This is a genomic window from Saccharopolyspora sp. NPDC045941, assembly GCF_056431445.1.
The window spans coordinates 1-54,129 of sequence record NZ_JBWKKU010000037.1 but is presented as its reverse complement, the minus strand read 5'-3'; the positions used below and the strand labels follow the sequence as shown (position 1 = coordinate 54,129).

Below are 54,129 nucleotides of genomic sequence, written 5' to 3'. Positions count from 1 at the left end.
CGGCGCGGTTGAGCCGCACGATCGGGCTACCGGTGAGGAGCAGCAGTTCGTCGTACCACTCCACGATCTGCACCCAGTCCGTCTCGGACGTGGTGGGGGCGTCGGCGTGCAGGGCCGCGATCGCGGCCTGGGCCTGGTACTCGCCGAGCCGGTCGCGGGCCAGTGCGGTCTGCAGGATCGCCACTCCTTCCGCGATCAGCTCGGTGTCCCAGCACGACCGGTCCTGCTCCGCCAGCGGCACCAAGCGACCGCCTGGCCCCGTGCGGGAAGCCCGGCGCGCGTGGTGCAGCAGCATGAGCGCGAGCAACCCGGCCGCTTCGGGCTCGTCGGAGAGCGCGGCGAGTTGGCGGGCGAGCCGGATCGCCTCGGCCGCCAGGTCGACATCCCCGCTGTACCCCTCGTTGAACACCAGGTAGAGCACTCGCAACACGGTCGCCAGGTCGCCGGGCCGGTCGAGCCGGACCTCGGCGATGCGCCGCTTGGCCCGGCTGATCCGCTGGGCCATCGTCGCTTCCGGGACCAGGTATGCCGCCGCGATCTGCCTGGTCGTCAGGCCGCCGACCGCGCGCAGGGTCAGCGCGACCGCCGAACTCGGCGGCAGGGTGGGATGCGCGCACAGGAAGTACAGGCGCAGCGTGTCGTCCGCGGCAGGCACCGGGCCGCCGGGCGGTTCGGCCTCCACCGCGAGCTCTCGTTCGCGCCGGGCCTTCTCGGCTCGGGCGGCGTCGAGGAATTTGCGCCACGCGACCGAGATCAGCCACGCTTTCAGGTCGCGCGGCTGATCCCCCGGGCCGGCTTCGAGCGCCCGGATCAGGGCCTCCTGCACGGCGTCCTCGGCCGCGGCGAAGTCTGCTCCGCGACGGACGAGGACGCCGATCACCGCGGGCACGAGCTCCCGCAGCCGTGGCTCGTTCATTCGGTGACCGCGGGCGGCTCGGTGAGGAACGGCCGCAATTCGAGCCATTCGTGAAGCGGTTCGCCACCAGGACCGGGCGCCGCGGACAGCTCACCGGCCAGTTCGACCGCGCGATCCCAGGACTCCACGTCGATGATCATCCAGCCCGCGACGAGATCCTTGGTCTCGGCGAACGGGCCGTCGGTCACCGGCGGCCGTCCCGCGCCGTCGGATCGCACGAAGGTGCCCTCGGGGGCCAATGCCCGGGAGTCCACGAACTCGCCGGTCTCCTCCAGGCGGGCGGCGAAGTCGTTCATGTACTGGATGTGCGCGTCGACTTCCTGCGGGGTCCACTGATCCATCGGCGGGTAGTCCACAGCCCGTGCCGGGCCGCCGCGGTAGTGCTTGAGCAGCAGGTACTTCATGGTCGGCTCCCTCTCGGTGGTACGGCCTGTTGGGCCGATCGTGCCCCAGGGACGGAGCCGACGTGCTGTTCTCGACAGCCGCGCCGGAAAATCCGCACATCTTTTTTCGAGGTGTGCCGGAGCGTGCCTAGCCGGCCGGGTCTTGGCGCACCTGCTCCGCCGCGTGGGAGGCGAGGCCGTCGGCCATCTGCTGCATGACCCGCCGCATGACGCGGTTCATCAACCAGCCCATTCCCCATCGGGCGGCATAGGTGCCGTGCCAGTGGATGGCCGTGCCGCCGCCGGGCGCGGGCGTGAGGTCGATGACCGCCCGGTAGTCGTGGATGGCTGAGTTGAAGGCGTCCTCGTACGTCAGCTGCTGCTCCTCGTCGAGCCCGGTCAGCCGTTCCCCGGTGACCGTCCGCCCGGTGCGGAACGCGCGGACCGCGCCGACGGGATCGCGGCCGTCGGGGTCGAGGCCGCTGGAACGTTCGGTGACCAGGCTGTCGACGGTCGACCAGGTGGGCCAGGTGCGTGCGTCGACGAGCAGGCGCCAGACGACGGCCGGAGGCGCTGTCGAGGTCGCGGTCGCGTCGTAGCGGAGCATGGTCGGAATCCTTTCGTTCGCCGCCGCACCCACCGTTCTCATCGCGAGAACCGCGTCCGGGCGAGTGCGCGGCGACGCCGGAGCTGCTTGGCACGGCCGAAACTAGACGACGCGGACGGCCGGGGACATGCGCTGGATTGCCGACCTTCGATCAGATCTTGCGGTACGCCGACGGCCGGACGCCGACATGGCTCAGGAAGGCCGTCGACAGCGCTCCAGGACTGGCGAAACCGCAACGCCCGGCGATCTGCGCGACGGTGAGGGCGTCGTCGGAAAGCAGCCGCTGCGCCCGCTCGATCCGCAGCCGGGTGAGGAACCGGTGGGGCGTTTCGCCGGTCGCTGCCCGGAAGACGCGGATGAAGTGGTACACGCTGAGGTGCACTTCGGCGGCGATGTCGGCCAGCGTCAGCGGCTCTGCCAGCCGGTCCCGCATGACGGCGATGCCTGCGCGGACGGCGGCGTGTTCGGGCCCCGGCAGGCGTTCGTGCCGGCCCTGGGTCAGCAGGTGCGTCGCGAGGAACGCCCCGGCGGATTCCGCGTAGAGATCGTTCGCGCCACCGGCGGCGGGCAGTGCGCGGATGATCTGCTCGACGACCAGATCGCCCATGTCCGCCGCGCCCGAAAGCGCTTCGAAGTCCGGTCCCGGACCGCCCAATTGCGCCGCGGCTCGTTCGACGGTCGCCGATGGGATGTGCACCTGGATCGTGCGCATCGCGGACGTCGCCCGGTAGTCGCGCACGCTCGTCCGGCCGGGAACCATGAGCTCCAGGTCGCCGGGAACCCAGCGGCGGCGGACCGGTTTTCCGTCGGCGCGCGTCCGAGTGGCCACGTCCCCGGCCACGAAGAGCACGAGGTGCAGGTCGGACACCCCGGGCATCGGGACGTGGTCGGCCTCGGGCGCGTGGTCGAAGCACTGCACGAGCAGCGACCGCCAGCCCGCGTCGCCCCAGCTGCAGTAGGTGCGCCGCACCAGCTCCGACGTGTCGAACTCCGCGTACGGCGCCAGATCGAAGTCAGGCGAGTCGAACACCGCACAAGGCTAGACGATCGACGTGTCGCGCCCGTGCCACGCGGTGTCGTCCACCGCCAGCCACGTCTCGCCGGCCACGGTCGTCGGGGTCGCCCCGGTGAACGCCAGGACGTCCCGATGCAGGTGGGACTGGTCGACGTAGCCGGACTCCGCCGCGATCCGGGCCGCGTTCCCGCCCGCCGCCAGGCGGTGCGCGGCGTGGTCGAAGCGGACCAGCTTCGCGGCGCGCTTGGGCGGGAGGCCGATCTGCGCCCGGAACCGGGACCACAGGCGCTTGCGGCTCCACCCGATCTCGGCCGCCAGCCCGTCGACCCGGACCCGGCCGCGGCTGCCGGCGATTTGCTGCCAGGCCCAGGCCACCTCGGGATCCACGGGCCGCCCCGCCTCGCGGCGACGGGCGAGCAGGGCGTCGGCCAGGGCGAAGCGGTCCTGCCACGACCGGGTTTCGCCGAGCTGCTCCCGGATCCGCGCCGCGTCGCGGCCCCACAGGTCGTCGAGGGTCACCACCAGGTGGTCCAGCTCCGCCGGGGAGATGCCCAGCACCTCGTGCGCGACCACCGGGGACAGGCGCACCTGCACGCACTCGACCTTCTCGCCCCGCACGCGAACAGCGCCGTGCATGAACCCGGTGACGAGATTTCCCCGCCGCTGCCGACCGGTTTCGGCATCCACGACGAGCGGGCCGTCACCGAATTCCAGCGCCAGCGTGACGGCCGGGTGCGGGACCACCCGCACGTCGACCGGGCCCGCGCCGCGGTCGCGGAACCCGGCCATGCCGACGCCGGCCATCCGGCTGGGCCTCGGCGGCCTCGCGACGCACCACCTGGCCACCGCCTCGCGCTCGTTCCCGGCGGATCGCATCACCCCATGCTATGGCGGATCGACGGGAACATTCGTCCAAGACATCGGCCTGCGCCGAGGGAAACAGTGGATTCCATGAGCATCGTCCAGAACGCCTTCCAAGCGCTCGCCGGCAAGGATCCCGACAAGATCTCCGCAGTTCTCACCGAGGACGCCGAATGGTTGTCGCCACCCGGGAACGCCACGGCCGTCGCGCTCGGGGCTCCCGACCACATGGTGGGCAGGGAGGCGATCGTGCGCTTCTTCGCCGAGGACTTCCCCCGCTTGTACGCGCGTGACGTCGACGTCGTCTTTCACGGGCAGCACGTCGACGGTGAGCGGGTGGTCGTGGAGGCGACCATGACGGCGACCCTCGCCAACGGCGACCACTACAGCAACGACTACTGCTTCGTCTTCGAACTCCGGGACGGGCTGATCCACCGGGCCCGCGAGTACGCGGACACGGCGCGCGGGCACCGCATGATCTTCGGCGGGGCGCCGCAGTAGTCAGCGGCGCCGCAGGGAAGGGTCGAGCAGCGCGGGTGGGGTGTCGGCCTTCTCGTCCGCCGCGAGGTCGGTGCCCGGGCTGACGATCTCGTCGAGGACATCGGCCAGCCGCCCGACGCCGCGGCCGGTTCCGGCGAGATCCGGTCCGATGTGGACGCTTACGAGCTGATGCGCGGCGTCGGGAACCTCTGCATCGGCGCGGACAGCGATCCCCGCTACGACGCGCGTCGACTGGTCGAGCTCCTCATCGCGGGTTTGCGCCGGCCGCGCTGATCTCCAGGCTGCGCGGGCGGCGGGAAGCGGGGTGCGGGCGCCCGCACCCCGCTGCGCGTCACCGGCGCTTCGCGAGCAACTCGAACAGGCTGGAGAAGCCCTGATCGCCGTGGCCTTCGGCGATCCGGCGGTCCATCAGGTCCTTGACCTCCCGCATCCGCACGGCCTCCACGCCGACGGATTCCCGGTGGTCGATCATGTCGTCCATCAGCGCGGCCTGGACGTTGAGCGGGCCGAGGTCCGGCGCGTACTCGCCGCTCTTGATCGCCTTGCCCATCATGGTCAGCAGCGGCGGGTAGGCGGCCACCGAGCCGGCGACGCGCTCGGTGAACTCCACCACGTCGACGCCTTCGGCCTGGACCAGCTTGAGGGTGTGCAGGAAGCCGATGAGCATCTCGTAGCCCATCGCGACCTGGGCCATGAACTCCACGGCCGCGAAGCCGGCGTCCTCGCCGTGGTACGCGACGCTGCCCAGTTCCCGCAGCGCCGACTCGTGGGCTTCGAAAGCGCTGCGGGAGCCGCTGAACGGGAACATGACGTTCGGCGTTCCCACGTACGGCGGATCTCCCATGATCTTGCCGTCGATGTACTCGGCGCCGCGCTCGGTCGCCCAGCGCTCGTTCTCCCGCGCCTGGGCGGGAGAACCGCTCGTGACGTTCACCAGCACCTTGCCCGCGACCGCGGTTTCGATGGCGCCCAGCACCTCGCCGACCGCCGTGCTGTCGAGCAGGCAGATCACGACCACCGGGCTCGCCGCCACCGCCTCCGCGGCCGTCGCGGCCGCCGTGGCGCCGGCGGCGACCAGCGGCTCGCTCTTGCTCGCGGTCCGGTTCCAGACCGTCGTGCGGTATCCGCGGTCGACGAACGTCCTGGCGATCGCCGATCCCATGTCACCGAGGCCGAGCACGGTGACCTGGCCGGGGTCGGCGGTTGTCGTTGTCGTCATGGGGTTCCTTCCCTGCCAATCGCTCCCGGTCTTCCGCCGAGGCGAACATCGAGAGCTTGTAACTTCAAGTTAAGTTGAGGTCAATGCCCGGCGGGAAGATTCGATCGGGAATCCACGAAGATCGTTCTGAACTGGCTCGATATGGCTGTCACCTGGTCTCTCGGGCAACCGGGGGCGGGCGCCCGAAGTGGTTGACAATGTCAGGGTGACGATGTCACTGTGATCTCGTGTCAGACGATTGCGACCCGATGTCGGAGCTGTGCGAACTGGTGCCGGGCAGGCGCGTGCGGGCCAATCCGGGCGAGGGCGGGCGGCTGCGCGAGGAGATCCTCCTCGTGGCCGAGCGGATGCTGGTCGAAGCCGGCACCGAGGAGGCGCTCACGCTGCGGGCCGTGGCCGAGCGTGCCGGAGTCACCACGCCGTCGGTGTACCGGCACTTCGCGAGCAAGGACCGGCTGGTCGAGGCGGTGTGCCTGCGGGCGTGGGACGGGCTGGGCAGCCGGATCCGCGAAGCCTGCGCGCGGCTGACGGACCCGTTCATCGCGCTGGGCCAATGCGGACGCGCCTACGTCCGGTTCGCCCTCGATCATCCGGTGCAGTACCGCGTTCTGATGCTGCACCGGCCCGGTGGCCCGGAGCTCTCGCCCGCGGCGGAGGAGTGCTTCGCGCACATGGTGGATGCGGTCACCGCGTGCGTGGACGGCGGAGTGCTGCGCGGGGATCCCCGCACGCTGGCGCTGAGCCTGTGGTCCGCGATGCACGGGTGCGTGTCGCTGCTGATCAACCAGCCTTCGCTGCCGTGGCCCGAAGATCTCGACGAGTTCGTCAACGACGTGGTGCGGATCGCCGGTTTCGGGGCGGCCGTGAGCACCCGGCTGACGCGGACCGCGGTGCCGCGGAGCGCGGACGTGGCCGCCGGAGCGGACGCGATGGTCATGCGGATGAAGGAGGGGGCATGAGTAGCCCTGTGTCAATCTCAGTCCTCCTCAACCGCACCCCGGGGGGACCGTGACGCGAATCAGCCACGAGAAACCACGCAACGGGAGAGTGGGTTGAACGCGACCACCACTGTGGATCGCGGAGAGGCGGACCGGTCATGAGTAGCCCTGTGTCAACTTCAGTCCTCCTCAGCCGCACCCCAGGGGACCGTGACGCAATCCAGCCACGAGAAACCACGCAACGGGAGAGTGGGCTGAACGCAACCACCACTGTGAATCGCGGAGAGGCGGACCAGTATCGCGGAGAGGCGGACCAGTCATGAGCCTCGCTGGGCGGATCGCGCTGGTGACGGGAGGATCCCGGGGGATCGGCGCCGAGACGGCTCGGTTGCTGGGAGCCGCGGGCGCCCGGGTTTTCGTGAACTACCGGGAGAAGGCCAAGCGCGCTCAACGGGTCGTCGACGAGATCGCCCGCGCGGGCGGCGCGGCCTCGGCCGTGCGCGCGGACCTCACCGACCGGGCCGACGTCGCGGCCATGACCGGCGAGATCCGCGACCTGTGCGGCCGCCTGGACCTGCTGGTCCTCAACGCCTCCGGCGGGATGGAGCGCGACGCCCCGCCCGATTACGCGCTCCGGCTGAACCGCGACGCCCAAGTGTCCCTTGTGGACGCTGCGCTGCCGTTGCTGCCGCCGTCGTCGCGGATCGTCTTCGTCACCAGTCACCAGGCGCACTTCCACGGCAGGCGGCCCACCTACGACGAGTACGAACCGGTGGCCGCGAGCAAGCGGGCCGGCGAGGACGCGCTGCGCGCCCGGATCCCCGACCTGGCGGCCCGCGGGATCGGCCTGGTGGTCGTCTCGGGGGACATGATCGAGGGCACGATCACCCCGACGCTCCTGGAGCGCGCCCGCCCCGGCATCATCGACGCCCGCCGCGCGGAGGCCGGTTCCCTGCCGACGATCTCCGAGTTCGCCGCCGAAATCGTGTCCGCGGCAACCGCGCCGCTGGAGACCGGGCACACCGCGTACGTCGGCGGCGAGGACTACCTGGCCGACCGGGGCTGAACCTCGGCCGGCCGGGCGCCTGGTTCACGCGCGGTCGAGCAGGGTCGCGGCGCCGTCGCCGTCGAGCTCGTCGAAGTAGGCCGTGCGACCGGTCATGGCCATGGTCAGCGCCAGGGTGGTGCCGGACACCAGCGGCCCGGAGCCGGTGGCGAAGGGGCCGTCGGTCGCGGCGAGCCGGAGTCCGGCGATCCGCTTCTTGACGGGGACGACGAGGTCGGAGCCCCGGTAGTACTCGGCCAGCCGCGTCAGGGTGTCGATCGGGTAATCGCGGTGGATGCCCAGCGGCCGCCGGATGTCCTCGGCGTGCACGATCGCTTCGCCGAGCATCGCCACGACCGGCAGCGGCGGCTTGGTGGTGCTGGTGGTGACCCGGCGGAACCTCGTGAGCGTTTCCGCCGGGTTGGCGCCCAGCTGCTCCGCCAGCCGCATGGCCACCTGCTTGTCGAAGTCGAACCGGCAGCGGATCACGCCCGCGAACCACCGAGCGGGGGTGAGGCTCGCGCCCGCGGTGAGGTGCGCGAGCACCTCGCGCACCGTGAGTTCGGTGCACAGCGACGGCGTCGCCCATTGCTCGTCGGTCAGGTCGGCTAGGTCGGCGGCCAGGGCCGCCCGCTCGGCGTGCACCAACGGCCAGATTCCGGGCGCGCGTCGGGTCGTCGGTTCTGCTCTCGTCACGGCTGGATCTCCTGTGCTTCAGGTCGGTCGCGAGTAGGACCGCGGAGGCCGGGCCGAATCGTCGCTCGGGCGCGAACTTTTTCAGGGCATCCGCGACCAGAAGTCGAGGGCGTGCCCGGCCGCGTAGTCCGTGCCGCCGATCCGTTCCGGCGCCAGGGACTGGACGTGGCCGGTGGCGGCGTCGGGCCAGGCCGGCAGGTCGGCGCAGGCGGGGTCGCCGTTGGCCGCGAAGGCGGTCCAGTAGCGGTTCATCCGGTCGGCGAGCTCGCGCTGCGCCGCCGTCAGCGACGGTGCGCCGGGGATGTCGAACTGGTACGCCAGCTCGCTGGAGTGCTGCGCGCCGGTCGGGGCTCCGGGGAGCGGCACGAGCGGCGGGGCGTCCCGGTCGGCGAACTCGTAGAACCAGGTGTCGGTGCGTGCGGCGAGGGCACGGCCCAGTTCCCAGGCCGGTCGTGCCCACGCCCGGTCGGTGCAGATCTGCGCCCAGGCGAGGTTGGGCGTGGGGAAGCGGTCGAGCGCGTACCGCGCGGCGACATCCTCCGCCGCGTCGCCGAAGGCCTCCGCGAGCAGGTGCGGGTAGCTCTCGGCGGTGACCGGGTTTCCGGCGAGTCCGACGAAGAACCGGGCCTCGTCGAGCGTGGTGCCCAGCAGCACCGGCATCCGGTGGAAGCGCCCGGCGAGCAGCGCTTCCGCAGGTGATTCGGGCAGCGTGGTGCCGCCGAAGGCGGGCCGGATGAAGTTGCCCGACACCTGCAGCAACTCCTCCGCCGGAACCCGCCGGAGCTGCGCGAGCGCCGATCCGGCATCGCTGCCGGGCGTGATCCAGCCGTGCTCGGCGGCGGTGGCGGCACCGAGCCGGTCCAGCTCGGCCACCGGTGTCCACATTGGAGGGAGCGCCGGAACGCCGGGCATGAAGGTGTGCGCCGGTGTCGGGCCCAGCACGCCGAACGCGCTCTGCAGGATCGCGCGGTGGAACAGCCCGGCCGAGGCGGGCGACGTCAGGTGCGCCGCGACCGCGAGAGCCCCGTTGGACTCCCCGATCAGCGTCACGTTCGCCGGGTCGCCGCCGAATCCTGCGATCTCCCGCTGCACCCAGCGGAGCGCGGCCTGCTGGTCCTGCAGGCCGAAGGTGCCGCCGTCGGCGAGGCCCGGATGCCCGAAGCAGCCGAACACGCCGAGCCGGAAGTTCGGCGCCACGACGACGACGTCGCGGGAGATGGCGAGCCGCCGCGGGTCGTAGATGGCGGCGGTGCCGTTCGTCCCACCGCCGCCGTGCAGCCACACCAGCACCGGGCGTCCGGTGCCCGCGGTTGAGGGCGCGGTGACTTCGAGCGTCAGGCAGTCCTCGTCGACTGAGGTCACGTCCGCGAAGGACTGCGCCAGCTGCGGCGCGGGATTCCCGGGGACGGTCGCGTCGCGGATTCCGGACCACGGCTCGACCGGCGCGGGCGGGCGCCACCGCCGCTCGCCGACCGGTGGGGCGGCATACGGGATGCCTTGGAACGAAAGGTGTTCGTCGAGCCTGCGGCCGCGGATGGCACCGCTGCTCAACTGCACGGTCACGTGTTCGGTCATCGTGCGTGCCCCTCGGCGAGCAATAACAATACGAGCATATTGCTACGATAGCCGCACGGCCACGGTGTCGTCGTGAGCTTTTTCTGCGATGAGGAGATCAGCGATGCCCGGTGAACACCGTGGCGATGACCGGGCGCAACGCGTCCCGCGCCGAGAAGGCGTCCGCGCCCGAGAGCGCGACCTGATCGGCCAGGCCCTGCACGGTCGCGAGGATCGTGCGGGCGGCGAGCACGGCGTCGACACCGGGCTCGACCTCGCCGTGCTCCACGCCGTCCTGGATCACCTTCGTGACGTAGTCGAGGATGGCGCCGCCCGCCTGCCTGGCGACCTCCGCGAGACCGGCGTGATGCAGAGCCTGCGCCTGCAGGCCCTGCCGAACGCGGTACTCGACGTCCCGTTCCTCGTCGAGCGGCAGCAGTTCGACGAGGCTGTCGAGCAGCACCTCGGCGATCGGGAGGCGGGCAGCCTCGCCGTCGCGGACGCGAACCCGGACCCGCTCGCCCAAGCGGCGCGTGGCGTCCTCGTAGGCGAAGTGCAGCAGCGCGTCCTTGCCCGCGAAGTAGTGCTGGATGAGCCCGACCGAGATCCCGGCCTCGGTCGCCACCCGCGAGAACGAGACGCCCGCGAAGCCCTCCGCGGCGAGCAGGCGCTGGAAGGCCCGCGCGATCTGGGCGCGACGCTGATCATGATCGGCAACCCGCGGCACCCGAATATCGTACAGCCGTACTGCTATCGGGGGCAGGCCGGCGACACCCGGATTGGAGTCCCGACACATGCGCACCAGCCTGCGTGACGACCTCAAAACGGCCCTCAAGGCCCGGAACAACGTCGCCGTCGCGGCGCTCCGCTCGGCCTTGGCGGCGATCGACAACGCCGAAGCCGTGCCCGTGGACCGCCCGCTGAGCGGCGGGAACGAACACGTCGCGGGTGCGGCGCTGGGTGTTGGCGCGGCGGAGGCGCAACGCCGCCGGCTCACCGAGGCCGACATGCGATCGATCGTGGCGAACGAGGTGCGGGAGCGATCGGCCGCGGCGGAGGAGTACGAGCAGGCCGGGCGCGACGACCTCGCCGAACGGCTCCGCGCGGAGGCCGCGGTGCTGAGCCACCACCTGGGAACTCCCTGACACGTTTGCTGTTTCCGCAAACGGCGTTGCCGGATTTCGGGTCGCGGGGTCATGTTGGTGCCGGAGGTGGTCGAGATGACCGAACGACAAGCCGCGCGGGATCCCTTCTCGAACGAACTGGAAGCGCGCATCTGCGAACTCGTCATGGGAGACCGGCGTCATGGCATCTGAGGTGACCGGGCAGGAGTTCTGGGACGAGCGCTACGGCAGCCAGGACCAGCTGTTCAGCGGCGAGCCGAACGGGGCGCTCGTCGCCGAAGCGGCGGACCTGCCGCCCGGGCAAGCGCTCGACGTGGGATGCGGCGAAGGCGCGGACGCGCTCTGGCTGGCCCGGCGCGGGTGGCAGGTCACCGCGGTGGACGTCTCGCAGGTCGCGCTGGAGCGCGCCGCCCGAGTCGCGGCGGGCGGTCCAGAAGTCGCCTGGACGCGCGCGGACCTGAACACCGTCGCGCCGCCGGCCGGGGCGTTCGACCTGGTGTCGGTGCACTACTTCCCGCTCGTGAAGCAGCCCGGGCACGCGGCCCTGCGCGGCTTGCTGGCCTCGGTCTCCCCTGGTGGCACGCTCCTGTTCGTCGGCCACGACATGACGGACATGCCGCCGGAAGCCGCGCACGGCTACGAGCCGGGCGAGTTCTACCAGCCCCACGAGATCGCCGAACTCCTCGACGGCGATTGGACCGTGATGGTCGACGAATCCCGCCCGCGGAACCCCCCGTCGCCCGGCGGCCACACCCACGACACCGTCCTCCGGGCCAAACGCCTGCGGTGAGGTGCTCGTGGGTGTTCGTTCCGGTTCTTACCGGTACGAGCACTCACGACCCTCGGCGCAGCGGACACATCCGTCCTATGTGGACCACGGACAGATGGCGGCGAACATGTCGCGGTGGATCTCGGGCCTGGCCGGGTTCAGGTTGGCCACGGCGGTGGCACCGCGGCCGTCGGTGGCCCCGGCGGACAGGGGTATCAGGCAGATCCCGGAATTCGGCTCAGGGCATTCACCAACGCCGCAGCTGATCGGAGCAGCACCGGAGGGACTCGTGTCATGATCCCGGCATGACGATTCACCGAAAGGGCGATGCCGCGTAGGTCGCCGGGCGCGTTGCGCGCCGAACGAACGCACATTCCCGGACTCCGGCCGGCGGGCCGGATTCGCGGCGCCGGACGTGGGCCTGCGTGGGCGGAGGAGGCTTCGGCCACGGCTGGGGAGCTCGGCCACCGGGGGCGTCCATTTTTGTGGACCCGAGCAACTTTCCGGCGAGCGGAACGTCTTCTCGGATATGAACACCTATCAGTTCCGGAACGACTGGGGCGCGACGGATCGCGGTGCTGGGAAACCACGCCGGAAGGGCCGCAAGATCTTCGCGGTCGTGGTGGTCCTGGTGCTGTTACCGGTGGTGTTCGGGGCATGGCTGTGGTTCCACGTCGACTCCTCGATCCAGCGGGTCGACGCCTTCCCGGAGTACCCGGGCCGCCCGGCGGCGGGCGCGGGCACGAACTGGCTGATCGTGGGCTCGGACAGCCGCGAGGGGCTGGATCCGGAGACGGCGGCCGGGCTGCACGTCGGCGATGCGGAGGGCCGGCGCACGGACACGATCATGATCGCGCACCTGCCGGACAACTCCACGGCCCCGACGCTGATCAGCCTCCCGCGCGACTCGCGGGTGCCGGTCCCCGGCCACGGGCGGACGATGATCAACGCGGCCTTCGCGGAAGGCGGCCCGCAGCTGCTGGCGCAGACGGTCGAGCAGGCCACGGGCCTGCGCATCGACCACTACGCCGAGATCGGGTTCGGCGGGTTCGCGGAGATCGTCGAGGCGGTCGGGGGCGTCGAGATGTGCCTGGACCAGGAGATGCACGACACCAAGACCGGCCAGACGCTGCAGGCGGGCTGCCAGCGCTTGGACGGCGCGAACGCCCTGACCTTCGTCCGCATGCGCTACAGCGATGCGACCCCGCGTTCGGACCTGGACCGGGTCGCGAACCAGCGCAAGTTCATCGGCGCCCTGGCGCAGGAGGCGTCCAGCGCGACCGCCCTGATCAACCCGTTCGCCACCTACGCACTGGCCGACGCGGGCGCCCAGGCGATGACGATGACCAGCGACGACGGCCCGGGCGACCTGCTGTCGCTGGCGTGGGCGATGCGCGGCATCTCCTCGGGCGCGGTGGTGACGACGACGGTCCCGGTGACCGACGGCACCGCGCAGAGCTGGGACAAGAAGAAGGCCTCCGAACTCTTCGAGACCGTGAACGCCGACCAGCCCCTCCCGGAGGACCTGATCGTCGACTGAGCGCATACTCGTCGGATGTTCCCGGAACCCACGGATCCCGCGGCCTCGCGCGGCGAGGTGCTGCTCCGCTACCTCGACTTCTTCCGGGGCGGCGTGATCGACAGGGTGGCGGCCCTGCCGGATGCGGAGCTGCGATCCAGCCGGGTCCCGTCAGGGTGGACGCCGCTGGAACTGGTCAAGCACCTGACCTTCGCCGAACTGCGCTGGATCGAATGGGGATTCGAGGGTCGTCGGTTCGAAAACCCTTGGGGTGACCGGACGAACGGCCGCTGGTACGTGGCCCCGGAGGAAACCTGCGACGATCTGGTGGCGGCCCTCCGCGACCAGGGACGGCGAACCTCCGAAGTCGTGGCGATCACGCCCCTGGAGAAGGCGGGCGAGCCGGGACCGCGCTGGAACGGCGCTGAACCGGCGACCCTGGAAAGGGTGCTGCTGCACCTCGTCCAGGAGTACGCCCGCCACCTGGGCCAGCTCGACATCGTCGTGGAACAGGCCGGCGGCCCGACCGGCGAGTGAAGTCCCGTGTGCACTTCCTGCTGCTACAGCAGCAGAAAGTGCACACAGCTCTCCCGCGGCCTCAGCGGCGCGGCGGCTTCATCTGCAGCGGGACACCGATGAGGTTCAGCGCGTTGATCAGCGCGACCTGGGCGACCAGGTGACCGAGCTCGGCCTCGTCCGGGAACGCCTTGCGCAGCGCCTCCCACTGGTCGTCGCCGATGTGTTCGCGGCGGGTGGCCGCCTCGGCGTAGCCCAGCGCGGCCCGCTCCCGCTCGTCGTAGAGCTCCGACTCCTGCCACACGGCCAGCTGGAGGAGCCGGTCCTCGGTCTCGCCGATCCGGCGCGCCTCCCGGCCGTGCATGTCGACGCAGAAGACGCAGCCGTTGATCTGCGAAACCCGGACCTTGACCAGCTCCCGCACCTTGTCGTCGAGCGGCCCCTTGCGGAGCGCGGCATCGGCGTCCTTGAAGCCCTTGTAGGGCTCCGGGGCCGCTTCGCCGAGGTTCAGACGTGCCATCGTTGTCTCCCTGTGGTTCTGGGCTGTCACCAGGGAGACGAGCGGGCCTACTCGGATGTGACCGCCTTGAGGTGGGCGAGTTTGCGCGGGTTGAGCACTCGCCGGTAGGCGACGATCCGGCCATCGGCGAACCCGAACGTGTCGACGGAGTGGATCCCGCCTTCGCGGTGGAGCACCAGCGCCGGCTCGCCGCCGATCTCGACGATGTCGATGCGGTCGGCCCGCCACCGGCGACCCACCCGGACCAGGACCTCGGCGATGCGCCGGCCGCCGAGGATGGGCACGCGGGCCGCGTTGACCTGCCCGCCGCCGTCGGTGAGGTAGACGGCGTCGGGATGCATCAGCTCGACCAGCGCGGCGAGGTCCCCGGTCTCGTAGGCGGCGCGGAACGCGATGACCAGGCGGTCCAGCTCGGCGCGCGGCACGTCCGGCGCGCTGCCCCTCGCCTCGGCGACCCGGTGCCGCGCCCGCGAGGCCAGCTTCCGGGCGGCGGGCACCGAGCCGCCCAGCACCTCGGCGATCCGCGCGAACTCCAGCCCGAACACGTCGTGCAGCACGAGGGCCACCCGCTCCGGCGGGCTCAGCTCCTCCATGATCAGCAGCATCGCGGAGCCGACCGACTCGTCGACGAGCACCGGCTCGGCGGCATCCGGCCCGGTCAGCAGGGGTTCCGGCAACCACGGCCCGAAGTAGCTCTCCCGCTGCACCCGGGCGGATTTGAGGATGTCGTAGGACCGCCGCGCGGCGACGGTGACCAGCCAGGCCCGCAGGTCGTCGACGCCGCCCAGGTCCGCCGCGGCGGCCCGCAGCCACACGTCCTGCACCACGTCCTCGGCATCGGCGACGCTGCCGAGCAGACGGTAGGCCACGCCGAAGACGGCAGGCCGGTGCTCCTGCCACTCCGCCCCCAACCGCTCGCGGTGTCCGCCACCCATGCAGATCCTCCTGAACTGAGCCTTACCCGTAAAAATTCAATCATTAACTCTTTTGGTCTAATGATTATTACGCCAAGTAGTCCAGTAATGTTCTCTGCATCCGCTGCGGCGGACGTTCATCCGGAAACGTTCCCGGATCTTATTGGGTAGGCGCACCTCGGCCTGCACTCCCCGATGCCCAGCGCGCTCGCGCACAGTTCTGATCGAAAGGTTGCGGAAGTTGTTGGCCAAACTCACCCGTCGCGTCCTGCTCGCCACTGCCCTGACCGCCGGAACGATGGCGACGGTCGCGGCGGTGGCCCCGGCACAGGGCGAAACCCCCAGCACGGTCCGGCTTTCGCTGGACAACGGCCGCGGAGCGGCGCTCGGCAACGCGGTCCTGACCTGCCACCCGGCGGGCGGCACGCACAAGAACGCGGCGAAGGCATGCAGCGACCTGGACGCGGTCGGGGCGGATTTCCGCCTGATGACGGCGAAGCCGGCGATGGCCTGCACCCTCCAGTACCAGCCGGTCACGGCGAAGCTGGAGGGGAACTGGCGCGGGCGGACGGTGAGCTTCACCGAGACCTACCCGAACAGCTGCGCCCTGACGGTCGAGACCGGAGTCGTCTTCGACTTCTGAGCCGCTAGCCGAAGTCCGCGGTCTGCCAACGGTCGACGTATTCCGGTGGTGTCGAGCCACCGGAGTACGCTGCCATCCGTCCAAACAGGAGGGTGTCGGATGTCGCCGATCGAGTGGGAAGACTTCGAGAAGGTGGAACTGCGCGTGGGAACGATCGTGCAGGCGGAACCGAACGAGAAGGCGCGAAAGCCCGCATACGTCCTGACCATCGACCTCGGCGAGTTGGGGCGCAAGACGTCGAGCGCGCAGATCACGGACCACTACGAACCGGAAGCCCTGATCGGCCGCCAGGTGTTGTGCGTGTGCAACTTCGAGCCGAAGCGAATCGCGGGAGTGAAGTCCGAAGTGCTGGTAACGGGAGCCCACGACGAGCAGAACAGCGTGGTCCTAGCGGGCTTCGACCACCAGGTCCCGAACGGCACCCGCCTCCTCTGACCGGGACGCCCCGGCGCCGAAGCGGCGAGGTCGCCGGCAGTCGATGCTCGGATGGATCCCAAGCCTCGTTGTCACGTCAGGCCAGGTCATTCGGGGCAAGTTGGTTCGGCTGGCCGTACTCGGGCTTTTGCCACTCGAGGTTGGTGGGGCGGTCCCCGCCACTGGAAAGGAAGGTCCGGGCGGCTTGCCGGGCAGTGGGGATTGGGATTGCGGAGTCGATCGGGGCGTCGGTCCAGATTCCGCCGTAGTCGAATCCGGAGTCGTCGGGCATTGGAACTGTGCCTTTGCTGGCTTCAAGGATGTCGGCTGGTTTGTCGCAGTAGATCAGCGAGCTGTAGTCAGGCTGGCCGAGCCCGATTTGCAGAATGTGCTGGCGGTCGGCGGTGACGATTTCGGCGTAGGTGGGAACATCTTCCTCGATGGCGTCGGCGGTCACGCGGTCGAGGAGAGCATCGAGTTCGACAACCGTGGTGACCTCGGCGGGGGCTTCGTCGGGGTGGTACATAACGGTGAACGTCATCGCTGGAGTCCTTCTCCCGTTCCCTCGTAGACCTGGTATCCGCCCGGCCAGTTGACCGTAAGGCGAGTGCCTTCGGACAGTTGCGCAGGCAGTGTGGTGTCGCACCCGAGTTCGCCGGGACAAGGGCGATTGTTGACGTAGAGCGTGGCTTCGGTGATACCGCGCTGGCGCAGCATCTTGGCGGTGCTGCGGGGGCTGTCTCCTCACTTGGTCGATGGGTACCTCCCCGTGTGGATTCGCAACCTGGCATACCGGCTCGTTCTGCTCCAGCGGCCTGACGAGCCACTGCTGATGCGGGAGGCGGCAGACAGTCTCCACCTGCATGGCCCGGACTGGGACGACGTTGCCGCCGAGCTGCGGAAGAGGGCTGACGCCTTGGGCGCGAGGCATTGACGACCAGCGCGGCCAGAGCCGGAACGCGGCTGTGGTGACAGTGTTGTGGAAGTAGGTGCATCCCGCCTCGGGCGGTGGGCGCCATGACCCGCACGCCATCGTCCGGTCTGGGTTCGCCTGCGCGAAGTTGCGCTGATGAGCGGATTCGTGCGACGGCCGGAAGGCCTAGCATCGGAACATGGGGGACGGACGCGACGAGGACGAGAGCGTCGAGAACGAGATTTCCGGGGGAACCTTCGAGGGGCCGGTGTCGCAGATCGGTCGTGTTAGTGGCGACTACACGATCAACTGGAAATCGCCGAAAACCGAGGAAGAGTCCTCGTTCGACGCCGAGTACATGGCCTACATGCGGGCGCGGATGGCGGCTGAAGCAGCCGCGCAGCGCAAGGGCAGGACCGCGTCCACCATCCGGGCCCTGATCATCGTCGGAGCCGTCGTCACCGTGCTCGTCATCGGGACGCAAAACCCGACGGCGGGCATCGTCGCTGCGTTCTGCGCGATCGTCGTGATCGGCTGGATGCTGCCGTCCGGGAAAAGGTGAATCGTGGCCGGAATGCTGTTCCTGCTCATCATCGTCGTGGGCGGCGTGGCGCTGGCTCGGCTGGGGAAAGCCGCAGGCTGCGGGCCGGTCGGGATCGGGTTGTTGGTGATCTTTGGCCTCGCGGCGATCTTCGGATTCCTGGAAGCCGCTGACCTCATGGACTGAACCGGCCCTCGCGGCCGAGGAAGCGGTGCTTCCCCTCCAGCGCGGTTCTTCTGGCCTTGATCAGCGAGGACCGGAAGCGGTGCGGCAGCGAGCTCCAGGACCAGCGGCATCAACGGCGCGCTCGTCGGACGGCTGCCGCTGGGAGCCCTGTCCGTTGGGCTTCCTGGTCATCGCCGGTTTCGATCGGCGGCTGAGGGTGGCCGTCGTGTCCACGGGCACGGGCTGGCAGGCCGGCATCGACGCGAATGGCGTCGTGTGATGGCGATCACTGGCGGAGGCTGAATCCTTTGGCTCACGTACCGGCTCTTGTAAGGGCCGGGACACGCCCGGCGCCGGAGGAGGTTGCCGTGAGTGTCGTCGTAGTCCAGGCCGGTCCTGCGTTGGTGGGGAGCTAGACATGGCTGAGGCCAGTTGGCCCCGGGAGTCTTTGATCGTTGCCGCACAGGACGGGGTGCCCTGGTGTCGGATTCGCACCCGCACGTGCAGCGCTTCGCGCGCGCTCTGTGCGCTTCGCCGGAGGACGCGGAGGACTCCGCGCAGGAAGCGCTGATCATTCTGTACCGCAAGATCGGCACTCTGCGGGCCTCCGGTGCGCTCGTGCCGTGGATGTTCCGGATCGTGCGCAATGAATGCCTGCGCCGGGTCCGCCGGGCGTTGCGCGGCGACGTCCTAGTGCGTCTCGGCACGATGGTTTCGGCGGAGGACGACGTCATGCAACGGCTGGAGGCGCAACGGGTTGCTGCAGCGGTCGCCGAGTTGCCCGCCGACCAGCGTCGCGTCCTGATCATGAGGGACATCCAGGGCTATTCGGGCCGGGCAGTCGCCGCAGTGCTCGGCCTGAGCACGCCCGCGATGAAGTCCCGGCTGTCCCGGGCCCGGGCGACGGTCCGCCAGTTGCTGCAAGACCCGAGTCTCCTCGAGCAACACGATCGATAGCCATCCCTCGCCACCCAGTCCATTCCCGAACTTCTGTCGCTGCACGTCCGCCGACCGAGTCGCCACAAGGAGCCCCCATGCTCGAAACCGGATCCACCCGCCCCTGACATCGCACTGGAGGACACCGCAGGGCATGCCGTCCGCCTCGCGGACTACCACGGCACGGACAACGTGCTGCTCTACTTCATGCGCTCGACTACCTGCCCCGTCTGCAACAACCACGTCAAAGACCTCGCCGGGCGTGCCGCCGATCTGACGGCCGCCAACGTGCGCGTCCTGGTTGCGGTCCCCGAAGGCCGAGCCGCAGCAGCGGCCTGGCAAGCAAAGCGCGAGCTGCCGTTTCGCGTGGTGACCGGCCAGCGCGGCACGCCGCACGAGGCCGTCGGGCTGGCGAAGAAGTTGTTCGGGGCCATCCAGCAGTCCGGCAGCCTGCTGATCGACCGGGACGGAGTCGTGCGCCACGCCCATGCGGCGACCATGCCCACCAACAGCTACGACAAGAAAGGCATCGCCAAGGCCATAAACGACCTACTGACCACCGATCCGCACCGTTAACCACGGCGGCGTCCGAGCCCAACAACCGAATCGACGAGCAACGAAAAGGCTGGTCGATGAGCAGGCCGGGAACGCTCCATCCGCAAGGAGCCGGCAAAGGGTGACCACCGCACCGTGGGGGGTTTGGGGGGCTCGGCCCCCCATGCAAAGACGAAGAGCCCTGTGTTCGCGAATTCCGCGAACACAGGGCTCCCAGCTCTGAGCGGATGACGGGAATCGAACCCGCGTTCTCAGCTTGGGAAGCTGATGTTCTACCATTGAACTACATCCGCGTACCTCATCGGCTCTCCCGAAGAGCTCCGTCAGCCTAACACGGTGGGGCGCGAAGATCATCACCGGGTTGCCGATACGCTGGGGGCGTGTTGCTTAGTGACCGGGACCTGCGCAAAGAGCTCGATGAGGGCCGCCTCGAACTTGATCCGTTCGACGCCGCCCTGATCCAGCCGTCGAGCATCGACGTCCGGCTGGATCGTTTCTTCCGGGTCTTCGACAACACCCGGTACACCCACATCGATCCGTCGAAGCAGCAGGACGAGCTGACGTCGCTGGTGGAGACGCCCGACGACGATCCGTTCGTGCTGCACCCGGGTGAGTTCGTGCTCGGGTCGACGTTCGAGTCGGTGCGGTTGCCCGATGATCTGGCCGGCCGGTTGGAGGGCAAGTCCTCGTTGGGCCGGCTGGGGTTGCTGACGCACTCCACCGCCGGGTTCATCGACCCCGGGTTCACCGGTCACATCACCCTCGAACTGTCCAACGTGGCCAATCTGCCGATCACGTTGTGGCCGGGGATGAAGATCGGTCAGCTGTGCCTGTTCCGGTTGTCGAGCCCCGCGGACTTCCCGTACGGCTCGAAGGAGGCCGGGTCGCGCTACCAGGGGCAGCGCGGGCCGACGCCGTCGCGGGCGCACCTCAACTTCCGGCGCACCGACACCCGTCGCTGAGCATCGCCACCACCTCGGCGGTCGCGCGAACATCGCCGAACGACCGGTAGATGGTGTGCAGCGTGGCGTTGTGGTCCGCGTCGCGGCCTGCCGCGTTGGCGTCCGCGACCATGATCACGCGAAAGCCCAGTGTGCTCGCGTCGCGGGCCGAGGATTCGCAGCAGACGTTGGTGACCGTGCCTGCGATCAGGACCGTGTCGATTCCGCGTTGTTCCAGCAGTTCTGGCAGCACGCACCGGCCGGGGAAGAAGGCGCTGGGCGCGGACTTCTCGACGAGCACATCGTCGTCGTGGATCGTGAACTCCCGCCACAGGCGCTGCGCCAGCGGGCCCGTTCCGCCTGCGGCGCGGTACGCCTCGGCCGCTTCCGGGCCGTAGAACTCCTGGGCCGTCTGCGTCGGCTCGGTCGTCGCCGGTAGCACCCATGCCACCGTGCCGCCGGTCTTCCGGACGGTGCGCGCCAGGCGGCCGATGTTCGGCACGATGCCTCGTCAGTAGGGGTTGCCGGACACGAAGAGCGGCACCATGTCGATGACCACCAGGGCCGTCCGGGGCGGGTCGAGGGTGGGGAACGCGAAACGCCTGCCGCGGCGCTCCTCGTGCCGGGCGTATTCGCGGTCCTCGATCAGCCACGCGTGCAGCTTTTCCGGTGTGTCCATGTCGGGCTCCTGAGAGGGCAGGTGATCACGACAGGTAATCATCTCGACACGCGCCGGGTGGCGTTTTCCCTGGTGGTGTCTGTTTTGCGTCGCGTCGTCCCGGCTTGTGGTGACGGTGAGCTAGTTCACCCTGAATCGAGTAAGCAAGATGGGGATTCAGAACTTACGATCCCCCTCGCCCGGCGTTCTGGAACGATCCCGCAACGGGGCGGGGTCGGCGAGCGGGCAGCAGGAGTACTCGATGTCCGCATTGCAGTCGCGCGCCTCGGGCACTGCCAACGAGAACCTCGGGCACGTCGTGATGATCGCCGGGGCCGCGGCACTCGGCGGGTTCCTCTTCGGCTACGACACCTCGGTGATCAACGGCGGCGTGGACGCCATCCAGCAGCACTTCAACGTCGGTTCCGCGTTGACCGGCCTGACCGTTTCCTCGGCGCTGCTGGGTTCCGCGGTGGGCGCCGGGATCGCCGGCGGGCTGGCCGACCGGGTCGGCCGGATCCGGGTCATGCAGCTGGCCGCGGTCCTGTTCATCATCAGCGCCGTCGCTTCGGCCGTGCCCTTCGCGATCTGGGACCTCGCCATCTGGCGGGTCGTCGGCGGCGTCGCCATCGGCATCGCGTCGGTGATCGCGCCCGCCTACATCGCCGAGGTCGCGCCCGCCGCGTACCGCGGGCGGTTGGGGTCCTTGCAGCAGTTGGCGATCGTGCTGGGGATCGCCGTTTCGCAGCTGGTCAACTACGCCCTGGCGCAGGCCGCCGGCGGCAGTGCTTCCGGGATGCTCGGGCCGTTGCAGGCCTGGCAGTGGATGCTCGGGGTGGCCGCGGTCCCCGCGGTGATCTACCTGGTGGTGGCTTCGACGATTCCAGAGTCGCCGCGGTACCTGGTCGCGGTCGGCAAGGTCGACCGGGCGCGGGAGATCCTGGCGCAGGTCGACTCCGGTGATCCGGACGCGAAGGTCGCCGAGATCAAGGCCGCGCTGGGCGGCGAGCGCAAGCCGCGGCTGAGCGATCTGCGGGGCCGGTTCGGGGTGCTGCCGATCGTGTGGGTCGGGATGGCCATCGCGGCGTTGCAGCAGTTCGTCGGGATCAACATCATCTTCTACTACTCGTCGTCGCTGTGGCACTCGGTGGGCATCGACGAGAGCAGTTCCCTGCTGCTGAGCCTGTTCACGTCGATCGTGAACATCGTCGGCACGTTCGTCGCGATCGCGCTGGTCGACAAGATCGGCCGCAAGCCGCTGCTGGTGATCGGTTCGCTCGGGATGGCCGTGTCGCTGGCCGTGACCGGGTGGGCGTTCAGCTTCGCCGAGGTCGTCGGCGAGGAGGCGCACCTGCCGTTCCAGTGGGGCGCCGTCGCGCTGGTGTCGGCGAGCGCTTTCGTGCTGTTCTTCGCCGCCTCCTGGGGCGTGGTGATGTGGGTGCTGCTGGGCGAGATGTTCCCGGTGCGCATCCGGGCCGCCGCGCTGGCGGTCGGCACCGCGACGAACTGGATCGCGAACTGGCTTGTGACGGTGAGCTTCCCGAGCATGCGGGACTGGAACCTGCCGGTCACCTACTTCATCTACGCCGCGTTCGCGCTGATCTCGGTGGTGTTCGTGGTGAAGTACCTGAAGGAGACCAAGGGGCGCTCGTTGGAGGAAATGGGCAGCTGACCTGGTCCGATGTTCGAGGGGCGTCCCCGGTGGGGCGCCCCTCGAAATATTTTCCGCGGGTTCGGGAACAAAGCCGGGGCGTTGCGCGTATCTAGTACCGTACAACGTACGAAGGAGCGTGCATGGCCTCTCGCGACATCACCCGGTTCCGCCTCGACATCCCGCAGCACGACCTGGACGACCTCCGGGCCCGGCTGGCCCGCGTCCGCTGGGCCGACGAGGTGCCCGGGCAGGGCTGGAGCTACGGCCCGCCGCTGGGTTACCTGCGGGAGTTGGCGGAGTACTGGCGCAGCGGCTACGACTGGCGGGCGCAGGAGGCGCGGCTGAACGAATTCCCGCAGTACACCACCGAAATCGACGGCGAGAACATCCACTTCCTGCACGTCCGGTCGTCCCGGCCGGACGCGCTGCCGCTGCTGATCACGCACGGCTGGCCCAGTTCGATCGCCGAGTACCTGGACGTCATCGGGCCGCTCGGCGAGTCGTTCCACCTGGTCATCCCGTCGCTGCCGGGATACGGCCTGTCCGGGCCGACGCGCTCGGTCGGCTGGGGCGCCGCCCGGGTCGCGCGGGCCTGGGCCGAGCTGATGAGCCGGCTCGGCTACGAGCGGTACGGCCTGCAGGGCGGCGACTGGGGCACGTGGATCTCCCGCGAGCTGGCGATCCTCGCACCGGACAACGTGATCGGCCTGCACACCAACGGGATGATCACGTTCCCGGGCGGCGATCCGGCGGAGATGGCCGGGCTCACCGAGGCCGACCACGCGCGGATGGGGGCGTGGCAGCGCTACACCGACGAGCTCTACGGCTACAAGCTGATCCAGTCGACGAAGCCGCAGGCGTTGGCGTACTCGCTGGCGGACTCGCCGATCGGGCTGCTGGGCTGGATCGTCGGCGTGCTCAAGGAGTGGACGGACTGCGCGGACACCCCGGAGGACGCCATCGATCGCGACCGCATCCTGACGACGGTGATGCTGTACTGGCTCACCAACACGGCGGGCTCGGCGGCTCGGTCCTTTGTGGAGACTCCGGACAACTCCTCGAAGGCGGAGGAGGAAGGCGTCATCGCGGAGCTGCGGAACGGCACCGTGCCGCACGGCGTCGCGGTGTTCCCGAAGGACATCCTCGCGCCGGTCCGCCCGTTCGCGGAGCGCATCAACAACATCGTGCGCTGGACGGAGTACGACCGCGGCGGAACGTTCCCGGCGATGGAGCAGCCGGACCTGTACGTCCGCGACGTCGAGGAGTTCTTCGCGTCGCTGCGCGGCTGACGTGCGGGGGTCGTGAGTGTTTTGTGCTGTTATAGCAACCAAAAACACTCACGACCCGAACCGGTGGGCGGGATTCGGGTTCTACGATTCCGGCTTGTGGAGATGGAAGAACGGTTTTCGCGGCTCCGGGCCGAAGCCGAAGCAAGGGATCCCGCTGCCGCGCGGGAGTTCGGTCGGCTCAGCTGCCTCCTGCCGGTGGCGGCGGAGGCGGACGACTTCAAGGAATACTGGCCCGGGGAGCCTTGGTTGCGCGCCGCGCTGGCCGCGGACCGGGATGACCGCGTCGCGGCCAACTTGCTGGCGGCACGCCTCGTCCAGCAGATCGACTTCATGCAGCAGACGGATTCCGCGCTGGACGAGGACGACGACGTCGACGAGGCCGTCGCCGCTCGCGGCGACGAGGCGGCGGAGCTGTACGGCCGGGTCCTGGCCGCTGATCCGGACGACCCGGGCGCCCGCACCGGCCTGGCAGTGCTGCGCGAAGTGGTCGACGGCGAGGACTCGGAGCCGCAGGGGGACGCGTACAGCTACTACCTCGTCGAGCTCGACTCGGTCAGCGGCTCTTCCGGGTTCTACGAAGAACTGGTCGCCACCGATGCCGACGAGCTGCGCTGGGCCTGCGACCACTGGTTCCAGCGCGTCGACGGGCAGAAGGGGTTCACGCTCGTCCCCGTCGTCTCGGGCGAACGCGGGACCTCGATCAGCCTCGACGAGGTGTGCGTCGACGATGCCGCGGATTGGGGTGCGGTCGTCATCCCGCCGCTCAGCGGCGAGCTGCTCCCCGTCGGTTGTCCGGCGAGTTCCGATGGGCTCCGCTACCACTACGGCTACACGCTGAACATCTGCCTGTGACGGCCCTTTCCGCGTCAGCCGAGCGCCTGCCGCACGAGCGCTTCGGCGGCGGCGCGGGTGATCGATGCGGCTGAGGATTCGCCGGCGATCGAGTAGCTCACGATGGCGCCCTCGTGCAGGCTCAGCAGCTGCACGGCGAGATCCTCCGGGTTCTTGGCGCCGGCTTCGGCGAGCAGGTCGCGGAACAGGTCCCGGAGCCACTGCTTCTCGGCGACGATCAGCTGTCGCCCCGGGTGGTCGGGTTCGGGGAGTTCGGCGAAGGCGTTGACGAAGCTGCACCCCCGGCTGCTCTGCGGGAGCCATTCGGGGAGCACGTCGAACGGCACCAGCGCGCGCCGGACCGGGTCGGCCTCGGCGTCCAGGCGGGCTTCGACGAGCTCGCGCCAGCGCCGGTCGCGCGCCTTCAGGTAGGTCACGAGCAGGCCGTCCTTCGACCCGAAGCGGTCGTAGAGGGTCCGCTTGGTGACACCGGATTCGGCGGCGATGGTGTCGACGCCGACGGCGTTGATGCCTCGCGAGTAGAACAGCTCGGCTGCGACGTCGAGGATGCGCTTGGCGCCCGGTGTCAGGCGCACCTCATCGCCTGCGGTCGCGGACATCGGCCGGCCCCCTTGTGTTCACAGGTCTGTGTACCTTACGGTTCGGATCGAACTTTACAGACCAGTGTAGAGGGGGATTCATGGCACGGGTGCTGCGGCGGCTGGGCGCGTTCATCCGCGACTTCGGTTCTGGGATGCACGCAGGTCACGGCATTCGCCACGGGGTGCGCCCGGCTCCCGGGCGCAAGGGTTCTTCGTGAACGCCGGGTCGGCCGAGTGGCGGCTGGGTGGGGCCGCGATCGCCATGATCGGCGTGTCCTACGGCTTCGCCCGCTACGGGTACGGACTGTTCGAACCCCAGATCCGCGAGGTGTTCGGCCTTTCGGTGGGAGCGTCCGGGGCGATCGCCAGCGGTGCCTACCTCGGCTACGCGCTCGCGCTGGCCGCCGTCGGAATGCTCGCCGATCGGCTGGGGCCGCGCCCGCTGGTGATCGCCGCCGGGGTATCGGCCGCACTGGGAATGGCGTTGGTCGTGCTGGCGGAGCAGCCGTGGCAGCTGCTCGCCGGCGTGACCGTGGCCGGGGCCAGCTCCGGTTTCGCCTGGTCCCCGTACTCCGACGCCGTCGATCAGCTGGTCGCCCCCGCCCGCCGCCCCGCCTTGCTCGCCGCGATCCCGAGCGGGACCGCGTTCGCGATCACCGCGGCCGGGGGGCTCGCGCTGTCCGGAGTCGGCACGTGGCGCGGGGCTTGGACTGCGTTCTGCGGCATCGCGGTGCTCGCCACCGCCTGCAACGCGTGGCTGCTGCGCGGCACGAAACCCGCACCGCGCATGGCGGGCCGCACGTCGTTGCGGTTCTTCCTGCGCCCGGGCACGGCCGCGCTCTACTCGACGGCGCTGTCCTACGGCGTCGTCGGCGCGGTGTACTGGACGTTCGCGGTGGCCGCGATATCCGGAGCCGCGGAGGCGACCGCAGGCTTGGTCTTCTGGACCCTGCTCGGTATCGCCGGAATCACGGCCATCGGCGCCGGGCGGATCTTCGCCCGGCTCGGACTGCGGCGCTCCCACGCACTGCTGTTCAGCGCGCTCGGCGTCGCGACCGCCCTGATCGCCGCAGCCCCGGGCTGGTGGCCCGCGATCGGGATCTCCGCGATCGCCTACGGCTTCGCCTTCATGGCCACGTCGGGCCTCCTCGCGGTCTGGAGCTACCTCGTCTTCCCGGACCGGCCGGCCGTCGGATTCACCGGGACGGTCCTGTTCCTCGGGGTCGGCGCCATCATCGGACCGGTGTTGTTCGGGGCGCTCGCCGACCTGTGGAGCCTCCGGGCGGCGCTGTTGCTCGCGTCTGCCGTCGCGATGGCGACCCTCGGCGCGGGGCCTCGCCGGACGGCAGCGCTCGTCCACCGGCCAGCCGCCGAGCGTTGAGATCACGAACGGGGCCGTGAGTGGTTCCGTGTCGGTCTTCCGGGCGGTCAGGCCGGCCAGATCTGGTGGGCGGCGGTCAGGGCTGCCGCCTGGTACTGCGGCAGCTGCTTGCCCTCCACCACCACCTCCAGCGGCCACTTCTCCTTCAGCGCCACCCACAGCCGCGAGGACAGGCCCGCGTACGCGCTGAGCTCGTCCGTGCCTTCGGCCACCTGCAGCACGTAAACCCACGCCGCCGCGTCCTGGGCTCCCGCGAGCGGCTCGCGCCAGGCGCGGCGCAGGCGGTGGCCGCCGTGGCGCGGGGCGTCCGTCGACAGGACGATGTCCGCTCGGCTCGGGTCGGGCGCGGCCTCGGGGCCGGCCGGGCTGAAGCGGTACCGCAGCGGCGGCACCGCGTCGACGACCGGCACGTCGTCCAGGTCCGGGTTGCCCGGGTCGTCCAGTGTGGAGCGGATCAGGTCCTGCTCCTCGCGGGTGATGCCGACGCCCTCGCCCTCCAGGTTGAGCAGGAGCGTCGACTCGGCCAGGTCCGACTCGCCGGCGGCGTACTGGTCGCGCACGACTCCCAGGGCGTCGTCGGACAGCCGGCCCGCGAGCCGCGCGCACACGTCGGTGACCGCGGCGTAGGTCTTCACATCCATGGCGCTCACTTCTTCTTCTGGTAATCGCCGAGTTCGGTCTTGGTCACGTTGCCCTGGGCGTCCTGGACGACTCTGATTATCTTGTCGCCCTTCGGGCCTTCCCACGTCCAGCTGCCATCGCCGCCGATGTCGGGGTGACTGTAGCGAGGCGGGTCGCTCACCGGCACGCCCTTCGGCTGCGGGTTCGGCGCCGGCGGGTTGGTGATCACGCCCGGGTCGGCGCTGTTCGGCGGGTACGCGGTGCGGATCTCGCCGTCGGCGAGCACGGTGGTCTTGACGGTGACGCCGTCGACCGTGCCGGTGTAGTCGTAGGCCCACGCCTTCTTGCCGTCGGCGTCCTTGGTCAGGTACGGGCCCTTCGACGGCGGCCCCTGCTGCGTGACCTGGTGCGACGCGTCGAGGATCTTCGGACCATCCCAGCTCTGAGGAAACTCGGTCTTCTTCGAGAGCCCGGTGCCCGCGATGTGGCCGCCCTGCCGGCCGCCGTCGCCCCCGACGATGTGCGCCTCGGAGGCGTCGCTGTGGTGGATGTCGTCCGGCTTGGGCGGGGCGGTCGGCTTGGGCGGCGGGGTGGGCTTGTTCGACGGCGGGTTGTTGTTGTTGTTGCCCGGTTGCTTGCCGCCGGAGCCGCCTGGGCGGCCGTTCTGCGCGGCTTGGGCGGTGGCTTGCTGCGCGCTGGAGATGCCCTTGCCCGCGTCGATGTTGCCATGCTTCTGCGGGGGTTTTCCGGTGGTGCCACCGTCGCCGCCGTCCCCGTGCGGATTCTTGGGTTTCGCCATGGACGCCTACTCGTCGAGGAGCTTGGTGAGGTTGGTGAGGCTGGTGATCAGCGACGTGGTGTAGGTGAGGATCCGCGCGGCCCACTTGACCACCGCCGCGGCGATCTGCGCGGCGACGACCGGGATCGTCACCACGAAGACGGCCTCCACCGCCCACACGATGACCCTGGCCACCAGATCGGCGATCAGGTCGCGGACGATCTCGCGGGTCTGCTCCACCAGGCCGCCCGCGCCTTCGGTGGCCGCCGCCATCGCCGCCGAGATCGCGGCCAGCCCACCGATGGCCTCGACGTTGTTGGCCATCATGCCGCGGTAGGCGTCCGAGGCCGTGCCGATCCAGTCGGGCAGGTCTTCCTTGAGGTGCGCTTCGAGATCGGTGGCCATGGCGCCCAGCTCGGTGGCCATGTTGTTCCAGGTCTTGGCGTGGGACTGGACGACGTCCGGCGCGCCGGTCAGCTCGTCGAGCATCTCCCGCAGCGGCTCGAAGTACTCCATGGCCCAGCCCAGGCCGTTGGACAGCAGCGCGCTGATCGGGTCCAGCGCGCTCGCCGCGACCTCGACCGCCAGGCCCGCGCCGGCCAGCGCGTCGTCGACCCAGCCTTCGGACTTGATCGCGTCGGCCAGGCCATCGATGCTGTCCGCGAGCCCGGCGCCCGTCCACGCCTCGCGGGACGACGAGACCGAGGCGACCAGTGACTTGTCGGTCATGGCATTTCCCCGCCGCTCGAACGGATCAGGCCGGCGTGCTCCTCGTCGAGGGCTTGGTAGTCGTCGCCGCTGGCGCGCAGCTCCTCAGAGAGGAGCGAAAGGTTCTCCTCCACGTACGCGATCAGCTCGTCCTGCTTGCCGTGCCGGCCCTCCAGGACACCGGAGATCCAGCCGCACAGCAGGCCGTAGGCCTGGTCGTCCTGCACGATGTTCGCGCTGGCGGACTTCACCGCGGCGAACCGGTCCTTGATCGCGTCCACGTTGGCCGCGTGCGAGCGCAGCTGCCCGATGTTGACGTTGTACCCGTCGCCCATGCTCACCACCGCTCGCGGCGGGTGTTGATCTCGTAGCCCTCGTCGTAGTCCTCGGCGTCGGGGGCGGCGGGTTCCGGAGCCGGACCGGTGCGCAGGTGCCTTTCCACGCTGTCCGCGATCGCCCGCGCCGCGGGCGATTCGGTGCCCACCGTGTCCGCGATGATCTCCTGGGACTGGTCGGCCAGCTTGTTCTTCGCGGCGCCGAGCGTGGCCATGATCGCCTGTGCGACGACGTCCGGCGCCACCCGCTGGATCCGGTTGGTCAGCTGCAGGCCCACGAGTGCGCCGGTCGAGTCGATCGTGACCTCCACCAGCCCGTTCGGGTCGCTCGCGGTGGCGCGGGCCTGCTGCAGCCGGTCGCTCATCGTCTGGGTGTCCGCGGCCAGCTTGTCGATCCGGCCCTTCCAGGCGGCCAGGCGCTCGCGTGCGCCGTCCGGATCGAGGATGTTGCCGTCCATGTCCCTCCGATTCGCCCAAGTGGCGCATTGCTCCGGGGGAGTTTAAACAGCGCGGCGTTGGCGCAGTCGGCTCGCGTTCGAAAGTGGTTGGCATCACTCGTTTCTCGATGCCGAGCCGGGAAGTGCCCTTCGTCCCGGAGAACTCAGCTACCGGTGGGCGCCGTGTCTGCCGTGTCCGATGTGGACGTTTCGCCGCGTTTGACGGCGGACAGCAGCAGCTGCGCGACGTCGACGACCTCGACGGACTCGGAGGCGACCTTCTCGCTCTGGCGCGCGGTGAGGCCGTCGGAGAGCATCACCTTGCAGAACGGGCAGCCGGTGGCGATCTTCGTCGGCGCGGTCCCGAGTGCCTCGTCGACGCGCTCGACGTTGATGCGCTTGCCGATGCGCTCTTCCATCCACATCCGCGCCCCGCCCGCGCCGCAGCACATCGAGCGGTCCGCGTGCCGCGGCATCTCCCGGAACGTCGCCCCCGACGCCCCGACCAGGTCACGCGGCGGCGTGTAGACCTTGTTGTGCCGCCCCAGGTAGCAGGGGTCGTGGTAGGTGACGTCCTCGGCGACCGGCGCGACCGGCACCAGCCGCTTCTCCCGCACCAGCCGGTTCAGCAGCTGGGTGTGGTGCACCACCTCGAAGTCCCCGCCCAGCTGCGAGTACTCGTTCGCCAGGCTGTTGAAGCAGTGCGCACAGGTGGCGACGATCTTCCGCTTGCCGCGTTCGCGGCCCTCGAACACGCCGTTGAGGACCTCGACGTTCTGCTGCGCCAGCATCTGGAAGATGAACTCGTTGCCCGCCCGCCGGGCCGGGTCACCGGTGCAGGACTCCTCCGGCCCCAGCACCGTGTAGGACACCCCGGCCAGGTGCAGCAGCTCCGCCACCGCCCGCGTGGTCTTCTTCGCCCGGTCCTCGAACGCCCCCGCGCACCCGACCCAGAACAGGTACTCCACGTCGTCGGCGAGTTCGCCGTCGAACACCGGCACCTCGAAGTCCAGGCCCTCGGTCCACGCCAACCGGTCCTTGGCGTTCTGACCCCACGGGTTGCCCTTGTTCTCCAGGTTCTTGAACATCCCGCCCAGCTCGGTCGGGAAGTTCGACTCGATCATCACCTGGTACCGGCGCATGTCGACGATGTGGTCCACGTGCTCGATGTCCACCGGGCACTGCTCCACGCACGCCCCGCAGCTGGTGCAGGACCACAGCACGTCCGGGTCGATGACGCCCATTTCCTCGGGGCCGCCGATCAGCGGCTTCTCCGCCTCGGCCAGCGCGAGCACGTTGATGCCCGCCAGCTTGGCCGCGGCGTCGTCGCCGGTGATGCCGACCTCGTCGCCGGCCATGTCCTTGCGGCCACCGGCCAGCAGGTACGGCGCCTTCGCATACGCGTGATCCCGCAGCGAGGTGATCAGCAGCTTCGGCGACAACGGCTTCCCGGTGTTCCACGCCGGGCACTGCGACTGGCACCGACCGCACTCGGTGCAGGTGGTGAAGTCCAGCCAGCCCTTCCAGGAGAAGTCCTCGATCTTGCCCGCGCCGAACACGTCGGTGTCCGGGTCGGCCTCCTCGAAGTCCAGCGGCTTGCCCGCCGACATCATCGGCTTCACCGCACCCAGCGCGACGTCGCCGTCGGCCTCGCGCTTGAAGTAGATGTTGAAGAAAGCGCTGAACCGGTGCCACGCCACGCCCATCGTCATGGTCCGGGCCACCACGATCAGCCACACCGTCGCGCTCATCAGCTTGATGAACGCGAACGCCGACACGAGGTTCTCACTGGCCGGCAGCAGCATGCCCAGCGGGCCGGAGACGAACTCCGACCACAGCGGCATCGGGTGCACGCCCAGCGCGGACTTCGCCGCGCGCACACCGATGATGCCCAGGCCCTCGATCAGGACCACGGCCTCGACGAAGTAGGCCCACGCGAAGTTCGAGCCCTGGAACCGCGACACCCGCCCCGCCCGGCGCGGGTGGTTGCGCTGCCGGATGACGATCAGCACCACGATGCCCACCACGGTGCCGACACCGAGGATCTCCATCAGCAGGCCGTAGATCACCAGATCGCTGACGATCGGGAAGCCCCAGGTCGGCACGAAGACCTCGCCGTAGGCCTCGAAGACGGCCAGGGAGCCGATCAGGAAGCCCCACATGACCAGCCAGTGCCAGATCCCGACGTTGCGGAACTTGTTCATCCGCGTGTGAGCGGCGAACTCCTTGACGAGGGTGGCCAGCCGGGCCATGACGGGGCCGTTTCGGGTACCGTCCGGCTGCCCGAGGCGGATGATGCGCACGAACTTGGCGATCGTCGCGGCGAACATGCCCCAAGCGACGATGCCGAGCACGACAGCGATCCCGCCGAGCGTGATCTGTACAGCGCCCATTGGTTCGGGTGCCTTTCCTCCGGGGGCGGTGGTGTGAGCAGCGTACGACGTGTTACTCACTGGTAACTATACTGCCGCCGCTCATGTCGGGAACAGACGGTGATTCTGCGAGACCACTGGGCGAAAAACTAGTTGTGCAATCGTCCAAGTTGTTTCGGTCTTGCGTGCTCATCCGGCCCCCCGGGGGCGCGATGCCGTTGTGGGCGTTTCGGGAGTTGTTCCTGTTAGACGTGTGCGAGGTCGCATCACGATTTCACCGCGTCCCGGGCACCGCCGCGGCCCATCGCGGCAGAATTGCGGCCGTGGTGCGATTTTCGCCACGTATTCGATCGGGCGAACGATCTGTTCGGTCAAGTCAGCGGGTGGCGTCGGGGCAGGGGGATCGGCATGGGTGGGTCGGGCGGCGAAGCGATGCGCGCATCGGACGCTGATCGGGAGGCGATCGCGCAGCGGTTGCGCGCGGCGCAGGACGAAGGCCGCCTCACCATCACCGAGTACGACGACCGCCTGCAGAAGGCGTACGCGGCGACGACGCTCGGCCAGTTGCAGCCGCTGGTGGCCGACCTGCCGGAGCCGGTGCCCGCGAAGCCGTCGCCGGAGGTCGTCAAGCGCGAGCGGCAGAAGCGCAACCTGATCAAGGAGTGGCGCGACTGGGCGGGCGTCTCCTTCATCCTCATCGCGATCTGGGCGGTGACCTCGATCAGCTCCGGTGAGCTGAAGTTCTTCTGGCCGATGATCCCGATGGGCATCTGGGCCGCGATCAACGTCGCCTCGATGATCTCCGGCGACAGCGGCGACAAGAAGCGCAAGGGCTCGGACGACTAGGGGAAGCCGCGTGCGCGCGTGACCGGCCATCCGTATGCTGAAAAAGTAGGGCACTCGTACAAGTTTTTCTGGGAGGAAGCGTGGCCTACCTGCTGCTGGCGGTGGCGATCTTGAGCGAGGTGCTCGCCACGGTCTCGCTGAAGCTGTCCGAGGGCTTCAGCAGGACCGTCCCGTCGATCCTGGTCGTGGTCGGCTACCTGGTGGCCTTCACCGCGCTCAGCGCCGTGCTCAAGCTCGGCCTGCCGGTCAGCGTTGCCTACGCGATCTGGGCCGGGGCCGGGGTGGCGCTGGTGGCGATCATCGGCGCGGTGTTCCTCGGCGAGGGCATCACGGCCGTGCAGGTCGCCGGCATCGCGTTGGTCATCGGCGGCGTGCTGGCGCTCGAACTGGGCGGCGCGCATTGACGTCGCCGCGGCGCACCCCAGACGAGGCGGAGACCGACGGTCGCCGTCTCAAGGGTGAGCGCCGTCGCCGCGCGATCGTCGACGCGACGCTGCGGGTCGTCGCCCGCGACGGCGTCGCCGCGGTGAGCCACCGCAACATCGCCCGCGAGGCCGGGGTGCCGCCCGCGTCGATCGCCTACTACTTCGCGGGCATCGACGACCTGCTGGTGGCCACGCTGCTGGAGAGCTGCGAAACCCTGATCAACGAGATCGACCGGCTGAGCGGGCAGGTCCGGGAGAACTCGGACTGGCCGCGGGTGATCGCCGAGGCGCTGGCGGCGATGGTGCGCGACCAGCGCGAACGCACCCTGGGCGAGTACGAGCTCTACCTGCTCGCCGCCCGTCGCCCGGCGCTGCGCCCGGCGGCCCGCCGCTGGATCGAGGTCGCCACCGGTTTCCTCAACGGCGGCGCGGGCGGCGACGAGCCGGTGGTCCGGGCGCTGTTCGCCGGGATCGACGGCCTGCTCATGCAGGCGCTCATCGCCGACGAGCCGCCCACCGCCGACGAGCTCGAACCGACGGTGCGCTTCCTCCTGCAGCCGGTGGCCTACCTGCGGGATGCGCGGCTGATCAGCTGAAGGTCGTGTTGTTCGCCCCCCCGGCCGGACGACGCCCACGGTGTCGCGGGCGGATTCGCCGGGGTAGGTCGTGCACGCCTGCCCCTCGTAGGGCCCCGGTTCGGTGGGCCGCAATTTCCATTGAGCGTTTTTCATCGTGGTCGGTCCGCAGCCGCGGATCGCAAAGTTGTATGTCGATGGGCTGTCGCATGCGCCGCAGGCGCATAGCCCACCTACGACACTGGCGCCGCCGCGGGTTCACGGTGCCCACCCCCCCCGGGGTTCCCTCGGCGAGGACGGCCCCTCTGCCGTGTATTTGGGCATACATCAGGAGGGGCACCCACAGTCCAGGGAGCCTCTGAGGTTCCGCTACCCGCACCGCCACGCAAACCGAGGTTGGAAAAACCTCATTGAAATCGAAGGCCCGATTTCCATTGAAGTTGCGGCAGAACTGATCGGGGTCGCGGTCAGCGGGGTCCGAGGGGCCGGCGCACACTCCTCGCATGCTGGTCACGCTGGTCAGGGGCGACATCACCGAGCAGGACGTCGACGCCGTCGTGAACGCGGCGAACTCGTCGCTGCTCGGCGGAGGCGGCGTGGACGGCGCGATCCACCGGCGCGGCGGCCCGGCGATCCTCCAGGAATGCCGGCTGCTCCGCGCGAGCCGCTACCCGGACGGGCTGCCGACGGGGCAGGCGGTCGCGACCACCGCCGGCGAGCTCCCGGCGCGCTGGGTGATCCACACCGTCGGGCCCACCTACACCGCCGCGGCGGACCGGTCCGGGCTGCTGGCGTCGTGCTTCCGGGAATCCCTGCGGGTCGCCGACGAACTCGGCGCCGAGGTCGTCGCGTTCCCGGCGATCTCCACCGGCGTCTACCGGTACCCGCTCGACGAAGCGGCGCGGATCGCCCTGCGCACGGTGCGCGATGCCGAGACCGACGTCGCCGAGGTGCGCTTCGTGCTCTTCGACGCGAAATCCCTCGCCGCTTTCGAGTCCGCCTACGACGAGGTCTTCGGCGCCTGACCGATCGGTCCCAAGTGGACGGACACCGAAAGTTCGTGAGCGTTTTGGAGTGCCCTGGCGATCCAAAACGCTCACGAGCCCAGAACCGGCTCAGCCGATGACGGTGTTGCTCGGGCCTGCCTGGACCACACCGACCTTGGCGTAGTCGGCGTCCTGGGTGAACGTCGTGCAGCCCATCGCGTTGGGCAGTGGCAGGAACATCGCCGCCTTGCTGTTCGGCGGGTACACCCGCAGGCCCTCGGCGGCCTCGGCGCCGCAGTCCTCCGGGTTCATGTGCGCGACCGGGCTGAACAGGAACGGCGCGGACGCCGTCTCGCCCGGTGCCAGGCTGATGACCGGCTGGTCCTTGATCACGCGCTTGGCGGGCTCGCCGATCTGGCGGCCGCCGCTGCCGACGTAGGAGACGCCGGGCGCGGAGGAGAGCGTGCAGGTGGTCGGGCCGGTGTTGGTGAACTGGAGCGGCGCGTAGATGTGCCCGGCGGCGCCGTCGGATTCGCCGATCGTCAGCTTCAGGACGTCGATGCCGCAGTCCTGGCGAGTGCTGGAGCCGGCCGATCCGCTGGAGCCCTGGGTGTTCGCGGCAACGGGCGACGAGTCGCCGCCCGGCTCGCCCTGGTCGCTCGATGCGATCGCGTCCGGAGTGCCCGGCTGCGGAGCTGACTGCTGCGGGCTGCAGGCCGTCGTGGCTGCGAGGACGAAAGCGCCCGCGACGAACATGCCGACCCGGATACCCCGAGAATTCTTGAACACTGGTGCATCTCCTTGCTTCGTTCGCTGCGCCCGATCAGGAGACGCGTTGGCGCGCAACGGGTTGCGTCGGGTGCGCCGCGTCACAGGCGCGGGAGCGCAGCCGAATGGCGGAAGCCGAAAGTTGCGCGGCCGCCGACGAACGTCGTCTTCGGGAGAGTTCCGGGGGTGTCCCTGAGGCGTGGTCCGAGTGTTGTGCGTAATTTCGTGGGCGCGATCAAGCGGATTCAGGGGGATCACGATGGCTCGGGTGGGACTCGCCGTGGGCGGCGCGACGTTGGTGCTGATCGGAGGAGCGGCACTGTTCTGGTGGCCGAAGTCGTCCGTGCAGGAGCGCACCACCGCGTTGGACGGGATCGAACGCGTCGAGCTCGCAGGCGGCAGCGGCGAGGTCGAGGTGCGCCATGCGCCCGGCGGCCGCGGCGAGATCGTGCAGCGCGTGCACCGCTGGGAAGGCCTGTTCTGGGGCAGCAGCGACACCACCGACGAGATCGAGCACCGCGTCGAGGGCGGCGCGCTGGTGCTGCCGACCGACTGCGGCTGGAACTGCTCCGTCGATTACCAGGTCACGCTGCCGGTCTCGGTGCCCGTGCAGGGCAACCTCGGCTCCGGCGGGCTGAACGTGGCCGGCATGCGGTCGGTGCAGGCGGAGACCGATTCCGGCGAGATGACGATCGCCGACATCGGCGGCCCGGTCGCCGTGCGCACCGGCTCCGGCGGGGTTTCGGTGGCCCGGGTGAACGGCCCGGTCGACGCGGAGACCGGTTCCGGCGAGATCGCGCTGGCCGAGGTCAGCGGTGAGGTCAGGATGAGAACCGGCTCCGGCGGGGTGTCGGCGACCCGGGTCGGCGGCTCGGTCGACGCGATCACGGGCTCCGGCGAGATCACGCTGGCGGGGATCGGCGGCCGGGTCGCGGTCGAGAGCGGCAGCGGCGGCATCATGGGGGAGGACCTGCGCGGTGCGGACATCGTCGCGAAGGCCGAATCCGGCAGCGTCGAGCTGCGGCTGACCGGCCCGCAGACCGTCGAGGCGTCCACCGGCAGCGGTGGCATCGAGCTGACCGTGCCCAACGACCACTACCGCGTCGACACGGAGGCCGGCTCTGGCGGCGTCGAGGTGGGCGTCGTGCAGGACCCGGCGGCCGCGAAGCGCCTGACGCTGTCGACCGGCAGCGGGGGCATCACCGTCCGGTCGGCCTGACCCCTCCCCCGGCGCCGACATGTCGACAAGGCGACGTGCCGGCGTTCGCCCATGCCCCGGTACCGGCCGATTCGATCACGACGAGGTGTCGGCCATGTCACGCCCGGGAACCTCCGTCCCTGGTCAGACGTTGTGCTGGCAGAAAGCTTGAGTGACTCGCGCTCAATCCGGATTGACGGTGATGATGCGCAGTGGGTAAAACTTGAGTGAGCAAGGCTCAAGGGCCGGGGATGGCGCTTGGGCACAGGTTTCAAGTCGGGAGGAATTGAGCATGGCGCGAGCGGTCGGCATCGACCTGGGGACGACCAACTCCGTCGTTTCCGTCCTGGAGGGCGGTGAACCGACGGTGATCGCCAACTCCGAGGGCTCGCGGACCACCCCGTCCATCGTGGCCTTCGCGAAGAACGGCGAGATCCTCACCGGTCAGCCCGCGAAGAACCAGGCCGTCACCAACGTGGACCGCACCATCCGGTCGGTCAAGCGGCACATGGGCACCGACTGGAAGGTCCAGATCGACGACAAGCCCTACACGTCGCAGGAGATCAGCGCCCGCGTGCTGATGAAGCTCAAGCGCGACGCCGAGGCGTACCTGGGCGAGGACGTCACCGACGCGGTGATCACCGTCCCGGCCTACTTCGAGGACGCCCAGCGGCAGGCCACCAAGGAAGCCGGCCAGATCGCCGGCCTCAACGTGCTGCGCATCGTCAACGAGCCCACCGCGGCGGCGCTGGCCTACGGCCTGGACAAGGGCGAGAAGGAACAGACCATCCTGGTCTTCGACCTCGGTGGCGGCACCTTCGACGTCTCGCTGCTGGAGATCGGCGAGGGCGTCGTCGAGGTCCGCGCCACCAGTGGTGACAACCACCTCGGTGGTGACGACTGGGACGAGCGGATCGTCGAGTGGCTGGTCGACAAGTTCAAGTCCTCGTCGGGCATCGACCTGACCAAGGACCGGATGGCCATGCAGCGGATCAAGGAAGCCGCCGAGAAGGCCAAGATCGAGCTGTCCAGCTCCTCCACCGCGGGCATCAACCTGCCGTACATCACGGTCGACGCGGACAAGAACCCGCTGTTCCTGGACGAGACGCTGTCCCGCGCCGAGTTCCAGCGGATCACCTCCGACCTGCTGGAGCGGTGCCGCAAGCCGTTCGAGGCGGTCATCCGCGACGCCAGCGTGAAGCTGGACGACATCGACCACGTGGTGCTGGTCGGCGGTTCCACTCGGATGCCCGCGGTCAGCGACCTGGTCAAGGACCTGACCAACGGCCGCGAGCCGAACAAGGGCGTCAACCCGGACGAGGTCGTCGCCGTCGGCGCAGCCCTGCAGGCCGGTGTGCTGCGCGGTGAGGTCAAGGACGTCCTGCTGCTGGACGTCACCCCGCTGTCCCTGGGCATCGAGACCAAGGGCGGCATCATGACCAAGCTGATCGAGCGCAACACCACGATCCCGACCAAGCGCTCCGAAACCTTCACCACCGCGGACGACAACCAGCCGTCGGTGCAGATCCAGGTCTTCCAGGGCGAGCGCGAGATCGCCGCGCACAACAAGAAGCTCGGCATGTTCGAGCTGACCGGTCTCCCGCCGGCGCCGCGCGGCATGCCGCAGATCGAGGTCACCTTCGACATCGACGCCAACGGCATCGTGCACGTCTCCGCCAAGGACCTGGGCACCGGCAAGGAGCAGTCGATGACGATCACCGGCGGCTCCGCGCTGCCGAAGGACGACATCGACCGGATGGTCAAGGACGCCGAGGCGCACGCCGATGAGGACAAGAAGCGTCGCGAGGAGGCCGAGGCCCGCAACCAGGCCGAGACGCTGGTCTACCAGACCGAGAAGGTCCTCAAGGAGAACGACGAGAAGCTGCCCGCCGACGTCAAGGACAAGGTGAAGGCCGCGATCGGCGAGGTCAACGAGGCGCTCAAGGGCGACGACGTGCCCGCCATCTCCGCCGCGGTGGAGAAGCTCGCCACCGAGTCGCAGGCCCTCGGCCAGGCGCTGTACGCCGACGCCGGTGCCAACGCCGCGGCCGGTGCGGGTGACCCCGGTGCTGCCGGGGCCGGTGCCGCCGGGGCCGGTGCGTCGAAGGACGACGACGTGGTGGACGCGGAGATCGTCGACGACGAGGACGAGAAGAAGAAGTGACCGCGGACAGGCCGGAAATGTCGCGCAACGAAGGCGAGCAGGAGCCGGTGGTGGTCCGGGATCGGCGGCGCATCGACCCCGTGACCGGCCAGCGCCGGACGCCTGCTCCGAACGGAGAAGAGGCGCAGGTGGCCGAAAGCATCTCCGGCACCCTCGACGAGGAGATCGTCAAGGGCGCCGAGCAGGAGGCCGCGGAGCCGACCGCCGAGCAGCCCGAGGGCGAGCAGGCGGCCGGTGAGCAGGCCGGACTGCAGAAGCAGGTCGACGAGCTCACCGCCGATCTCAAGCGGGTCACCGCGGAGTACGCGAACTACCGCAAGCGGGTGGAACGCGACCGCGAATCGGTGATCGCTGCCGCGAAGGCGTCGGTGGCCGGCGACCTGCTGACGGTGCTCGACGACCTCGAGCGCGCGGAGGCCCACGGCGACCTCAACGGCGCCTTCAAGGCCGTGGCGGACAAGCTGATCACGGCGTTGAACTCGGCCGGGCTGGAGGCGTTCGGCGCCGAAGGCGACGAGTTCGACCCGTCGGTGCACGAGGCGGTGCAGCACAGCACCTCCCCGGACGTCAGCGGCCCGACCGTCACGGTCGTGCTGCGCCGCGGCTACCGGTTCGCCGACCGGGTGCTGCGCCCCGCGATGGTCGCGGTGACCGATCACGAGCCGGCCGCCGAGCCCGCCGGATCCGCCGAGCCGGCGGCCGACGAGAAGCAAGCCGAGCAGGGTTGATCAGGAACGGAGGGAGGAGCGCCCGGTGAGCGCCAGGGAATGGCTTGAGAAGGATTTCTACGCCGAACTGGGCGTCTCCTCCACGGCTTCGGCCGACGAGATCAAGAAGGCGTACCGGAAGCTGGCCCGGGAGAACCACCCGGACGCCAACCCCGGGAACGCCCAGGCCGAAGCCAAGTTCAAGGCCGTCTCCGAGGCATACGGCGTGCTGTCCGACACGGACAAGCGCAAGCAGTACGACGAGGCCCGGAAGCTGTTCGGCAGCGGCACATTCGGCGGCGGCCAGGGCGGTTTCGGCGGTTTCGGCAGCCCGGGTGGCGGCGGCTTCGACATCGGCGACCTCTTCGGGGGCGCCGGTGCCGGTGCCGGCGGCAGCGGGCTCGGCGACCTGTTCGGCGGCCTGTTCGGCAACCGCCGTTCCGGCGCCGGCACGGCCAACCGGCCGCGGCGCGGCGCCGACGTGGAGACCGAGGTGCGCATCGACTTCGCCGAAGCGGTGCGCGGGGCCACGGTTCCGCTGCGGCTGTCCAGCCCGGTGAGCTGCCCGACCTGCCACGGTTCGGGCGCCAAGCCGGGCACCCGGCCGCGCGCCTGCGCCACCTGCACCGGTTCCGGGCTGGTGACGCGGAACCAGGGCGCGTTCGCGTTCAGCGAGCCGTGCCCGGACTGCCGGGGCCGCGGCCAGCTGATCGACGACCCGTGTCCGGACTGCCGCGGCGAGGGCGTCAGCACCCGCAGCCGGACGCTGACGGTGCGGATCCCGGCCGGGGTGTCCGACGGGCAGCGGATCAGGCTGGCGGGGCAGGGCGAACCCGGTCGGCAGGGCGCCGCCTCGGGCGATCTGTACGTCGTGGTGCACGTCAACTCGCACCGGGTGTTCGGACGTTCCGGTGATGACCTGACGATCACGGTGCCCGTCACCTTCCCCGAGCTGGCGCTGGGCACTACGTTGACCGTGCCGACCCTGGACGGGAAGGTCTCGCTGAAGGTCCCGGCCGGGACCGGCAGCGGCCGCACCTTCCGGGTGCGCGGCAAGGGCGTGGGCAAGAAGGACGGCAGCAGCGGGGATCTCCTGGTGATACTGCAGGTCGCGGTTCCGTCCAAGTTGGACGAGAAGGCGGCCGAGGCGCTGGCGGACTACGCGGAAGCGACCGCCGACCACGATCCGCGCCGCGACCTGAACGAGCTGCTCGGGAGGTAGTCATGGCCGGTCGCCCCACCGATCCGGGCTTCGGATTCCCGCCGGGGGCCAACGAGGACACGCCGATGTTCGTGATCTCGGTGGCCGCACAGCTGTCCGGGCTGCACGCGCAGACCCTGCGCAGCTACGACCGGCTGGGCCTGGTCTCGCCCGGGCGGACCCCGGCGGGCGGCCGCCGCTACTCACTGCGCGACATCGCCCTGCTCCGCGAGGTGCAGCGCCTCTCCCAGGAGGAGGGTGTGAACCTGGCGGGCATCAAGCGGATCATCGACCTGGAGAACGAGGTCGACGCGCTCCGCGCGAAGGTCCAGGAGCTGGCCGAGGAGGTGGCGGCGGCGCACGCGGCGGCGGAACAAGCCGCGGCGGCGGTGCACGCCTCCTACCGCCGGGACCTGGTCCCGATCCGCCAGGAGACGGCCCTGGTCGTCTGGAAACCAGACCGCAAGCGCCGCTGATCTCCGGGTTCCACCGCAATTTCAATGGAAATCGAAGGTCCGATTTCCATTGAAATTGCGGGAGTTATCCACAGTCTCCGGCGTGTCGGGGTCTGACACGCCGGAGGTCCGCAACTTCCATTGAAATCGAACGACCCGGGGTGGGGTCCGGCCATCGAAGCCGGCCCCACCCCGGGTCGTTCGGTCAGTCCAGGGTGAACGGGTCGTAGCGGATGTGGTCGAGCGAGGTTCCCGCGACGAGCATGCTCGAGACCGTCGCCCGGATCATCCCCGGCGAGCCGCTGACCAGGACGTCCCAGTCCTTCCACGCGCCGTAGCGGGTCACCGCCTCGGCGAGCGTGCCGTGCTCGGCGCCCGAGACGCCCGGCTCGTCCTCCAGCACCGGCGTGATCGTCAGCCACGGGTTGTGCATCGCGATGCGCTGCAGGTTCTCCAAGTCGTAGAGGTCCTCGCGGGTCCGGCCGCCGTAGAACAGCTGCACGCGCGGGTTCTCGCCGTACTGCGCGAGGTCGTCGATGATCGCGCGCATCGGGGTCAGCCCGGTGCCGCCGGCGATCATCAGCACGTCCGGAGTGTTCTCCCGGTCCACGGTCAGCCGGCCCATCGGCGAGCCGATTCGCCACTGGTCGCCGGGGCGGGCGTGGCCCACCAGCGCCCGGCTGACCCAGCCGCCCTCCACAGACCGGACGTGGAACTCCATGATCCCGTCGTCGTTCGGCGCGTTGGCCGGGGTCAGGTAGCGCCACAGCCGGGGCCGCTGCGGCACCTCGACGCTCACGTACTGCCCGGGCTGGTACGGCACCGGGTGGTCGGACTGGACGCGGAGCACCGCGACGTCCCAGCTCAGCCGCTCGTGGTGGACGATCTGGCCGGTGTACCAGGCGGGGCCGTCGTCGGCGGCGGCCGCCTCGGTCATCGCGGAGGCCATCACGGTGTACGCCTCGGCCCAGGCGCGCTCGACGCTGTCGGTCCAGGCGTCGCCGGCGTACTTCTTGATCGCGGCGAGCAGCGCGGTGCCGACCGCCTCGTAGTGGGCGGCGATCACGCCGAACTTGCGGTGGTCGCGGCCGAGCTGGTGCAGGAACGGCAGCAGCTCGTCGGGCTTGTCGACCATCTGGATGACGTGCACGAGCGCCCGCAGCAGGCGGCTGCGCTGCACTTCCATGTTGACCGCGAACAGGTCGCGGGTGGCTGGCGAGAGGCTGAAGAGCATGCCGTAGAAGAACCTGGACACCTCGTCGGTGTGCGGCTCGACGACGGCGAAGCTCTCGCGGATCAGACGGACCATCTTGCTCACACCGGAGTTCGACGGCTCGTTGTTCGGGGGTGGTCCGGGGCTCAGTACGGCGTTCGCTGTCATGGTTCGGGGCGTTTCTCCACGTTGGCGGTCGTACCCAAGGCAGGCACACCACTACTTCCAAGCGTCCCCCGACACAGGGAGGACCCTAACTCGTGCCTAGCGACACGTCTGCCTTGATGCCACTTTTGAGTGCTTTTCAACTACATCTTGTAGATCGTGTGTCGACCTGTTGGGGGAACCTAGTATCCACCGTTGTGACGGAAGAGGGAGGCGTGACACGGTGACCCGCGTGACCCCCGATCACCCGACGCCGACCGGAACGGCCGATGCGGCGCTGCTCGACCTGGAGCTGTCCGACCCGCCGACCCCGAACGATGCCTGGCAGGCCGTGACCCCGCTCCAGCACCACGGCCCGGCGGCCGCTCCGCCGCGCGACCCGTTCGTCGAGGAGCGGCCCGTCCCCTTGCCCGGCTCGGTCGGCGAACACCTGCTGCAACGCGCCTACGGCACCGAGAAGCGCGCCCGGAAGTTCTACGACGACCAGGTGCTGGACCACCTGAACCCGCAGATGAAGGAGTTCATCGGGCGGATGGAGATGGCGTTCGTGGCCACCTCCGACTCGCGCGGCGAGTGCGACTCCAGCCTCCGCGCCGGGCCGCCCGGCTTCATGGAGGTCCTGGACGACCGGCACCTGTGCTACCCGGAGTACCGGGGCAACGGCGTGCTGGCCAGCCTGGGCAACATCAGCGAGAACCCGCACATCGGGATCCTGCTGATGGACTTCGTCACCGACCTGATCGGCCTGCACATCAACGGCAAGGCCCGCATCGTCGAGGACGCCGACCTGCGCTCGATCTACCCGGCGCTGCCCGCCGAGTTCGACCGCGGCCGCACGCCGGAGCGCTGGGTGGTGGTGCAGGTCGAGGAGGCCTACATCCACTGCCGCAAGCACATCCCGCGGATGGTGCCGGTGCTGCGCACGCGCAGCTGGGGCACCGACGACGTCAAGCGCAAGGGCGGCGACTACTTCGAGTCCAAGGGCATGCCCCGGCCGTGGCACCGGCCCGAACCGGTGGGCAGCCGCGACTGCTGAGCCCGGCCCGCGCGGTCCCCCGCACTGCCACGCGAAATGTGTTCGAGACGTGCACTTAAAGTGGGGCGAAACGGACTAGCGTTGACCTCGCGAGGAGCGGGCCGACGGGTGGTACCGCCACGATCGTCGGCGGTGCGGGCGGGAGAGCTGTGATCGAGGACGAGGCGCGTGGGCCTATCGGCGGGGTGCGCGAGGAGGGTGTCGACCGGCGCACCGCGGCGGAATCCGTCGAGCGCGAGCTGGTGATGATGTTCCGCCGCGCCCGGAACCTGTCGACCGCCGTCGCCGCGCACGTGCACCCCGACCTGGACCCGGCCTCGTACAGCCTGCTGCTGATGGTCGACGACGCCGGGCCGCTGCGCGGCATGGACGTCGCGGATCGCACCGGGCTGGACAAGTCCACGGTGAGCAGGCAGATCGCCACGCTGGTGGACCTGGACCTGCTGGAGCGGGTGCCGGATCCGGACGACGGCCGGGCCCGCCGCATCCAGCTCTCCGACCTGGGCCGCGAGCGGCTGGCCCAGGTGCGCGAGGAGCGCCGCAAGCACCTGCACGGCCAGTTCGCTAGCTGGACCACCCAGGACCTCAAGGAGCTGGCCCGCCTGCTGGGGAAGCTCAACGGCATGATGTGAGCTCGTTCTTCCAGGTGAGCGGCGCCCCAGTTCGCGGCCGCACCGCCTCCCGTCAGTCCTCGTTGGACGGAGTGGAGCGGTGCCGCACCACCGGTCCACCCGGCAACGCGTCCTTGCGCTTCTCCACGAAGGCGCCGTCGTCCAGGTTCCGCGTGATCACCTGGCTCAGGATGCTGAGCGCGTGCTGCACTTCCAAGTGGTCCAGCCCGTCGATCTCGCCGGTGAGCAGCGGGCTGTCGCCGCTGAGGGTGGTCCACCCCCGATCGTCGCGGTCCAGCCGGACGGTGATCGACCCTCCGATCGGCAGCGCGACGACCACATCGACCCGCTCTGCCGATGCGTGCCTGCCGCGATGCAGCGCTGCTCGGTGAAGGTAGTCGGTCTGCACCGCGAGCCGGTTGGGCTCCTGGCTCGCAGCCAGCTCACGCTGGGCGTGGTGGGTGATCGCGGCGCCCTCGTCGGCCAATCCGGGCAGCAGCTCCTCCCGCGTCCAGCCCGGTCCTTGGTCGGTGGGCGGGGCCAGGACGTCCGCCACCGCCTCCAGTGCTCTGCCTGCGCTGGCGGTGACTCGCGTGAGGGGGTCGTTCGGGGCGCGGCCGAATGCCGGGCGGGCCACCGCGTCGACCAGTTGCGCTAGCGGGCGCACGGATTCCGCCTTCAGCTGCTCGCGTGGAATCGCCTCCGCGCCGATCGGATCCTGCGCGCGCGCCGAGGTGTCGATGCTGCGGGCTTTGAGGTCGGCATAGACGGTGTCACGTGAAACCCGCGCGAGTCGGGCAAGTTCCGCGACGTTGCGAGAGCCGCTGCGCCACGCGGCGGCGACGAGGTCGGCACGCTCCTCGGCGAGGCGTTCTCGACGATCGGCCCAGGCGATGAGAGCGGAGAGAGCCGCGAGGCGTTCGTGTTCTTGGTCGTCCGGCATGGGCGCCACCTTATGTCGACTCAGTCGACATGTCGAATGAGTCGACACCCTCCGGCCGGCCTCGCGGTCGTGCGTACGGCCCCCTTCGCGAGAGCGGTGGGTGGCGTCACAGCAGGACAAGTTGTGTCATGCAACTAAATGAGTCTATAGTTGCGTGCAGCAACTAAAGGATTGGGCTCATGGGACCGACACTCGAGACCTGCGCCGAGCTGCTCCGACCGCTTCGAGCGATGCTCGGCCTCAAGCAGGTGGCCATGCAGCGAGGGCAGTTCACGGCGGAACAGGTGCCCTACGCCGCCGCCGGACTGCTCACCGAACTCGTCTTCCGCGGTGAGTGCCGGGCCTCCGACCTCGCCCACCACCGGATCGTCGACGCGTCCGTGGTGAGCCGCCAGGTCGGGCAGCTGGAGCAAGCCGGCCTGATCACCCGCCGCCCCGACCCCGCCGACCGGCGAGTAGCGCTGCTGCGCGCCACGGCCGAGGGGGAACGCGCGGTGGCAGAGCTGGAACGCCGGAAGGCGGAATGGATCGGCGAGGCGCTGGCCCACTGGGACGACGCCAAGGTGCGCCAACTCGCCGGACTGCTGGGGGAAGCGATGGACGACATCCGTCGCAACACGTTCAACGACGGGGCCTGCCTCACCGGCCCCGTGACCAAGGAAGGAACTCGATGACCACCTCGACGGAGACGGCGCCGGACGCCACAGCGCCGGCCCGCCGGGACGGGCGCGACGAGCCCGCCGCGGGATCGTCGATGACGCATCGGCAGATCCTCGAGGCGATGTCGGGCCTGATGCTGGCGCTGTTGGTCGCCATCCTCAGCTCGACGATCGTGTCGAACGCGCTGCCCCGGATCATCGCCGACCTCGACGGCACCCAGGGCCAGTACACCTGGGTCGTCACGGCGATGCTGCTCACCTCGACCGCATCCACCCCGATCTGGGGCAAGCTCTCCGACCTGTTCAGCAAGAAGCTGCTCTACCAGCTGGCCATCACGATCTTCACGGTCGGCTCGGTGCTCGGCGGTTTCGCGCAGTCCATGGAGAGGCTGATCGGCTTCCGGGCCCTGCAGGGCATCGGCATGGGCGGTCTGCAGGCGCTGATCCAGGTCGTGATCGCGGCGATGGTCTCGCCGCGCGACCGCGGCCGCTACAGCGGCTACATCGGCGCCACCTTCGCGGTCGCCACGGTCAGCGGGCCCCTGGTCGGCGGCCTGATCGTGGACACCTCGTGGCTGGGCTGGCGCTGGTGCTTCTGGGTGACCGTGCCGATCGCGGTGATCGCCTTCATCGTGCTGGGCCGGACGCTGAAGCTGCCGGTCATCAAGCGGTCGGTGAAGATCGACTGGTTCGGCGCGCTGTTCCTGGTCGGTGGCGTGAGCCTGCTGCTGGTGTGGGTCTCGCTGGCCGGCAAGCAGTTCGAGTGGTGGTCGGTGGAGACCGCGACCTACGTCGGGGGCGGCCTGCTCGCCCTGCTGATCGCGGTGATCATCGAGACCAAGGTCAGCGAGCCGATCGTGCCGCTGCGGATGTTCCGCAACCCGACGGTCACGCTGTCCACCATCGGCACCGTCGCGGTCGGCACCGCGATGTTCGGCGGCTCGGTGTTCCTGGGCCAGTACTTCCAGATCGCGCGCAGCTTCACGCCGACCACGGCGGGGCTGATGACGCTGCCGATGGTCGGCGGCCTGTTCATCTCCTCGACCGTGTCCGGGCAGATCATCTCCCGGGTCACCGGCAAGATCAAACCGTTCCTGGTGATCGGCTCGATCGTGATGATCGCGTCGATGTGGCTGCTGAGCACCCTGGATCACGAGACGAACCTGGTGCTGGTCGGGGTCTACCTGTTCGGGATGGGCGTCGGCGTCGGCATGCTGATGCAGAACCTGGTGCTGGCGGTGCAGAACACCACCAGCGGCAAGGACATGGGGTCGGTGACCTCGGTCGTGACGTTCTTCCGGACCCTCGGCGGCTCGGCGGGCGTCTCGGTGCTGGGCGCGGTGCTGGCCACCCAGGTGTCGGACTACATCATGCAGGGCCTGGCGAAGATCCCCGGCGTGCCGAAGGGGGCCGGTGCGGGCGGCGGCTCGCTCGACGTCGACCACCTGCCGGAACCCGTGCAGACCATCGTGCGGGCGGCCTACGGCGACGCGATCGGCGACATCTTCTTCGTCTCCGCGTGCATCGCGGTGGTCACCTTCCTCGCGGTGATCTTCATCCGGGAGACCCCGCTGCGCACCACGATCGACAGTCACGAGGAAAGGGAGGCGGCAGCCGTGGCCGCGCACGACGACGCTGTGGACAACCTCACCCGGCCTGTGGACAACTCGGCCGCGGCGCGTCCCGCGACGAACGGCTCTGCCCAGGTTGGGGGCGTCGGGCCGCGGCCCGCGCAGCTGGCCGCCGAGCCTGTGGACAACTCTGTGGATGGCCGCTCGGATGCCTGGTCAGAGCCGGTTGCGCCGCGTCGCTACGCGACCAACGGCAAGCACCTGGCGGGCGACCTGACGAGCCCGGCCGACGGCGGCGGGCTGTTCGTGCACGGCACCGTCCAGGACTCGGTCGGCACGCCGGTCTCCGGTGTCGTGCTCACCCTCACCGACGCCAACGGGCGGCAGGTCGAACGCGCCCGCACCGACCAGGACGGGCAGTTCCAGCTCGCGGTCGGCCACGGCGGCACCTACGTGCTGATCGCCTCCGGTGGCAGCTACCAGCCGACGGCGTCGATGGTCGTGGTCGGCGACCGCCCGGTGCGCCACGACGTGCAGCTGCTCGGCGCCGGGCGGCTGACCGGTCTGGTGCACGTCGGCGGCCAGGGCGTCGCCGGGGCGATGGTGGTGCTCACCGACGTCCGCGGCGAGGTGGTCGCCAGCGCGGGCACCGGGCCGGACGGGCACTACCTGTTCGCGGACCTCGTCGGCGGCTCCTACGCGCTGACCGTCACCGCGCCCGGCTACCGGCCGGTGGCGAACTCGGTCACCGTGACCGACGGCGATCAGTCCGCACTGGACGTCGCGTTGCAGTCCGGCGCGCAGCTCAGCGGCGTGGTCCGGTCGGCCAACCTCGGCGTCGCGGTCGCGGATGCACGGGTGACGCTGCTGGATTCCGGCGGCGCGGTCGTCGGCGCGGCGACCACCGACATCGACGGCAACTACACCTTCACCGACTTGCCGGACGGCGAGTACACGGTGATCGCGACCGGCTACCCGCCGATCGCCACCTCGCTGCGGCTGTCGGGCGAGCAGAGCACCCACGACGTCGAACTCGGCTACCCGCAGGGCGACTGACCATCGGTCGTGGGTGGTCGTGCCGGTTCTTACCGGAACGATCACTCACGACCCGAGCGAAAGCGCGCGGATCGGGCCGCGGCTGGTCGTGAGCGAAGATTCCGGTTCTCACCGGAACTCCCGCTCACGAGCAGCCGGCGATCCGCAAGCCACGGAGGAGATGTTCTAGATGGATCTCGGCCAACGACAGGCCGAAGCGCCCGGTGTCGCCGCCGCATCGGGGGCGGTCACCGCGACGGTGCGCGGCGGCGACGGCTGGCCGGTGCCAGAAGCGGTGCTGACCGTCATCGACGGCACCGGCACGCAGGTCGCGAGGGTGCAGGGCGACGCGCAGGGCTCGGTGGTCGCCGCCGGGCTGCGGGCCGGCGCCTACACCGCGATCGTCACGGCGGTCGGGCACGAGCCGCTCGCCCGGACCACGCTGGTGCACGACGGGACGGCGGCCACCCTCGGCGACGTCGAGCTGCGCCGGGTCGGCGGGGCCGACCTGCCGGCGCCCGGGCTGTGGCGGATCGACTCGGTGCACTCGTCGATCCAGGTCACCGCCAAGCACCTGGGGATCAGCAGCATCCACGGCCGCTTCAACGAGTTCGGCGGCGAGGTGCGCATCGGCAACCCGGTGGAATCGTCCACAGTGGATGTCCGGATCGCCGCGGCCGGCATCGACACGGCCAACGGGATGCGCGACGACCACCTGCGCAGCGCGGACTTCCTGGACGTGGAGCGGCATCCCGAGATCACTTTCCGGTCCACCGGGCTGCGCCCGCGCGGCAGCGACCGCTGGGACCTCGACGGCGAGCTGACGCTGTGCGGGGTGACCCGGCCGGTGCGGCTGGACACCCGGTTCGCCGGCGTGGGCCCGGACCCGTGGGGCGGCACCCGGGCCTCGGCGACGGCGACCACCCAGCTGCGCCGCGAGGACTTCGCGATGACGTTCAACCAGGCCCTGCAAACGGGGATCGCCGCGATCGGCACCACCCTGAAGATCGAGATCGACATCCAGGCCGTCCGCGAGGACTGAGTTCTCACCGCAATTTCAATGGAAATCGGACCTTCGATTTCCATTGAAATTGCGGACCTCCGGCGTGTCGGGCACAGGACACGCCGGAGGTTGTGGACAACTTCCGCAATTTCAATGGAAATTGCGGAACCTCGAGGTCGAGGTCGAGGTCGAGGTCGGGGACGTGGGGTGCGTTAGACCTTTTCGAACTTGCGGACCTCGCCGGTGCGCAGCTTCTCCCGGTAGGACGCCAGTTCCCGCTTCACCACCGGGATCATGATGTACAGCCCGATGATGTTGAACAGCGCCAGCGCGAACAGCACCGCGTCCGCGAAGTTCAGCACGCTGCCCAGCGTCAGCACCGAGCCGACGACGGTGAACAGGCAGAACACCACGTTGTAGATGCGCTCGCTGGTCTTGCCGCTGCCGAAGAGGAACAGCCACGCCCGCTGGCCGTAGTAGCCCCAGGTGATGATCGTGGAGATGGCGAACATCGCGACGGCCAGCGTGAGGACGTAGGGGAACCACGGCAGCACCGTGGCGAAGGACTCCGAGGTGACCGTGACGCCGTCCGGGGTTTCGCCGCCGCCCAGCACCTGCTGCTGGGCGTCCACCCAGAACTGCGTCTTGGCGATGACGATGGTCAGCGCCGTCATGGTGCACACGATCACCGTGTCGATGAACGGCTCCAGCAGCGCGACCAGGCCCTCGGTGGCCGGGTGCTTGGTGCGCACCGCGGAGTGCGCGATGGGCGCCGAGCCGAGGCCCGCCTCGTTGGAGAAGGCGGCGCGCTGGAAGCCGACGATCAGCACGCCGATCATGCCGCCGAACCCGGCCTCCGGGGTGAACGCGCCGGAGATGATCTCGCCGACCGCGGCGGGCACCGCGTCGAAGTTGACGCCGATGACGATCAGGCACGCGGTCACGTAGATGACGGCCATCGCCGGGACCAGGCGGCTGGTGACGGCGCCGATGGACTTGATCCCACCGATGATCACGGCGCCGATGACGACCGCGAGCAGGATGCCGAAGACCAGGGCCGCGCCGTCGGAGCCGAGCCAGCCGGTGTCGCCGCCGGTGACGTCGCGCAGCTGCGCGAAGGTCTGGTTGGCCTGGAACATGTTGCCGCCGGCGATGGCGAAGAACAGGATCATCACGGCGGCCAGCACGGCGAGCACCTTGCCCAGCACCGCGCCGAACGCGCCCGGGATCCGTTCCGGGATGCCCTTGCGCAGGTAGTGCATCGGGCCGCCGGAGACGGCGCCGTCCGCGGCGATCTCCCGGTACTTCACGCCCAGCGTGCACTCGACGAACTTGGTGGCCATCCCGAGCAGGCCGCAGACGATCATCCAGAACGTCGCGCCCGCGCCGCCGATGGTCACCGCCACGCCGACGCCGGCGATGTTGCCGAGCCCGACGGTGCCCGACAGCGCCGAGGCCAGCGCCTGGAAGTGGTTGATCTCGCCCGGTTCCGTCGGGTCGGTGTACTTGCCCCGGACCAGGTCGATGGAGAGCTTGAACGCGCGGAACTGGATGAAGCCGAAGACGACCGTGAACAGCGCGGCGGCGATGACCAGCCAGGCCACGATCCACGGGAACGTCACGCCGAAGACGGTGATCTCGCCGAAGACGATGTCGGAGAAGCCCTCGGAGATCGGGTTGAACACGCTGTTGATCGCGTTCTCGATGTCGGCCAGGGCGCCGGACTCGGCTGCCAGGACGAGCTGCCCGTCCGGCGGTGATGTGCTGTGGGTCATAGCCGTGTAGCTAAATCGGGTGAAATCTCGCAAGCAAGCACTTTGCGTGACATTTCGTCTAAATCGACATCTGGATGCGCCCGAACGTGAGCCAGCTGACGATTGTTGAGCGGAACTCGCTCAATTTTCCTCACGTCGTCCGGGTAACATGATGGGTGCACACGATCCGAAGCAGCCGCCCCTGGCCATGAGGTGAGGAATGGACGCGTTCAACCCGACGACGAAGACCCAGCAGGCGATCTCCTCCGCGGTGCAGGCCGCAACGGTGGCCGGCAACCCGGACGTCGACCCCGGACACCTGCTCGGCGCGCTGCTCGCCCAGGGCGACGGGCTGACCGCGCCGCTGCTGACTGCCGTCGGAGCCGACCCGGCGGACGTGCGGCGCGAGCTGGAGCAGCTCGTCAACAAGCTGCCGACCGCCAGCGGCAGCACCCTGTCCGCTCCGCAGCTCTCCCGCGACGCGGTCAAGGCGCTGACGCACGCCCAGCGGCTGGCGACGGAGATGGGCGACGAGTACGTCTCCACCGAGCACCTGCTCGTCGGACTCGCCGCCGAAGGCGGCCGGGTCGCCGACCTGCTGCGCAGGCACGGCGCGACGCCGGAGGCGCTGACCGACGCGTTCGGCAAGGTGCGCGGCTCGGCGCGGGTCACCAGCCCGGACCCCGAGGGCACCTACAAGGCGCTGGAGAAGTACGGGCAGGACCTCACCGCCCGCGCCCGCCAGGGCGAACTCGACCCGGTGATCGGCCGGGACGCCGAGATCCGGCGCGTCGTGCAGGTGCTGTCCCGCCGCACCAAGAACAACCCGGTGCTCATCGGCGAGCCCGGCGTCGGCAAGACCGCGATCGTGGAGGGCCTGGCCCAGCGCATCGTCGCCGGTGACGTGCCGGAATCGTTGCGCGGCAAGCGGGTCGTGGCGCTGGACCTCGGCTCGATGGTGGCGGGCGCGAAGTACCGCGGCGAGTTCGAGGAGCGGCTCAAGGCGGTGCTCAAGGAGATCACCGACTCGGCCGGGCAGGTCGTCACCTTCATCGACGAGCTGCACACCATCGTCGGCGCCGGTGCCTCCGGCGAGGGCGCGATGGACGCGGGCAACATGATCAAGCCGATGCTGGCGCGCGGTGAGCTGCGCATGGTCGGCGCGACCACGCTCGACGAGTACCGCGAGCACATCGAGACCGATGCCGCGCTGGAGCGCCGGTTCCAGCAGGTGCTGGTCGGCGAGCCGAGCCCGGAGGACACCGTCGCGATCCTGCGCGGCCTCAAGGAGCGCTACGAGGTGCACCACGGCGTGCGGATCACCGACGGCGCGCTGGTCGCCGCGGCCACCCTGTCCGACCGCTACATCACCGCCCGGTTCCTGCCGGACAAGGCCATCGACCTGGTCGACGAGGCCGCGTCCCGGCTGCGCATGGAGATCGACTCCCGGCCGGTGGAGATCGACGAGGTCGAGCGCGCGGTGCGGCGGCTGGAGATCGAGGAGATGGCGCTGTCCAAAGAGGACGACCCGGCCTCGTTGGAGCGCCTCGCCGCGCTGCGCGCGGAACTGGCCGACCGCCGCGAGAAGCTCTCCGAGCTGACTGCGCGCTGGCAGCAGGAGAAGGAGTCCATCGACAAGGTCCGCGACCTGAAGACGCAGCTGGAGCAGCTGCGCGGCGAGTCCGACCGCGCCGAGCGGGACGGCGACCTGGGCAAGGCCGCCGAGCTGCGCTACGGCCGGATCCCGAAGCTGGAGAAGGAACTCGAAGCGGCCGCGCAGACGCAGTCCGAGCGCAAGGCGATGCTGCAGGAGGAGGTCACCGCCGACGACGTCGCGGACGTGGTCAGCGCGTGGACCGGCATCCCGGCCGGCCGCCTGCTGGAGGGCGAGACCGCCAAGCTGCTGCGGATGGAGGACGCGCTGGAGTCGCGCGTCGTCGGGCAGTCCGAGGCGGTGCGCGCGGTGTCCGACGCGGTGCGCCGGACGCGCGCAGGCGTCGCCGACCCGGACCGGCCGACGGGTTCGTTCCTGTTCCTCGGGCCGACCGGCGTCGGCAAGACCGAGCTGGCCAAGGCGCTGGCCGGGTTCCTGTTCGAGGACGAGCGGGCGATGATCCGCATCGACATGAGCGAGTACGCCGAGAAGCACTCGGTGGCCCGGCTGGTCGGCGCGCCGCCCGGGTACGTCGGCTACGACCAGGGCGGGCAGCTGACCGAGTCGGTGCGCAGGCGCCCGTACTCGGTGGTGCTGTTCGACGAGGTGGAGAAGGCCCACCAGGACGTCTTCGACGTGCTGCTGCAGGTGCTCGACGACGGGCGGCTCACCGACGGCCAGGGCCGCACGGTGGACTTCCGAAACACCATCCTGGTGCTGACCTCGAACCTCGGCTCGCAGGTGATCGCCGACCCGAACCTCACCGACCGGGAGCGCGACGAGGCGGTGCGGTCGGTGGTGCGCGGACACTTCAAGCCGGAGTTCCTGAACCGGCTGGACGACGTGGTGGTCTTCCACTCGCTGACCACGGACGAGCTGACGTCCATCGTGGACATCCAGGTGGACCGCCTGGCCCGGCGGCTGGCCCAGCGCCGGCTGACCCTGGACGTCCAGCCCGCGGCGCGGGACTGGTTGGCGCTCAACGGTTTCGACCCGGTCTACGGCGCGCGCCCGCTGCGCCGCCTGGTCCAGTCGGCGATCGGCGACCAGCTCGCCAAGAAGCTCCTGGCCGGCGAGATCCGGGAGGGCGACAAGATCCGCATCGACACCGCGGACGACAACGAATCCCTCACGGTCGAAGCCGCCTGACCTCGTCCCACGGGCCCTGACCGAACCCCGGGGTGGGGGGGTTTCACTTAAAACGCACACCCCAGGGGGTCCCGGGTTTTCCCCGTTTCCTTAGCGTTTTTTGTTTTTGTTTTTTCGCAGTCCCGGGTTTCAAAAGGGCA

Annotated in this window: 57 protein-coding genes, 1 tRNA gene and 3 pseudogenes (1 of these 61 only partly in view); 34 read left to right on the top strand and 27 right to left on the bottom strand. The window is 69.7% G+C overall.

Annotation, left to right across the window (positions count from 1 at the left end; genetic code table 11):
- The 5 genes from AC07FN_RS27260 to AC07FN_RS27240 form a co-directional block, all read right to left on the bottom strand.
- Positions 1 to 916: the 5' portion of an RNA polymerase sigma factor gene (locus tag AC07FN_RS27260; protein WP_478398201.1), read on the bottom strand. Its footprint begins 242 nt before the window's first position; only the first 916 of its 1,158 coding nucleotides appear in the window; its start codon is at positions 914 to 916; its stop codon lies beyond the left edge, outside the window.
- On the bottom strand, positions 913 to 1,320 hold the full coding sequence (locus tag AC07FN_RS27255) for a YciI family protein (protein ID WP_478398200.1): 408 nt from the start codon (positions 1,318 to 1,320) through the stop codon (positions 913 to 915). Before AC07FN_RS27255 ends, AC07FN_RS27260 begins: the two co-directional genes overlap by 4 nt.
- 127 nt (positions 1,321 to 1,447) lie before the next feature.
- Positions 1,448 to 1,906, bottom strand: coding sequence for an SRPBCC family protein (locus AC07FN_RS27250; protein ID WP_478398199.1), 459 nt, complete (start codon positions 1,904 to 1,906; stop codon positions 1,448 to 1,450).
- 151 nt (positions 1,907 to 2,057) lie between these two features.
- Entirely contained in the window at positions 2,058 to 2,936 is an 879-nt protein-coding gene (locus tag AC07FN_RS27245) for a helix-turn-helix domain-containing protein (RefSeq protein ID WP_478398198.1), read from the bottom strand.
- A gap of 9 nt (positions 2,937 to 2,945) precedes the next feature.
- Positions 2,946 to 3,797: a helix-turn-helix domain-containing protein gene (locus AC07FN_RS27240; protein ID WP_478398197.1), complete on the bottom strand. Its 852-nt coding sequence runs from the start codon at positions 3,795 to 3,797 to the stop codon at positions 2,946 to 2,948.
- A 75-nt stretch (positions 3,798 to 3,872) separates the two neighbouring features.
- On the opposite strand from AC07FN_RS27240, the gene AC07FN_RS27235 reads away from it, so the two are divergent.
- Together AC07FN_RS27235 and AC07FN_RS27230 are read left to right on the top strand one after the other, a co-directional pair.
- Complete coding sequence (locus tag AC07FN_RS27235) at positions 3,873 to 4,283, top strand: nuclear transport factor 2 family protein (protein ID WP_478398196.1); 411 nt, start codon at positions 3,873 to 3,875, stop codon at positions 4,281 to 4,283.
- A 111-nt stretch (positions 4,284 to 4,394) separates the two neighbouring features.
- Positions 4,395 to 4,556, top strand: a pseudogene (locus AC07FN_RS27230) (TetR family transcriptional regulator); the annotation flags it as partial.
- Positions 4,557 to 4,614: 58 nt separating this feature from the next.
- On the opposite strand, the pseudogene AC07FN_RS27225 reads toward AC07FN_RS27230, so the two are convergent.
- Positions 4,615 to 5,514: pseudogene (locus AC07FN_RS27225) on the bottom strand (NAD(P)-dependent oxidoreductase); the annotation flags it as partial.
- Between the two features lie 215 nt (positions 5,515 to 5,729).
- On the opposite strand from AC07FN_RS27225, the gene AC07FN_RS27220 reads away from it, so the two are divergent.
- Positions 5,730 to 6,461 (top strand): TetR/AcrR family transcriptional regulator, encoded by a 732-nt coding sequence (locus AC07FN_RS27220; protein WP_478398195.1) that lies wholly within the window; start codon positions 5,730 to 5,732, stop codon positions 6,459 to 6,461.
- Between the two features lie 298 nt (positions 6,462 to 6,759).
- Entirely contained in the window at positions 6,760 to 7,506 is a 747-nt protein-coding gene (locus tag AC07FN_RS27215) for an SDR family oxidoreductase (RefSeq protein WP_478398194.1), read from the top strand.
- 24 nt (positions 7,507 to 7,530) lie between these two features.
- Here AC07FN_RS27215 and AC07FN_RS27210 read toward each other — a convergent pair whose 3' ends face one another.
- The 3 genes from AC07FN_RS27210 to AC07FN_RS27200 all read right to left on the bottom strand — a co-directional run bounded on the left by AC07FN_RS27210 (position 7,531) and on the right by AC07FN_RS27200 (position 10,462).
- Positions 7,531 to 8,181 (bottom strand): maleylpyruvate isomerase family mycothiol-dependent enzyme, encoded by a 651-nt coding sequence (locus tag AC07FN_RS27210; RefSeq protein WP_478398193.1) that lies wholly within the window; start codon positions 8,179 to 8,181, stop codon positions 7,531 to 7,533.
- Positions 8,182 to 8,262: 81 nt separating this feature from the next.
- Entirely contained in the window at positions 8,263 to 9,756 is a 1,494-nt protein-coding gene (locus AC07FN_RS27205; protein WP_478398192.1) for a carboxylesterase/lipase family protein, read from the bottom strand.
- A 97-nt stretch (positions 9,757 to 9,853) separates the two neighbouring features.
- Entirely contained in the window at positions 9,854 to 10,462 is a 609-nt protein-coding gene (locus tag AC07FN_RS27200) for a TetR/AcrR family transcriptional regulator (protein WP_478398191.1), read from the bottom strand.
- 67 nt (positions 10,463 to 10,529) lie between these two features.
- On the opposite strand from AC07FN_RS27200, the gene AC07FN_RS27195 reads away from it, so the two are divergent.
- From AC07FN_RS27195 to AC07FN_RS27180, 4 genes are all read left to right on the top strand, one after another.
- The gene (locus AC07FN_RS27195) at positions 10,530 to 10,880 is read left to right on the top strand and encodes a GatB/YqeY domain-containing protein (RefSeq protein WP_478398190.1); all 351 of its coding nucleotides are present in this window, start codon (positions 10,530 to 10,532) and stop codon (positions 10,878 to 10,880) included.
- A 160-nt stretch (positions 10,881 to 11,040) separates the two neighbouring features.
- Entirely contained in the window at positions 11,041 to 11,649 is a 609-nt protein-coding gene (locus tag AC07FN_RS27190) for a class I SAM-dependent methyltransferase (protein ID WP_478398189.1), read from the top strand.
- A gap of 508 nt (positions 11,650 to 12,157) precedes the next feature.
- Positions 12,158 to 13,168, top strand: coding sequence for an LCP family protein (locus AC07FN_RS27185; protein ID WP_478398188.1), 1,011 nt, complete (start codon positions 12,158 to 12,160; stop codon positions 13,166 to 13,168).
- Positions 13,169 to 13,183: 15 nt separating this feature from the next.
- Entirely contained in the window at positions 13,184 to 13,684 is a 501-nt protein-coding gene (locus AC07FN_RS27180) for a DinB family protein (protein ID WP_478398187.1), read from the top strand.
- A 61-nt stretch (positions 13,685 to 13,745) separates the two neighbouring features.
- Here AC07FN_RS27180 and AC07FN_RS27175 read toward each other — a convergent pair whose 3' ends face one another.
- Positions 13,746 to 14,183 carry a carboxymuconolactone decarboxylase family protein gene (locus tag AC07FN_RS27175; protein WP_132481920.1) on the bottom strand — a complete coding sequence of 146 codons (438 nt, stop codon included), beginning with the start codon at positions 14,181 to 14,183 and terminating at the stop codon, positions 13,746 to 13,748.
- A 47-nt stretch (positions 14,184 to 14,230) separates the two neighbouring features.
- Positions 14,231 to 15,118 (bottom strand): RNA polymerase sigma factor SigJ, encoded by an 888-nt coding sequence (gene sigJ, locus AC07FN_RS27170; RefSeq protein WP_478398186.1) that lies wholly within the window; start codon positions 15,116 to 15,118, stop codon positions 14,231 to 14,233.
- A gap of 211 nt (positions 15,119 to 15,329) precedes the next feature.
- Between sigJ and AC07FN_RS27165 the strand changes: the two genes are divergently transcribed.
- Both AC07FN_RS27165 and AC07FN_RS27160 read left to right on the top strand, forming a co-directional pair.
- Complete coding sequence (locus AC07FN_RS27165) at positions 15,330 to 15,740, top strand: SSI family serine proteinase inhibitor (RefSeq protein WP_478398185.1); 411 nt, start codon at positions 15,330 to 15,332, stop codon at positions 15,738 to 15,740.
- Between the two features lie 99 nt (positions 15,741 to 15,839).
- Positions 15,840 to 16,175, top strand: coding sequence for a tRNA-binding protein (locus AC07FN_RS27160; protein WP_478398184.1), 336 nt, complete (start codon positions 15,840 to 15,842; stop codon positions 16,173 to 16,175).
- Between the two features lie 76 nt (positions 16,176 to 16,251).
- Here AC07FN_RS27160 and AC07FN_RS27155 read toward each other — a convergent pair whose 3' ends face one another.
- A complete protein-coding gene (locus tag AC07FN_RS27155; protein ID WP_478398183.1) occupies positions 16,252 to 16,695 on the bottom strand; it encodes an Imm1 family immunity protein in 444 nt (147 codons plus the stop codon).
- Positions 16,692 to 16,871 (bottom strand): DddA-like double-stranded DNA deaminase toxin, encoded by a 180-nt coding sequence (locus AC07FN_RS27150; RefSeq protein ID WP_478398182.1) that lies wholly within the window; start codon positions 16,869 to 16,871, stop codon positions 16,692 to 16,694. Before AC07FN_RS27150 ends, AC07FN_RS27155 begins: the two co-directional genes overlap by 4 nt.
- Before the next feature lie 395 nt (positions 16,872 to 17,266).
- Here AC07FN_RS27150 and AC07FN_RS27145 point away from each other — a divergent pair, with 395 nt between their 5' ends.
- The 4 genes and pseudogenes from AC07FN_RS27145 to AC07FN_RS27130 all read left to right on the top strand — a co-directional run bounded on the left by AC07FN_RS27145 (position 17,267) and on the right by AC07FN_RS27130 (position 19,285).
- A complete protein-coding gene (locus AC07FN_RS27145; protein WP_478398181.1) occupies positions 17,267 to 17,629 on the top strand; it encodes a hypothetical protein in 363 nt (120 codons plus the stop codon).
- A 12-nt stretch (positions 17,630 to 17,641) separates the two neighbouring features.
- The gene (locus tag AC07FN_RS27140; protein WP_478398180.1) at positions 17,642 to 17,794 is read left to right on the top strand and encodes a hypothetical protein; all 153 of its coding nucleotides are present in this window, start codon (positions 17,642 to 17,644) and stop codon (positions 17,792 to 17,794) included.
- A gap of 397 nt (positions 17,795 to 18,191) precedes the next feature.
- A pseudogene (locus tag AC07FN_RS27135) lies at positions 18,192 to 18,730 on the top strand (RNA polymerase sigma factor).
- Positions 18,731 to 18,769: 39 nt separating this feature from the next.
- Positions 18,770 to 19,285, top strand: coding sequence for a peroxiredoxin family protein (locus tag AC07FN_RS27130; RefSeq protein WP_478398237.1), 516 nt, complete (start codon positions 18,770 to 18,772; stop codon positions 19,283 to 19,285).
- Positions 19,286 to 19,486: 201 nt separating this feature from the next.
- On the opposite strand, the gene AC07FN_RS27125 is transcribed toward AC07FN_RS27130, so the two are convergent.
- Positions 19,487 to 19,557 (bottom strand) — tRNA-Gly (locus AC07FN_RS27125).
- An 87-nt stretch (positions 19,558 to 19,644) separates the two neighbouring features.
- Here AC07FN_RS27125 and dcd point away from each other — a divergent pair.
- Complete coding sequence (gene dcd, locus AC07FN_RS27120; RefSeq protein ID WP_478398179.1) at positions 19,645 to 20,226, top strand: dCTP deaminase; 582 nt, start codon at positions 19,645 to 19,647, stop codon at positions 20,224 to 20,226.
- Here dcd and AC07FN_RS27115 read toward each other — a convergent pair.
- Together AC07FN_RS27115 and AC07FN_RS27110 are read right to left on the bottom strand one after the other, a co-directional pair.
- Complete coding sequence (locus AC07FN_RS27115; RefSeq protein ID WP_478398178.1) at positions 20,195 to 20,707, bottom strand: isochorismatase family protein; 513 nt, start codon at positions 20,705 to 20,707, stop codon at positions 20,195 to 20,197. The genes dcd and AC07FN_RS27115 overlap by 32 nt on opposite strands.
- A 9-nt stretch (positions 20,708 to 20,716) precedes the next feature.
- Positions 20,717 to 20,884, bottom strand: coding sequence for a hypothetical protein (locus AC07FN_RS27110; protein ID WP_478398177.1), 168 nt, complete (start codon positions 20,882 to 20,884; stop codon positions 20,717 to 20,719).
- 241 nt (positions 20,885 to 21,125) lie between these two features.
- Between AC07FN_RS27110 and AC07FN_RS27105 the strand changes: the two genes are divergently transcribed.
- The 3 genes from AC07FN_RS27105 to AC07FN_RS27095 all read left to right on the top strand — a co-directional run bounded on the left by AC07FN_RS27105 (position 21,126) and on the right by AC07FN_RS27095 (position 24,658).
- Positions 21,126 to 22,535: a sugar porter family MFS transporter gene (locus AC07FN_RS27105; RefSeq protein ID WP_478398176.1), complete on the top strand. Its 1,410-nt coding sequence runs from the start codon at positions 21,126 to 21,128 to the stop codon at positions 22,533 to 22,535.
- A 122-nt stretch (positions 22,536 to 22,657) separates the two neighbouring features.
- Positions 22,658 to 23,806, top strand: coding sequence for an epoxide hydrolase family protein (locus AC07FN_RS27100; RefSeq protein ID WP_478398175.1), 1,149 nt, complete (start codon positions 22,658 to 22,660; stop codon positions 23,804 to 23,806).
- Between the two features lie 96 nt (positions 23,807 to 23,902).
- On the top strand, positions 23,903 to 24,658 hold the full coding sequence (locus tag AC07FN_RS27095; protein ID WP_478398174.1) for a hypothetical protein: 756 nt from the start codon (positions 23,903 to 23,905) through the stop codon (positions 24,656 to 24,658).
- Positions 24,659 to 24,672: 14 nt separating this feature from the next.
- On the opposite strand, the gene AC07FN_RS27090 is transcribed toward AC07FN_RS27095, so the two are convergent.
- Positions 24,673 to 25,257 (bottom strand): TetR/AcrR family transcriptional regulator, encoded by a 585-nt coding sequence (locus AC07FN_RS27090; RefSeq protein WP_132481953.1) that lies wholly within the window; start codon positions 25,255 to 25,257, stop codon positions 24,673 to 24,675.
- Between the two features lie 196 nt (positions 25,258 to 25,453).
- Here AC07FN_RS27090 and AC07FN_RS27085 point away from each other — a divergent pair, with 196 nt between their 5' ends.
- Entirely contained in the window at positions 25,454 to 26,620 is a 1,167-nt protein-coding gene (locus AC07FN_RS27085; protein ID WP_478398173.1) for an MFS transporter, read from the top strand.
- A gap of 47 nt (positions 26,621 to 26,667) precedes the next feature.
- Here the strand turns inward: AC07FN_RS27085 and AC07FN_RS27080 are convergent, their stop codons facing one another.
- The 6 genes from AC07FN_RS27080 to AC07FN_RS27055 all read right to left on the bottom strand — a co-directional run bounded on the left by AC07FN_RS27080 (position 26,668) and on the right by AC07FN_RS27055 (position 31,892).
- Positions 26,668 to 27,261: a hypothetical protein gene (locus tag AC07FN_RS27080; protein WP_478398172.1), complete on the bottom strand. Its 594-nt coding sequence runs from the start codon at positions 27,259 to 27,261 to the stop codon at positions 26,668 to 26,670.
- A gap of 5 nt (positions 27,262 to 27,266) precedes the next feature.
- A complete protein-coding gene (locus AC07FN_RS27075) occupies positions 27,267 to 28,040 on the bottom strand; it encodes an EndoU domain-containing protein (RefSeq protein ID WP_478398171.1) in 774 nt (257 codons plus the stop codon).
- 6 nt (positions 28,041 to 28,046) lie between these two features.
- Positions 28,047 to 28,748, bottom strand: a complete 702-nt coding sequence (locus AC07FN_RS27070; RefSeq protein WP_478398170.1) for a WXG100 family type VII secretion target — start codon at positions 28,746 to 28,748, stop codon at positions 28,047 to 28,049.
- Entirely contained in the window at positions 28,745 to 29,062 is a 318-nt protein-coding gene (locus AC07FN_RS27065; RefSeq protein WP_478398169.1) for a type VII secretion target, read from the bottom strand. The genes AC07FN_RS27070 and AC07FN_RS27065 overlap by 4 nt, the downstream gene beginning before the upstream one ends.
- Positions 29,063 to 29,064: 2 nt before the next feature.
- Positions 29,065 to 29,520: a YbaB/EbfC family nucleoid-associated protein gene (locus AC07FN_RS27060; protein ID WP_478398168.1), complete on the bottom strand. Its 456-nt coding sequence runs from the start codon at positions 29,518 to 29,520 to the stop codon at positions 29,065 to 29,067.
- A gap of 143 nt (positions 29,521 to 29,663) precedes the next feature.
- Positions 29,664 to 31,892, bottom strand: coding sequence for a (Fe-S)-binding protein (locus tag AC07FN_RS27055; protein WP_478398167.1), 2,229 nt, complete (start codon positions 31,890 to 31,892; stop codon positions 29,664 to 29,666).
- 387 nt (positions 31,893 to 32,279) lie between these two features.
- Between AC07FN_RS27055 and AC07FN_RS27050 the strand changes: the two genes are divergently transcribed.
- The 4 genes from AC07FN_RS27050 to AC07FN_RS27035 all read left to right on the top strand — a co-directional run bounded on the left by AC07FN_RS27050 (position 32,280) and on the right by AC07FN_RS27035 (position 34,742).
- Positions 32,280 to 32,717 (top strand): DUF1707 SHOCT-like domain-containing protein, encoded by a 438-nt coding sequence (locus AC07FN_RS27050; protein WP_478398166.1) that lies wholly within the window; start codon positions 32,280 to 32,282, stop codon positions 32,715 to 32,717.
- Between the two features lie 80 nt (positions 32,718 to 32,797).
- A complete protein-coding gene (locus AC07FN_RS27045; RefSeq protein WP_452615126.1) occupies positions 32,798 to 33,121 on the top strand; it encodes a DMT family transporter in 324 nt (107 codons plus the stop codon).
- A complete protein-coding gene (locus AC07FN_RS27040) occupies positions 33,118 to 33,738 on the top strand; it encodes a TetR/AcrR family transcriptional regulator (RefSeq protein WP_478398165.1) in 621 nt (206 codons plus the stop codon). Before AC07FN_RS27045 ends, AC07FN_RS27040 begins: the two co-directional genes overlap by 4 nt.
- A gap of 482 nt (positions 33,739 to 34,220) precedes the next feature.
- Positions 34,221 to 34,742, top strand: a complete 522-nt coding sequence (locus tag AC07FN_RS27035; protein ID WP_478398164.1) for an O-acetyl-ADP-ribose deacetylase — start codon at positions 34,221 to 34,223, stop codon at positions 34,740 to 34,742.
- 90 nt (positions 34,743 to 34,832) lie between these two features.
- On the opposite strand, the gene AC07FN_RS27030 is transcribed toward AC07FN_RS27035, so the two are convergent.
- Positions 34,833 to 35,492, bottom strand: coding sequence for a DUF4232 domain-containing protein (locus AC07FN_RS27030; RefSeq protein WP_478398163.1), 660 nt, complete (start codon positions 35,490 to 35,492; stop codon positions 34,833 to 34,835).
- A 247-nt stretch (positions 35,493 to 35,739) separates the two neighbouring features.
- Between AC07FN_RS27030 and AC07FN_RS27025 the strand changes: the two genes are divergently transcribed.
- The 5 genes from AC07FN_RS27025 to AC07FN_RS27005 all read left to right on the top strand — a co-directional run bounded on the left by AC07FN_RS27025 (position 35,740) and on the right by AC07FN_RS27005 (position 41,217).
- On the top strand, positions 35,740 to 36,690 hold the full coding sequence (locus AC07FN_RS27025) for a DUF4097 family beta strand repeat-containing protein (protein WP_478398162.1): 951 nt from the start codon (positions 35,740 to 35,742) through the stop codon (positions 36,688 to 36,690).
- 271 nt (positions 36,691 to 36,961) lie between these two features.
- Positions 36,962 to 38,833 (top strand): molecular chaperone DnaK, encoded by a 1,872-nt coding sequence (gene dnaK, locus AC07FN_RS27020; protein ID WP_478398161.1) that lies wholly within the window; start codon positions 36,962 to 36,964, stop codon positions 38,831 to 38,833.
- A gap of 17 nt (positions 38,834 to 38,850) precedes the next feature.
- Positions 38,851 to 39,561 carry a nucleotide exchange factor GrpE gene (gene grpE, locus AC07FN_RS27015; RefSeq protein ID WP_478398236.1) on the top strand — a complete coding sequence of 237 codons (711 nt, stop codon included), beginning with the start codon at positions 38,851 to 38,853 and terminating at the stop codon, positions 39,559 to 39,561.
- A 25-nt stretch (positions 39,562 to 39,586) separates the two neighbouring features.
- Entirely contained in the window at positions 39,587 to 40,762 is a 1,176-nt protein-coding gene (gene dnaJ / locus AC07FN_RS27010) for a molecular chaperone DnaJ (protein ID WP_478398160.1), read from the top strand.
- 2 nt (positions 40,763 to 40,764) lie between these two features.
- Complete coding sequence (locus AC07FN_RS27005) at positions 40,765 to 41,217, top strand: heat shock protein transcriptional repressor HspR (protein ID WP_093263994.1); 453 nt, start codon at positions 40,765 to 40,767, stop codon at positions 41,215 to 41,217.
- Positions 41,218 to 41,401: 184 nt separating this feature from the next.
- Here the strand turns inward: AC07FN_RS27005 and AC07FN_RS27000 are convergent, their stop codons facing one another.
- On the bottom strand, positions 41,402 to 42,505 hold the full coding sequence (locus tag AC07FN_RS27000) for an FAD-binding oxidoreductase (protein WP_478398235.1): 1,104 nt from the start codon (positions 42,503 to 42,505) through the stop codon (positions 41,402 to 41,404).
- Positions 42,506 to 42,806: 301 nt separating this feature from the next.
- Between AC07FN_RS27000 and AC07FN_RS26995 the strand changes: the two genes are divergently transcribed.
- Both AC07FN_RS26995 and AC07FN_RS26990 read left to right on the top strand, forming a co-directional pair.
- The gene (locus AC07FN_RS26995; RefSeq protein ID WP_478398159.1) at positions 42,807 to 43,610 is read left to right on the top strand and encodes a pyridoxamine 5'-phosphate oxidase family protein; all 804 of its coding nucleotides are present in this window, start codon (positions 42,807 to 42,809) and stop codon (positions 43,608 to 43,610) included.
- A 149-nt stretch (positions 43,611 to 43,759) separates the two neighbouring features.
- A complete protein-coding gene (locus tag AC07FN_RS26990) occupies positions 43,760 to 44,242 on the top strand; it encodes a MarR family winged helix-turn-helix transcriptional regulator (RefSeq protein ID WP_358577823.1) in 483 nt (160 codons plus the stop codon).
- Between the two features lie 52 nt (positions 44,243 to 44,294).
- Here AC07FN_RS26990 and AC07FN_RS26985 read toward each other — a convergent pair whose 3' ends face one another.
- Positions 44,295 to 45,164, bottom strand: coding sequence for a hypothetical protein (locus AC07FN_RS26985; RefSeq protein ID WP_478398158.1), 870 nt, complete (start codon positions 45,162 to 45,164; stop codon positions 44,295 to 44,297).
- A 179-nt stretch (positions 45,165 to 45,343) separates the two neighbouring features.
- On the opposite strand from AC07FN_RS26985, the gene AC07FN_RS26980 reads away from it, so the two are divergent.
- From AC07FN_RS26980 to AC07FN_RS26970, 3 genes are all read left to right on the top strand, one after another.
- Entirely contained in the window at positions 45,344 to 45,838 is a 495-nt protein-coding gene (locus tag AC07FN_RS26980; protein ID WP_358577825.1) for a MarR family winged helix-turn-helix transcriptional regulator, read from the top strand.
- An 80-nt stretch (positions 45,839 to 45,918) separates the two neighbouring features.
- The gene (locus AC07FN_RS26975; RefSeq protein WP_478398234.1) at positions 45,919 to 48,450 is read left to right on the top strand and encodes an MFS transporter; all 2,532 of its coding nucleotides are present in this window, start codon (positions 45,919 to 45,921) and stop codon (positions 48,448 to 48,450) included.
- Between the two features lie 169 nt (positions 48,451 to 48,619).
- Positions 48,620 to 49,471, top strand: a complete 852-nt coding sequence (locus tag AC07FN_RS26970) for a YceI family protein (RefSeq protein ID WP_478398157.1) — start codon at positions 48,620 to 48,622, stop codon at positions 49,469 to 49,471.
- Between the two features lie 173 nt (positions 49,472 to 49,644).
- Here the strand turns inward: AC07FN_RS26970 and AC07FN_RS26965 are convergent, their stop codons facing one another.
- Positions 49,645 to 51,207: an alanine/glycine:cation symporter family protein gene (locus AC07FN_RS26965; RefSeq protein ID WP_478398156.1), complete on the bottom strand. Its 1,563-nt coding sequence runs from the start codon at positions 51,205 to 51,207 to the stop codon at positions 49,645 to 49,647.
- Between the two features lie 199 nt (positions 51,208 to 51,406).
- Here AC07FN_RS26965 and clpB point away from each other — a divergent pair, with 199 nt between their 5' ends.
- Entirely contained in the window at positions 51,407 to 53,989 is a 2,583-nt protein-coding gene (clpB, locus tag AC07FN_RS26960) for an ATP-dependent chaperone ClpB (protein WP_478398155.1), read from the top strand.
- The last annotated feature ends 140 nt before the right edge of the window (positions 53,990 to 54,129 follow it).

What these genes read in the sequence shown, in the direction of transcription:
- dnaK (WP_478398161.1), top strand. Translation starts at nt 36,962, where the DNA reads ATGGCGCGAGCGGTCGGCATCGACCTGGGGACGACCAACTCCGTCGTT.
- AC07FN_RS27000 (WP_478398235.1), bottom strand. Translation starts at nt 42,505, where the DNA reads ATGGTCCGTCTGATCCGCGAGAGCTTCGCCGTCGTCGAGCCGCACACC.
- clpB (WP_478398155.1), top strand. Translation starts at nt 51,407, where the DNA reads ATGGACGCGTTCAACCCGACGACGAAGACCCAGCAGGCGATCTCCTCC.
- AC07FN_RS27240 (WP_478398197.1), bottom strand. Translation starts at nt 3,797, where the DNA reads ATGCGATCCGCCGGGAACGAGCGCGAGGCGGTGGCCAGGTGGTGCGTC.
- AC07FN_RS27180 (WP_478398187.1), top strand. Translation starts at nt 13,184, where the DNA reads ATGTTCCCGGAACCCACGGATCCCGCGGCCTCGCGCGGCGAGGTGCTG.
- AC07FN_RS27160 (WP_478398184.1), top strand. Translation starts at nt 15,840, where the DNA reads ATGTCGCCGATCGAGTGGGAAGACTTCGAGAAGGTGGAACTGCGCGTG.
- AC07FN_RS27050 (WP_478398166.1), top strand. Translation starts at nt 32,280, where the DNA reads ATGGGTGGGTCGGGCGGCGAAGCGATGCGCGCATCGGACGCTGATCGG.
- AC07FN_RS27090 (WP_132481953.1), bottom strand. Translation starts at nt 25,257, where the DNA reads ATGTCCGCGACCGCAGGCGATGAGGTGCGCCTGACACCGGGCGCCAAG.
- AC07FN_RS26975 (WP_478398234.1), top strand. Translation starts at nt 45,919, where the DNA reads ATGACGCATCGGCAGATCCTCGAGGCGATGTCGGGCCTGATGCTGGCG.
- AC07FN_RS27100 (WP_478398175.1), top strand. Translation starts at nt 22,658, where the DNA reads ATGGCCTCTCGCGACATCACCCGGTTCCGCCTCGACATCCCGCAGCAC.
- AC07FN_RS27110 (WP_478398177.1), bottom strand. Translation starts at nt 20,884, where the DNA reads ATGGACACACCGGAAAAGCTGCACGCGTGGCTGATCGAGGACCGCGAA.
- AC07FN_RS27235 (WP_478398196.1), top strand. Translation starts at nt 3,873, where the DNA reads ATGAGCATCGTCCAGAACGCCTTCCAAGCGCTCGCCGGCAAGGATCCC.
- AC07FN_RS27195 (WP_478398190.1), top strand. Translation starts at nt 10,530, where the DNA reads ATGCGCACCAGCCTGCGTGACGACCTCAAAACGGCCCTCAAGGCCCGG.
- AC07FN_RS27060 (WP_478398168.1), bottom strand. Translation starts at nt 29,520, where the DNA reads ATGGACGGCAACATCCTCGATCCGGACGGCGCACGCGAGCGCCTGGCC.
- AC07FN_RS26970 (WP_478398157.1), top strand. Translation starts at nt 48,620, where the DNA reads ATGGATCTCGGCCAACGACAGGCCGAAGCGCCCGGTGTCGCCGCCGCA.
- AC07FN_RS27190 (WP_478398189.1), top strand. Translation starts at nt 11,041, where the DNA reads ATGGCATCTGAGGTGACCGGGCAGGAGTTCTGGGACGAGCGCTACGGC.
- AC07FN_RS27205 (WP_478398192.1), bottom strand. Translation starts at nt 9,756, where the DNA reads ATGACCGAACACGTGACCGTGCAGTTGAGCAGCGGTGCCATCCGCGGC.
- AC07FN_RS27105 (WP_478398176.1), top strand. Translation starts at nt 21,126, where the DNA reads ATGTCCGCATTGCAGTCGCGCGCCTCGGGCACTGCCAACGAGAACCTC.
- AC07FN_RS27070 (WP_478398170.1), bottom strand. Translation starts at nt 28,748, where the DNA reads ATGACCGACAAGTCACTGGTCGCCTCGGTCTCGTCGTCCCGCGAGGCG.
- AC07FN_RS27065 (WP_478398169.1), bottom strand. Translation starts at nt 29,062, where the DNA reads ATGGGCGACGGGTACAACGTCAACATCGGGCAGCTGCGCTCGCACGCG.
- AC07FN_RS27080 (WP_478398172.1), bottom strand. Translation starts at nt 27,261, where the DNA reads ATGGATGTGAAGACCTACGCCGCGGTCACCGACGTGTGCGCGCGGCTC.
- AC07FN_RS27150 (WP_478398182.1), bottom strand. Translation starts at nt 16,871, where the DNA reads ATGCTGCGCCAGCGCGGTATCACCGAAGCCACGCTCTACGTCAACAAT.
- AC07FN_RS27175 (WP_132481920.1), bottom strand. Translation starts at nt 14,183, where the DNA reads ATGGCACGTCTGAACCTCGGCGAAGCGGCCCCGGAGCCCTACAAGGGC.
- AC07FN_RS27145 (WP_478398181.1), top strand. Translation starts at nt 17,267, where the DNA reads ATGGGGGACGGACGCGACGAGGACGAGAGCGTCGAGAACGAGATTTCC.
- AC07FN_RS27185 (WP_478398188.1), top strand. Translation starts at nt 12,158, where the DNA reads ATGAACACCTATCAGTTCCGGAACGACTGGGGCGCGACGGATCGCGGT.
- AC07FN_RS26980 (WP_358577825.1), top strand. Translation starts at nt 45,344, where the DNA reads ATGGGACCGACACTCGAGACCTGCGCCGAGCTGCTCCGACCGCTTCGA.
- AC07FN_RS26965 (WP_478398156.1), bottom strand. Translation starts at nt 51,207, where the DNA reads ATGACCCACAGCACATCACCGCCGGACGGGCAGCTCGTCCTGGCAGCC.
- AC07FN_RS27215 (WP_478398194.1), top strand. Translation starts at nt 6,760, where the DNA reads ATGAGCCTCGCTGGGCGGATCGCGCTGGTGACGGGAGGATCCCGGGGG.
- AC07FN_RS27155 (WP_478398183.1), bottom strand. Translation starts at nt 16,695, where the DNA reads ATGACGTTCACCGTTATGTACCACCCCGACGAAGCCCCCGCCGAGGTC.
- AC07FN_RS27035 (WP_478398164.1), top strand. Translation starts at nt 34,221, where the DNA reads ATGCTGGTCACGCTGGTCAGGGGCGACATCACCGAGCAGGACGTCGAC.
- AC07FN_RS27005 (WP_093263994.1), top strand. Translation starts at nt 40,765, where the DNA reads ATGGCCGGTCGCCCCACCGATCCGGGCTTCGGATTCCCGCCGGGGGCC.
- AC07FN_RS26985 (WP_478398158.1), bottom strand. Translation starts at nt 45,164, where the DNA reads ATGCCGGACGACCAAGAACACGAACGCCTCGCGGCTCTCTCCGCTCTC.
- AC07FN_RS27055 (WP_478398167.1), bottom strand. Translation starts at nt 31,892, where the DNA reads ATGGGCGCTGTACAGATCACGCTCGGCGGGATCGCTGTCGTGCTCGGC.
- AC07FN_RS27255 (WP_478398200.1), bottom strand. Translation starts at nt 1,320, where the DNA reads ATGAAGTACCTGCTGCTCAAGCACTACCGCGGCGGCCCGGCACGGGCT.
- grpE (WP_478398236.1), top strand. Translation starts at nt 38,851, where the DNA reads ATGTCGCGCAACGAAGGCGAGCAGGAGCCGGTGGTGGTCCGGGATCGG.
- AC07FN_RS27250 (WP_478398199.1), bottom strand. Translation starts at nt 1,906, where the DNA reads ATGCTCCGCTACGACGCGACCGCGACCTCGACAGCGCCTCCGGCCGTC.
- sigJ (WP_478398186.1), bottom strand. Translation starts at nt 15,118, where the DNA reads ATGGGTGGCGGACACCGCGAGCGGTTGGGGGCGGAGTGGCAGGAGCAC.
- AC07FN_RS27075 (WP_478398171.1), bottom strand. Translation starts at nt 28,040, where the DNA reads ATGGCGAAACCCAAGAATCCGCACGGGGACGGCGGCGACGGTGGCACC.
- AC07FN_RS27140 (WP_478398180.1), top strand. Translation starts at nt 17,642, where the DNA reads ATGCTGTTCCTGCTCATCATCGTCGTGGGCGGCGTGGCGCTGGCTCGG.